The organism is Cupriavidus sp. AU9028 (genome assembly GCF_019795295.1).
GTDB lineage: Bacteria > Pseudomonadota > Gammaproteobacteria > Burkholderiales > Burkholderiaceae > Cupriavidus.
In genome coordinates, this window is the sequence record NZ_JAIMCG010000006.1 from 113,243 (window position 1) to 170,913 (window position 57,671).

Below are 57,671 nucleotides of genomic sequence, written 5' to 3' on the forward strand. Positions count from 1 at the left end.
GGCCCTTTCGGCACCAGGCCCCATGCCGCGGTCTGCGCGGCCTTGCTGGAGGCGGGGTCGCCGACCTGCGACAAATAGATCTGACCGAGCGTGCTGAAGTTGCTGCGGCCCGCCTTGAGCGCCTGCACGGCCTGGTCGGGGGTATAGGACACGGCGCCGTCGGGGCCGAACTCGCGCAGCAATCGGGCGAAGTAGTCCGCCGCGGCGATCGCCTCCGGCGAATCCAGCGTGGGATAAAGGTCGTCCGGCGCCTTGCGGAATACGTCGCCACCGAAGGCGTGCAGATACGGTGGGAAGGTCCACCCGTAGTGGTTGTCCGTGACGAAGCCGGCTACGCGATCCTTGCGATTGACGGCCTTCAGCGTCTTGACCAGATCGTCGGTGGTATCCGGATAAGCCAGTCCGGCCGCCTTGACGAGATCGAAGCGCGAGGAAGCACTGATGGTTACCTCGGCGGTCCAGGGCACGCCGTAGAGCTTGCCATCGCGGCCGGTCTCGGGCGCCCGGGCGCCGGGCAGGAAATCGTCGATGTCGAACTCCGCCGGCGTGCGGCCCGGGTCTCGGATGAAATCGTCAAGCGGCGTCAGCCAACCGGACCGGATCCAGCGGCTCGAATAGATGAAGGTGACGTTCACCACGTCGAAGCCGGAACCCTTGGTCGACAGCTCCAGATCGACGCGCTGGTTGTAGACCGGAAAGGATGGGGTGTCGAAGTTGACCTTGATGCCGGTCTGCGCCTCGAACTCCGGCAACCATTGCCGCAGCAGTTTCTGGTATGGCGCGCTGAACGCGGAGACGTTGAGCACGACGCCGGCGTACTTCTTCGCCCCTTGTGCGAAGGCTGGCGCTCCAAGCACGGCACCCGCTCCCAGCGCCGCCCCCGCCCGCAGTACGAGGCGGCGGGCGGGATCGGGGACGAGCGCGACGTGATCATGGCGAGGGGACGTGGCGGCCGGGATTCCGTCTGTCTTGAACGCAGTGGTCATATCCTGTCCTGACGATGTGGCATGAATCACTGCGGGGCGACGGCGGTCCGGTCGACGCTGTGACGTCCGTCGATACCGACCGGCACATCGCCGCTGACCGTTACCCGACGCACCACCCGGTGCGCATCGCCGTAGTCGTTCAGGGCATAGTGCTGGGTGGCGCGGTTGTCCCAGATCGCTACGTCGCCGGCCGTCCAGCGCCAGCGCACGGTGTTTTCCAGCCGGATGACGCGGTTCTGCAGCACGTCCAGCAGATGGCGCGATTCGCTGGTGGAAAGCCGCGACAGCCGCTTGATGAAGTGCCCCAGCAGCAGCGCGCGTTCGCCGGTTTCGGGGTGGACCCGCACCACGGGATGTTCGGCCTCGATGACGTTGCGCGTGAAGACGGCGCGGTACTTGCGGCGCCCTTCTGCCTCCTGCTCGCTCGCGCCGTCGCTGGCACGGCTTTCGGCATAATCGTAATCGTTGCCGTGGACGGCCCACAGCCGGTCCGCGATGGCCTTCAGCTCTTGCGGCAGCGCGTCGTAGGCGGCAACGGTATTGGCCCACACGGTATCGCCACCGACCGGTGGTAGCACCACCGCCCGCAGGATGCAGACCTTGGGCGGCGCGACCTTGAACGTGACGTCGGTATGCCAGGAATCGGCGCGGCCGCCGTGGCGGGAATCGAGTTCGAGGAAGGTGGTGCCGTCAGGTGCGGGAACCGTCGGGTGCGATTCGAGCTCGCCCCACAGCCGCCCGAACGCCTGGTGCTCGGCATCGTCCAGATGCTGCTGCCCGCGCAGGAACAGCACGCGGTATCGCAGCAAGGCGGCCTTCAGCGCAGCAACGGTGCTGGGGTCCAGCGAGCCGGACAGGCGCAGTCCGCGCACTTCGGCGCCGATGCGGGGGGAAACCGGAACGATGTCCAGTTCGGTGGACGTGGTTGCAGGGCGATCCTGGATGACGGCGCTCATCGCTTCTCCGTGGCAGTGAATGGGACCAGGCAATGGTATGGGTCCCAATCCGCCAGCAGAACGAAGCAATTCGTATGTCGATATTCGCCGTCGATGTCGCCCGCCGCGCTACAGCATATGCGCGAGGAACTCCCGTGTGCGGGGATGCCGCGGTGCGCGGAAAAACTCGTCCGAGGGGGCGCTCTCGACGATGCGGCCCTGGTCCATGAACACCACGCGGTGCGCGACCTCGCGTGCGAAGCCCATTTCGTGCGTCACCACGAGCATGGTCATCTGGTCGTCGGCGAGCTGGCGCATGGTGCGCAACACTTCGCCCGTCAGTTCGGGATCGAGCGCCGAGGTCGGCTCGTCGAACAGCATGATGTCCGGCTCCATCGCCAGCGCCCGCGCAATCGCCACGCGCTGCTTCTGGCCGCCCGAGAGTCGCGACGGGTAGTTGTCGCGCTTCTCCAGCAGGCCGACCTTGCGCAGCAGCGCCTCGGCGGTCGGCACGATGGCCGCCCGCGCCATGCCCTTCACCGTCATCGGCGCCTCGATGATGTTCTGCAGCACCGTCATATGCGGGAACAGATTGAAGGACTGGAACACCATGCCCATCTTGCGGCAGATGCGCCGCACTTCGGCATCGGGCACATACCGGCTGCGCTGGTCGGGACCCGGCTCGGCCAGCGTCTCGCCCTCGATCTCGATGCTGCCGGCATCGATCGTCTCCAGATGGTTCAGGCAACGCAGCAGCGTGCTTTTGCCCGAGCCGGAGGGGCCGATGACGGCGACCACCTCGCCCTTGCGCAGCGTCAGGGATACGCCGTGCAACACACGATTGGCGCCGAACGACTTGACGATGTCGCTGGCGCGGATCATGACCGGGCGGTCCTGCCCTTGCTCATTCATCGTGTGCGGCATAGCGTTTTTCCAGGCTTTGGAACATCCACGTCAACAGCAGCGTCATCAGCAGGTAGAAGGCCGCCGCGACCAGGAACGGCGTGGTGGTGAAGTCGCGCTGCACGATGCCGCGGGCGGTGCGCAGGATGTCGTTGAGCGCAAGCACGTAGATCAGCGAGGTGTCCTTGACCAGCGTGATGGTCTCGTTGCTGACCGGCGGCAGCACGCGGCGCACCATCTGCGGCAGCACTACCCGGCGCATGGTCTGCAGGTAAGTCATGCCCAGCGCCTTGCTCGCTTCATATTGGCCTCGATCCACGGACTGGATGCCGGCGCGGAAGATCTCGGCAAAGTACGCCGCGTAATTCAAGGCGAAGGCGACCACGGCTGCCGGGAAGTCCGGCAGGCGCACGCCGACCACCGGCAGGAGGGGCAGCGCGAAATAGACGAAGAGGAGCTGCAGCATCAGCGGCGTGCCGCGCATCAGCCAGATATAGCCGTTGACGGCCACGCTCAGCGGCCGCCATGCCGACAGGCGCGCCAGCGCCAGCGCCAGGCCAAGTGGCACCGACAGCGCGAGCGTGATGAAAAACAGCGAGAGCGTGATCCGCGCGCCCTGCGCCATCGGTCCCAGCAGGGAGAGAAGGTAGTCCATGGATCGAAACCCTACGCGCGGGATCCGGAAACAAGCTGCGCCCCTTGCGGGGCGCAGCGCGGCTTACTTGATCAGATTCGCGCCGAACCACTGCTGCGCGATGCGGGCGGCGGTGCCGTCCTGCTTCATCTCGGCCAGCGTCTTGTCCAGTTGCGCCAGCAGTTCGGTGTCGTCCTTGCGCAGGCCGACGCCGTAGTCTTCCGTGCCGAAGTTCTCGTCGAGCACGCGGTACTCGCCGGCGCGCTTGCTGACGAGATAACGGCCCACGACCTCGTCGACCACGATGGCGTCCAGACGGCCGGCGGACAGATCCATCAGCGCGGTGACGTTATCGCCGAAGGTCTTCAGTTCCTTGATGCTGGCGGCGACCTGCGATTCCTTGCGGATGGCGTCGACCGCGCTGCTGCCGTCCTGCGCACCGACGATGCGGCCGGCCAGGTCGGCCTTCGCCTTGATCGGCGAGGCGCTACCCACCACGATGATCTGGTGGTTGCTCATGTAGGGCGCGGTGAAGCTGATGTTCTTCTTGCGCTCCTCGGTGATGGTCAGGCCGTTCCACAGCACATCGACGCGCTTGCCGTTCAGTTCGGCTTCCTTGGCGCTCCAGTCGATTGCCTTGAACTCGACCGTCATGCCGAGCCGGCGAGCGGCTTCCTTGGCCATGTCGATATCGAAGCCGACGATGTCATTGTTCGCGTCGCGAAAGCCCATCGGCGGGAAATTGTCGTCCAGGCCCACTACTACGGTCTTGGCGGCGGCGGCCGGCGCGCTGGCCGCATCGGCCGCTGCAGGAGCTTGTTCGGATTTGCCGCAGGCGGCGCACAGGGCCACGGCGGAGACGATCAGGAGGGCTTTCAGAGATTTCATGATGCAAGAGCTTGGAGGTCCATGGCGCGATCGGAACGGACCGCGCGTCGGCGCCGTCTGGTGGCGGCCAACCTGCCATTATACGAAAGCCTGACCTCCCGCGAGATTGTGGCGTACAGGCGGCGCTGTGCCGGCATCGGCGGCGATGCCATCAGCCCCCTTCCCTTCTTGCCATTGCCACCGCTCAGAGCTGCGACAGATATTGCGGCGTGACGTCAAGATAGGACGCGATGCTCTTGCGGGTGATGCGCCCCTCGAGTTCAGGATAGTCGCGCCGGAACGCCGCCAGCTTCTCGCGTGCGTCGGGCAGTCCGCCCAGTTGGGCGCGCATGGCCTGCTTGTGCAGGTTGTATTCGGCGATGCGCAGCAGGAAGTCGGCCGGCAGCCTGCCTTCCTGTTCGAGCTGGCGCACCTGCTGCCAATGGAAACGGAAGGCCATCAGCGGCCGTTCCGCCACCACGAAGGACAGCGCGGGCAAGCCCTGTTCCCCGCGCAGCAGGTCTTCATGCGCGCCGGCGATCTCGCTTTCTGCCGCAAAGCGCAACGTGACCTCCCGCCCGGCCGAATTGGTAAAGGCGGTGCGGGCTACCCCTTGCGTGAGCCAGAAGAAATGGCGCGCCAACTCTCCCTGGCGCTGCAGCAGGCCGCCCTTGGAAAAGGCCACGGGTTCTCCCAATGCAGCGAGTGCCGCCATTGCCCGCGAAAAGCTCTCCGGATGGATGCGATACCGCTGAACCATCTGCTGCTGGAGGGCCTTGATATCGATCCGGATCGTGGCGGTCTTGGTCATCTCTTCAGGTAGTTGAATGCCTGCAGCGAATTTCCATTGTACTGTTTTGACCACTTGTCCCGTCGCCGCGGCAAATGGCAGGCAGATGGGCTTCATCCATCCTCGTCCCGGTAGGCACCATGAAACGACCAGCAATTGCAGCAGGCTTGAACATGACCATCATTGCGGCACTGTTGGCGGCCTCATCCTCCGCTCTTGCCGTTGCTGAGGGCGCTCCCGGCGCCAGCGGGCTGGACGGGCGCGTCGCCGCCGTCAAACAGCGGGTGGTCGACTGGCGGCGGGACATCCATCAGCATCCCGAGTTGTCGGGCCAGGAAGCCCGCACCGCAGCCATGGTCGCAGCGCATCTGAAGTCGCTCGGCATGGAGGTCACGACCGGCGTGGGCGGTCACGGCGTGGTCGCGCTGCTCAAAGGCGGTCAGCCGGGCAAGGTGGTGGCGTTGCGAGCCGATATGGACGCCCTGCCGATTGCCGAAGCGACCGGCCTGCCGTTCGCCTCCAGGGCCGTGGCCAGGCATATGGGAAAGGACACACCCGTGATGCACGGCTGCGGACACGATGCCCATACGGCGATCCTGATGGGGGTGGCCGAGGTGCTGGCCGGGATGAAGGACCAGATACAAGGGACCGTGAAGTTCATTTTCCAGCCTGCGGAGGAAGGGTTCTCCGAGGCGCCGGTAAAGCCGGGCCAGCTGTGGGGCGCCCGCGCCATGATCGCCGAAGGGGTGATGGACAAGCCAAAGGTGGACGCGATCTTCGGCCTGCACATCTCGTCGATGATTCCGACCGGGGTGATCGGCTGGCGCAGCGGCCCCACGATGGCCGGCTCGGACAGCCTGCGCATCCAGGTCAACGGCCGCCAGACCCATGGTGCGATGCCCTGGGCAGGCGTCGATCCCATCGTGACATCGGCGCAGATGATCACTGCGCTGCAAACCGTGGTCAGCCGGCAACTGAACATCTCGACCCAGCCAGCGGTGCTTTCGATCGGCGCGATCAACGGCGGCAACCGGGAGAACATCGTGCCCGAGTCGGTCGAAATGCTGGGCACCCTGCGCACCTACGACGAAACCATGCGCGCCGACGCCAAGAAGCGCATCCAGTTGATCGCGCAGTCGACCGCTGCCGCCAACGGCGCCAAGGCGGAAGTCAGCTTCGGACCGTCGGAATACAGCGTCACGGTCAATGACGCCAAGCTGACCGCGCGCACGGTGCCGCTGCTGCGTAGTGCTGCCCAGACCGTGGAAATACCGCTGGTCACCGGCTCCGAGGATTTCTCGGAATTCCAGAAGATCGCCCCCGGCTTCTTCTTCATGCTGGGCGGCAAGCCGAAGGATCGCGAAGTCGGTCCGAACCACTCGCCGCGCTTCGATTTCGACGAGGCGGCACTGGGAATCGGCGTAAAGAGTCTCACGCTGGCAGCATTGGGCTATCTGAACGGACAATGACCGCTGCCCGATTCGCGCACGGCTAGCCTCGAAACTCCGGATGGCGCGGCGTGGCCAGATGTGCCTGAATGAGTGGGCCCGTATCGCACTGCCTTCTGGCTGCGATGCGCGCATCCACCTCAGAGGAGACTTCGAATGAAGCCAAGCCGCGCCCTGCTCAGCATGCTGATGTTCGCATCGGCTACCGCCTTCGCACAGAACAAGCCGGTGGTGCAGTTCATCGCCACCGGCGGCACCATCGCGATGAAGATCGATCCGGTCAAGAAAGCGCCGGTGCCTGCCATTTCCGGCGACGATCTGCTTGCCACGGTTCCCGACATCGGCAAGTACGCCAGCATCCAGGTCAACAACCTGTCCAATGTCCCGTCGGACTACATGGATCCGCCCCGCTGGATCGCGCTGACGAAGGCCGTGCAGGCGTCGCTCGACCGCCCCGACGTCGCCGGGGTTATCGTCTCGCATGGCACCGATACGCTTGAAGAGACTGCGTACTGGCTGGACCTGACCGTCCGCTCGGACAAGCCGGTCGTGCTGATCGGCGCGCAGCGCAATGCGTCGTCGCCGGACTTCGACGGACCGCGCAACCTGCTCAATGCCGCCCGCATTGCCGTCGACGAGCAGTCCAGGGGCAAGGGCGTGATGCTGGCGATGAACAACCAGATCAACGCCGCGCGCTACGTCACCAAGACCCACACGGCGAACGTCGAGACGTTCAATTCGGGCGACTTCGGCTTTATAGGCGAGGTCTATCCGGATCGCGTGATCTACGCGACCACGCCCGCACGCCGCCTGCATGTTCCGATCCAGACCGACAAGATGCCCGAGGTGGAAATCGTGGCGATGTACGGCGGCGCGGACGGCAGGGCGCTGCGCGACGCGGTGGACCGCGGCGTCAAGGGTATCGTGGTGCAGGCGCTGGGCATGGGCAACATGAACGAGCCGATGTTCGAGGCGGTCAAGTACGCGCTGTCGAAGAAGGTCCCGGTCGTGATTTCGACGCGGGTGCATAACGGACGCGTGCTGCCGAACTACGGCTTCGCCGGTGGGGGCAAGACCACCTCCGACGCCGGGGCGGTGATGGCGGACGACCTGAAGCCGGCCAAGGCCCGGATTCTGCTGATGCTGCTGCTGCAGAGCGGAATATCCAGCCAGGCCGATCTGCAGGCGGCGTTCAGCCGCTGACGGCGCAGCCCCGCTTTCGAGCGGGGCTCCATCTTGCAGAAGACCAGCCTCTCCTACAATGTTTGCCTGCAGAACGAGGCCCGCCATGACTGTGAAACGCATTGTCGCGAACATTCTTGCCACCACACCGGCCGATGCAGCCGCTTTCTATGGCGACATCCTTGGCATGCGGGTGGTGATGGATCATGGCTGGCTCGTGACCTACGCGAGCGACGCCCAGGCGCTGACCCAGGTCGGTATTGGCATCGAAGGCGGCTCGGGAACCGCACTGCCCGACTTGTCCATCGAAGTCGATAATCTGCAGGAGGTCCTGGCAAAGGTGGAGGCGGCCGGTATCGCCATCGAGTATGGTCCAGTCACCGAGCCGTGGGGCGTGCGCCGATTCTATGTCCGCGACCCGTTTGGCCGGCTGGTCAACATCCTCATGCATTTGTGAAGACGGGCCGCCACAGCGCGGCCGGTCGCCAATCCTGGGGTTCACCGACCCATGGGCGAAGAATCGTTTGCTGAGCAAACTGCTGGCGCCGGGCGACTCCAGGCGGCAATCTCGCTCCTGTCATCCACTCGATTCCCGACAGGAGCCAACCCATGTATGAGCGTCCAACCAGCCGTGAAGTGATCGCGGCGCTGCGACAGATCGCGGATATTCCGCGCCCCGCCGGCGACAATGAAGGCGACCCGATCAATTCGGAGCCGGTATTTGCTGCCCTGTCTCGCGAGCATCAGGCCAGGGTCGAGCGTGCCGAGCAGCTATGCCGCGCGTATGCCCGGGACGCGAGTGGCGAGCCGGATCGCCGGGCCCTGAATACCCTGAGCCGCCATGGCTTTCAAGCCCATCTCGGTCCGGCGCAATACGATCCGGATCGTCTCGTCGGGTCGGTCACCTCGGGGGAATGGGACCTTGTGATCTCCGATCCCCGGACCGATGATGACGGCGACTAATCCCCTGCCTTCTCGGGGGCGCGGTCCGGGTCCAGGTCAGTACTGAAGGCTTCGACGTGTATATCGAGGCTCGATCCCTTCTTGTCACGCCGATGCAGTTGCTGGCAGACCTTGAGGACCGTGCTGTCCTTGATGTCGGGTTCGTTCCGACCCCGCTCCCCCGCTTCTTGTACAAGGCGGGTCCATACCTTTTCGGCGGCCGCTTCGGCGCTTTTCCAGCGCCGCGGCTTGCCGTGCTCGTCGCGGGGCCGCAATTCATAGAACAGTTCGAGCGCGCGCAGTTTATCGGCCTCCGCGAACTGGCGGCTCCTGGCGGCGTTGACCTTGGCCCGGCGTTTGACCGCGATCTCCGTGACGTTGTCCAGCACGTATCGCGTTCCCTCCTGCATGCCAAGCAGATGGTTGGCATCGAGCAGGAACGAGTAGGCCAGCTCCATGTTTCCTTGCCGGGCCGCGTCGCGAGCCTGGAGGATCAGGCCGAATACCGCAAAGTGCCCGTGCCAGCCGTCCACCGGTGCCCGGCCGGTGTCCGCCATTCGCTCTATGGCCTGCGCGGACGTCGCGGAGAGCATGGCGTCATAGACGATCAGATAGAGGTCGTCGCCCGGCGCCTCGTGCTGCATCAGGCGAGGGGCGCCAACCTCATGCAACTGCCTCGAAAGCGCTGCATGGAGATCGTGGCGAACGTTGGCGTTGGCAGGGTCGGCAAGAAAGTCGGCGAACGGTGACATGGGCCGCCCCAGGCTTTCCAGGTAGAACCGTTCGCCCCGCTGCCACAAGCGATTGCACTCAAAGTCGAAACCGCGGCGCGCCCTCCCGCCGTCATGCGACAGGATGGTATTGGCGGCTGCATATTTGGGAATGACCTTCTCGCGAGCAAAAGCAATGGCTCCGTCGATGGCGTCTCTTTGCTTTTGCTCCACGTCCTGTCCTGCCACCAGGGGATCGATGCTCTCGTCAGCCAGCCCCATTTTCAGTATCAGCTGACGCAGCTTTTCTGCCGCCGTGCGGGCATCGTCCTCGGTCTGCATCGCTTCGAAAACTCCGTTGGTAGAGGGGCGCGCCAACACTGCCAGCCTTGGTCGAAACCGCGGCTGCTCCCCCAGATCACAAGAGGAACATCGCCATTGGCATTCCTGCAACAGCCACTGGGGAAAGCTGTGTGTGCACGATACATTACATGTAGAATTGTGATTGATTGTACCTTTTCCCCACTCAACGTTGTCGCGCCGGCGCGTCAGCTCCCCCTGCCCATCCTCCTATGCGTCTTTCCGGCTCACTGCTGCTCACGACATGGCTCGGCCTCGCTGGCTGCGCCGCACAGGCCCCGGAGGCACAGCTGGCCCGGCCTTCCACGGTGCGGGTCTGCAACGGCAACGCCTGTGCCGACCAGGACCGGCGCGTCGCGTCCATGCCTATCGAGGCAAGCCAGGACGATGAACGGCTGCAGGCGCTGACAAGGATTGCCGAACGGGACGCCAATGGCGCCTATGACGTCGGCTTGCGGCTGTTGCGCGGCGACGGCGTGGAGCGCAACAGCCATGCGGCGCTGGAATGGCTGCGCAAGGCCGGCGACAACGGCCATTCACAGGCGCAGCTGGCCCTCGGGCGGATCTACCTGATGGGCCTGGAGGAAATGGGCCCGGATCCCGCTGAAGCGGAGAGCTGGTTGATGCGTGCCGCAGCCAAGGGAAGCGCGGAGGCCACGAAGCTGCTGCCGAAGGCACGGGAAGCGAAGAAGGACGAGCAGCTAGCGTATGAGGTACGCGAAGCGTATCGGACGTCCTGGATCACCTGGTACGGCAGCGCGCCGTATTACTGGGTATGGGGTCCGTCCGGCTGGTATCTCCCCTAAGGCATCGCCTGCACTTCCAATCATTACATCAACAGGAACGGGATTTTTTTCATGTCGAAGACGACTTCTCTGGGCATGGCCGTGGTGGCCGCGTCCCTGGCTCTGGCCGGCTGTGTCACGCCCGGCGGCGGCGTCATCAACACTGGCACGGCGCCCACGGCAGCGACCGGCGCCGCGGGCGGCGCCACCAGCGTGAATGCCAATGCCTCGCTGGAGCGCTGCGATGCCCCTCTTGGCACGCTGGCGGTGGATGACGGCCGGGGCAAGGAGTGGTACGCGAGCTTTGGCGCAGCGACCAAGATCACGACCATCGAGCCGCTGATCCGCCTGGCCGTGCAGCAGTCGAACTGCTTCGTCATTACTTCGATCGGCAACAACCGTACGGAAAGCAAGCTGTCCGCGATTACCGACAAGCAGCGCAATTCCGGTGAATTCCGTGCCGGCTCGCGCCAGCAGAAAGGCCAGCGCGTCGCCGCCGACTACTACATGGAGCCGGCGATCATCATCGACAACGACTCGACCGGCCAGCTGGCAGCAGGCGTTGGCAGCCTGTTCGGCAATGTCGGCGCGCTCGTTGGCGGCGCCATGCAGAGCAAGGCATCGGTCGTGACCTTGACCATGTTCGACATTCGCTCGGGCGTGCAGGTATCCATCTCGGAAGGCAACTCGACGGCAACCAACTTCGGCGCCGCGCTCGGCGCGTTCGGCGGTAGCACGGCCGGCGGCCTGGGCGGCTTCTCCCGTACGCCGGAAGGCAAGGCCACCGTAGCGGCATTCATGGACGCCTACAACAACATGGTCGTCTCGCTGCGCAACTACAAGGCGCAGGAAGTGAAAGGCGGTCTTGGCCGCGGCGGCCGGCTGAAGGTCGGCTCGTAATCGCCACGAAGGTGACCGTGGTCGAGCCGCAGTCACCGCACGCAAGCCATTGCTGAAGGACGACGCCCGATGCCGTTGCATCGGGCGTTTTCTTTCCGCAGGCCGCGCAGTGCCGGGACAGCGCGCACATTGCGCCCTGCCCCGGCCTGCACTGTTCAGCGCGGCACCAGCTCGATGCGCCGTTCCGCCGCCCGCTCGACGGCCTTGCGCGAGTACAGCAGCGGAAAGGTCTCTCCCCGCGCCCAGAGCGGCGCGAGATCGCGGTAGTGGGGATTGGCCGGATCGCCCGACTGTCCCGGCGTGTTGACGACGCGCGCGCGGTCCCATTCGCCGACATCGAGCACCATGCGGAAGGACGCGCCGGAAGTCAGCTGATAGTCGCTGTTGCGGTAGCCGGTATTCATCGGCGTAAAGGACGATCCGCCGATACCTCCGGCATCCACGTTGTAGCGCGCCAGTGTTTCCGCGTCGAGAATCGGCGTCAGCGGATGACGGAACACCGCCCGGTGCAGGGTGCCCCAGGTGGCAAGCTGCTCCGGCGAGGCCGAGCGGCGCTCCAGTTCCGCCATCGCCGCCTTCAGCGACGTCAGCAGGACCTCGTCGCGGCGGGCGGTTGGCATCCACGGATCCGGCTGCTCAAGTACGGCGAGCACCCTTGAGGCATCGCCGGCGCCCACCAGCTTTGCTGCGTCCTCGGGCAACGCGGCGCGCACCACTGCCGAGCGCAGATGATTGCTGAACCAGATCTCGAACAAGGCCGTCGGCACGCTGTCCGCGCGTAGATTGCCGTCCCAGCCGCGCAGCAGCCCTAGCGCCTTTCGTACCTGTGCGTCGGCGCCCAGGGGTGCCGTTGCCGCCCTGTCGTCGATGCCCCGCAGCACGGCCAGCGTGCGCTGAGCCGGCAGCGACACCGTGTCGTTCTGCCAGGCCACTGAATCGCGCAGCGAGCTGGTCGATGCGGCCCCTACCAGGCTCTTGAGCCGGCGCGCACGCGAGCTGTCGCTCCACTCATAGCCGACGCCGAGCTGCGCGGCCGGGTGATCGGGCGGAATATTGTTCTCGTTGGCGGTGACGATATAGCCGGCAGCCGGATTGAGCGACCAGGGCAGTTCGTCCATATTGCGATAGCCGCCCCACTCATAGCGCCCGTCGCCCGGTACCGGGAACAGGCCGTCCCAGTTCGGACGGATCACGGTCAGGCCGCCCGGAATCCAGCCGATATTGCCTTGCCGGTCCGCATAGACCTGGTTCTCGCCCGGGGCGCCCCAGCGATTCATCGCCGCGCGGAACTGGTCCCAGTTGGTGGCGCGCATATAGTCCATCGAGCCGAAGTACGGCGCCATGCCGATATCGAGCCAGGCCGCGCGCAGCGCCCAGGCGCGCTGGGTCGCGTCGTCCTGATGCAGCACCGGGCCATGGCGCGTGAAGTCGATGGACACCGTGCGCGGCTGCGCCTCGCCCTTGACCTCGATCTGCTCGGTCACCGTCTCCATCGGCTCCCAGCGCCCGCGGTAGCGATACGACTTGGGCTGGGCGGGATCGGTCTCGTAGACGTAGAGGTCTTCCTGATCCATGTAGAACCGGGTGAGGCCGAAGGCGATGGTGCCGTTGTGCCCGATCGAGATACCGGGCAGGAACGGCTCCCCTGCTCCGATGACCGACAACCCCGGCGCGTTCAGATGCGTGATATAGCGCAGGCTTGGCGCGCCATGCGAGCGGTGCGGATCGTTCGCCAGGATGGGCCGGCGCGTATCGGTGCGACTGCCGGCGATGACCCAGTTGTTCGAGCCGTAGCTGCGCGCGGTATCGCTGTTCGCATCCACCACCGCATACAGCTGTTCCACCGGTATGTCGTTTGCACCGGCCTTGCTCCACGCCTCCTTGGGGAAGTTCGCGGCGGCAGTCGCCAGCGAGTAGGCGCGCTTGAGCGCGGCGGCGGGAATCTGGCATGGGTCCAGCCCGTCGGGCAGCCTGGGGGTGATCGGTGGATCCAGCTCGCGTCGCAGCCAGTCCGCGCGCGGCCCGAACTCACGGGCCTGGCAATACAGCTGCGCGCGATCGACCTCGCCCGTGAAGTTCAGTGTCAGTCCGTGATGCCGGATGCGGACGATGTCCTCGGCCCGCCACCGGGACGGCTTGTAGCCGAGCTGCCTGAATTCGGGCGGCAGCAGATCGGGCTGCGTCTCGGTCAGTGCGACGTAGGCGTTGACGCCCGCGACGAAGGCCTCCGCTACGCGCTTGGCATCCGAACCATACGCGAGCCATTCCCGGTACATGTCGCCGCGATACAGCACCGCGCGCGCCATGCGATCGCCGTCGACATAGGCGGGACCGAAATCCTTGGCCATCTCCCCGAGCCCGCGCTTGCGCCACAGGTCGATCTGCCACAGCCGATCCCGCGCCGCCATGAAGCCCTGCGCGTAGAAGGCGTCGTACAGCGTGCCGGCGTAGATATGCGGCACGCCCCAGCGGTCGATCAGAACGCTCGCGGGCTTCTCCAGGCCCGGTGCGGCGAAGCGGTCGGAGGTGGGCGGCGCGGCCAACCCGGCGGAACTGCCGGTGGCGAGCATGACGGCGAGGGCGAGCCCGGGCGATAGGGCGCGGGGGATGTCGAGGGAAAGACGGCGGGAGAGACTGCTGGAGATACTGCCTGAGCTGCGAGTGCGGACGAGGGCGGCCGCAGGCCGCCTGCAAGCGATGCGCATCGGGTCTCCTGACTATCGTTGTTGTAGGGGAACCGCGCCCGCCAGTGGCAGGCGCGAGCCTATTGGCCAGTGAAGGATAGTCGATTCGGCTACGACATGTGGATTGGGAAGGCCAATGCAGATCGCACGTTGACTGCCGGCCGTTGGTCACGTATAACATCCATACGGATGGTGACAGGATGGTAGCCGGATGGTCGGGTCTGACGGTCACTACCCTGCGCAGGGTTGGGTCGGGGAACTGCTAGATTGAAATACAAATGCCTAATAAACCACATATCGAATTGGTCAGGCCGAAAGGCGGCGACACGGAGAAGATCACCATCAACCTTGGGCCGGTGGACCTCGGGCAGATCGATCTGCTGGTCGCGGAAGGCTTCTACTCGAATAGAACCGACCTTATCCGCACCGCGATCCGCAATCAGCTGGCCATCCATGGTCAGGCGATACAGGAGACCGTGACGCGGCGCAAGCTGGTGCTCGGCCTGCATCATTTCTCGAAACAGGATCTGGAGGCGACCCTGAAAGCGAACGAGAAGCTCGCCATCCAGGTGCTCGGTCTGGCCAGCATTGCACCGGACGTGAGTCCTGAGTTGGCGTCGGCGACGGTCGCTTCTGTCGAAGTGTTGGGCGTCTTTCAGGCTTCTGCCGCCGTAAAGGCGGCGCTGGCGGGACGCATACGGTAGTACGCGGCAATTTCGCCGCACTCTGGTTCGCCAGATTGGAGAGAAGCTCAATGAAAATGAACGACGCCTTCCTGGCCTCGATGCGTGAGGCCATGCACCTGCTGCAAACGGCAGGCCCGATGGAGGCGACCGCAGCCATCCAGCGCACGCTCGGCCATCACTCGCCCGCTGGCGGCATGGGCGAGTTCCGTGCGCCGATGCCAGCCCAAGTCGTCGAATCGCTGTTGACCAACCAGATGCCGCATTCGGACGACGCGGAACGTCCCATCACGGTTGACGAATCAAGCGCCCCACGACCGGCCAGGGCGATGGGGCATTTCTCCCAGCATACCTTCGCCAACCACGCTGGGCAGCGCTCGTACAAGGTCTACATGCCCGCCGGCAATGTCTCCGCCGAGCCATTGCCGCTGGTCGTCATGCTCCATGGATGTACCCAGGATGCCGACGACTTCGCCAGGGGCACTCGCATGAACGCCCTTGCGGACGAGCTTGGCTTCATCGTGACGTACCCGATTCAATCTTCGGCCGCCAACCCGTCGAAATGCTGGAACTGGTTTCGTCCAGGCGATCAAAAAACCGGCCACGGCGAGCCGTCGATCATTGCTGGCATCACGCGCGAGGTCATGGGCAGCCATCGCGTGGATCGAGAGCGTGTCTATGTCGCCGGATTGTCTGCCGGTGGAGCAATGGCAGCCGTGATGATCCAGAGTTATCCGGATCTCTTCGCAGCGGCGGGTGTCCACTCCGGTCTTCCCGCAGGTTGCGCGCACGACCTGCCCTCCGCGCTCGCCGCAATGAAGGGGGGCAATGGAGTTGGACCTTCGAGGCGGGGCGTGGCCCGGCCGGCGAAGCCGGCACGCCCCATGATCGTTTTCCATGGGGATGCGGACCAGACGGTGTGTCAATCCAACGGTGCGCGGCTGATCGAGCCATATCGACAAGAACAGCAGCGCAGACAGACGGAGCGGAATCACGCTGGCGCCGGCCGCGCCTACACCCGCGAGACAAGCGCATCGGTCGGCGGCGTCGAGGCAGAATACTGGCTGATCCACGGCGCCGGCCACGCCTGGGCGGGGGGACATACTGACGGTACTTACACCGATCCCAAAGGTCCGAACGCCAGCGCAGAAATGCTGCGGTTCTTTCTCGCCCATCCCCTGACCCGCTGACATTCCGGCGCCGCCCGACCGCGCGCTCGGCGACAGCGCGGCCGGCGCACTGGACCAGGCCTCAGCGCTCGAACAGCGCCTCGACCTGAAGTCCCGAATTCACACAGAATGCGCCGGCAGCGTTCAAGGGAGTAGCGCGCCCCCGGCGGTCAGTGTTGTCGAGCGCCATCGAAGTCCCAGCGTCGGGTCGCTATCAGCCCCTCGCCGGCGCCGCCGGTGCCATCAACGTGAAGCCCTTCAGCGGCAATTGCAGGGAAACGCCGGCAGCAATCAGAAGAAGAACACCCGAACTTCCGAACGCGACCCAGTGGGTACCGAACTGCTCGAAGCCCCAGCCTCCGAGCCACGAACTGAGCATGGCGCCGATCTGGTGACCGAGGTAGGCGGTGCCGTACATGACGCCGACCAGCCGCACGCCATAGATGTCGGCCAGCATCGCAGAAGACGTGGCGATGCTTCCCGCCCAGACCATGCCGCCGATTGCGGCGGCAATGTACAGCTCCCAGTGCGTACCGACCACCAGCAGTGCAAAGAAGCCGAGGCCACGAACGAAGTAGATGACGGCGAGGATATTCCTTCGCGGCACGCCGTCGGACAGTCGGCCAAGGACCAGCGTGCCGAGAATGGCGACAAGGCCGATGAGGCCGACGCCGTACGAGCTTGTCATGGCATCGAAACCATGGTCCATCAGCATGGGCACGCCGTGCGTGCCGAGCAGATTCATGCTGAAACCGCAAGCGAAGAGGCCGATCACGATTTTCCAGAATGGCGAGGTCTGGACGGCAGCGCTGAATGAGAGGCTCGATGGTGCTGCCCTTGGCGCCGCAGCTTCCGCGGCGATCTGTTCAGGCAGCAGGTCGGTATTGGGCGGCGCCTGCTCGCGCATGACGAAAAGCGCTGCGGGCACCGTGATCGCGGTGAACAGCACGGCGAAGGCCACCAGGGTCGATTGCCAACCGATTCCGCTGATGGACGAGGTCAGGACCGGCGTCAGGATCGCCATCCCCGCCATCGAGCCGGTGGACAGGAAGAACAGCGCCATGCCCCGCTGGCGGGTAAACCACCGGCTGATGATCGGTGTCAGCGCCACCGGGCTGGTGAAGCCCAGGCCTATCGACAGCAGCACGCCGAACGCAAGCAGGAAGGAGAACGGCGTGCGGGCCATTACCGTCCAGATCACCGAGGCGACCACGATTGCCGTGCCAAGCAACAGCACGAAACGTGTGCCGAACCGCCCGACCAGATAGCCGGCCAGCGGCATCGCCAGTCCATAGCACAACATTCCGATGGCGATGATCGCCGCCAGCAGGCTGCGGCTAAAGCCGAGATCTTCCACCATCGGCAGGAAGAACGGACCTATACCCAGACGCATGCCGACGGTCAGTGTCGTGAGCAAGGTGGCGGCCGCAACGATGTTCCAGCCGAAGTACCGAGGGTGGCGTCTCATGGATGAATTGTGAGACTCGGTCCGAGGAGGGCCCGAGTCGTTGATTTTTATAGTGAATCATCCAACTCTAGCAAATACCTGGCCGATTGGTCCAATGTTGCCCGCAACTTGAACCGATACCTCGACCTTTCGGCCTGCCGACCGCCCGAATCCCTTGCCCGGCATTCTGGCTACCGCCTATCCGGTGCTGTCGTGGCTGCCGTGTCCTCCGGCACATAAATGATCTCCCCGCTGTCGAGCCGGTAGGCCGTGCCGACCCGCTGGCCCTGTCGACTCCCCGCCTTGTCGTCGCCGGCGACATAGCGCGACACCTTGCCGCCCTCGCGCGTGATGATCTCCATGTTGGCGCTTCCCGGGTTCTTGACCACGGTGAAGTCCTGCGACGTGATCAGATCGGCGATGCGCAGGTTCGATACCAGCGCGATCATCAGCGCCAGCGCGAAGACGAGCGCCACGTCGAACAGGTTGATCAGAAAGCCCAGCGGGTCCATGTCGTCGCTGTCCCGGCCAAGTCCCCCGCCGCGCAGTAGAGAACGGCGCCGGCTCATGGCGCCCCCCGCAGGCGCGAGCTGACATACTCGAGCAGCGACAGATCGTCCATCGCCCAGCGTTGCGCCGCCTGATGCAGCAGAAAGCCGATCGCGCCGATGACCAGGCCCACCACCGTGGTGGCGAAGGCGACCTCCATCTTGCGTGCGAGCACGGCGATATCGCCGCTTGCCAGCGCGACCAGCGCCGGGCCAAGCGGAATCAGCGTGCCCATCAGTCCGAGCAGCGGGCCGATGCGGGTCATGGTGCGCAGCAGGCCCAGCTTGCGGTCCGCTTCCAGTTCGAACTCGGTCAGCACCCTGTCGTGCCAGGCGGCATCCGCGGGCGCCTGCCGCAGCGATTCAATGGCGGACTGCAGTGCATCCGGGCGCCGCGCACCGTGCGCGCCAAGCGCTGCGGCTAGTTCGCCGATGGCAAGCGTGGCAAGCGGGCGCTGCTGCTCGCGGGAGCGCCGCAGCCGACCCGTCCAGCGGCCAAAGAACTCGCCGAGCGCGAGCAGGCCGCGCACGAGCAGATAGAGGATCGCGACGACGACGGGTACCTGCAGTGCGGTCGAGATCCAGGAGAGGGTTTGTATCAGGGCTTCCATGGGGGATTCCGGATTCCGCGGTGGGATGCGTGGATGAGTGGATGTGTGGAGCGGCAGAGGACGAGCGGTCCCCGCGCGGTTAGCGGCCGAGGGTCCCCTGCCGTCGCTGCCGGACCCAGCCGACCACGGCAAGCAAGGCGATGGCGGCGCCCGTGACGGCGAGCCGGTCGCCGAACCATGGCACCGGGTCGACTGCGGGCGGGAACGGGGGACGAGCAAGCCACAGCCCGGCGGCAGCCTGCACGCCATGCAAGCCGACGCGCAAGGCGCCTCGCAGCGCCGCGTCGGGCAAGGCCCAGCGCAGCCACCAGGCGCCTACGGCAAAGCCCGCGGCGCTGGCGAGGGCGAACAGCCACGACAGGACTGCGAAGTCGATACCGTCGACCGTCAGCATCAGCCCGACCAGGGCGAGGAACAAGGACAGCAGCAGCGAAGGTGGCGGCAGCAGGCCCAGCAATCGCCACGCAAGCCCGGCTTCCCCTTGCGCGGTCCTGACGGCGTGCGCGCCGAACAGCAGCGCCTCGGCCAGCAGCAACGCCGCCAGATCCAGGCGGCGCGCCGGTTCGGACGCCCAGTGCAGCAGACTCGCCATGCTGGTCTGGCTTGCCAGCTCGCCGCTGGCCGCGAGCGCGCCTCCGATCGCAACGCTCAGCGCGAGCAGCAATGGCCGCCGCCACTCGGCGGCCTGCACCAGCGCGAGCGCCAGGCAACAGGCGGCCAGCAGCATCAGCACCGTTGCACTTGCGCTCATCGATCCGTGCCGCCGCGCAGATGGCGGCGGCGCAGCCACAGCACCAGCGCCGCCAGGGCGAGCGCGAAACCGACGAACGTGGCGGCAGCGGCAGCGCCGGGGCGCGGGGATGAAGCGCCGTCGCCCTTCTGCGGAGACGACCGCGGGCTGCTGGCCGGTGTTTCCCGCGATGGGGGCGCGGCGGGCGCACTGTCGGCATTGCGCAGCACCAGGCCCTTCTCCGACGCGATCGGCGCGCCGTCGTTCGCACGCTGCAGGGCGTCGCCATAGCCGTCGCGCAGGGGGCCTTCCAGCCGTTCCGCGATATAGCGGCGCAGCGCCCGGTTGTCGTTGACGAACTCGGTGCCGCTTGCACCGTGCCGCGCAACCAGCTCGGCATGGAGCCGCGCAATGTCGCGCAACCGGTCGGCGCCTGGCTGCCAGTACCCCTTGCGGGCGGTCTCCAGCATGACCGCCGTCATCTCCTGCAGTGCGAAGGGATTGGTCCGCTCGAAGAATGCACGCACGCCAAGATTGTGCGTGTCGCGGACATAGGTGTCGTCCAGCGCGTCCCACAGCTGCGGCGCAATCGCGTCAGGCTTCATCACGTTCCAGCCGAACAGGTTGCGGAAGGTCTCCGCGAAGCGCTCGGCCGACGAGGCGCCACCCGGGGTCATCGCGCGGATGTACTCGTCATTGAGCAGGGTGGCGCGTGTCTCCACGGCGATGGCCTGCCCGGCTTCGCGCACCGTCGGCCGCGAGGCGTTGCGGTAGTCGCTGAAATACGCGGCAGGGTCCTGCCCCGTGACTTCCCGCACGGCTAGGTTCAGTCCGCCCATGAACTCGTAGACATGATCGAGCGAGGCAGGACCCCAGGTGTTCGATTCGAGTGGCTGCACCACCATGTCGGTGCCGGCCAGCGCGGCCTCGAAAGCGCCGGGCTCGAAGGCACCCCACAGGTCGCCCTCGCCGAAGGCCGCGCCCATGTTGTGCAGGTAGGTGCGGGCGACCTCGGCGCGGTCTTGCCAGCGGTCGCCCGCTTCGACCATTCCCATGATGCCACTGCCGTAGTTGCCGTTGACGCCGCCGAACACCCGCACGGCGGCGTAACGCCGCGCCTGCGCGGGCGCCGCGCCACGCTCCTTGAGCTGGCGCTCCACCGCCTGCACGCTGGCGGCCACGGCGTTGTCGCTCTCGCGGGCCTGGGCCGCCATCGACACGGCCTGGTTGATCAGGGAGAGGCGGGAGGCAGCCAGATCGCGCAGCTGTCCGGAGGTCTGCACCACCACGTCGATGCGCGGTCGCCCCAGCTGCTCGCGGGGAATCAGGCGCAGGCCCGTGACGCGTCCGAACGGATCGCGCGTCGGCGAGACGCCGAGCAGATACAGGACCTGCGCGATGCCGGCCCCCTCGGTGTGGATGAAATCGCCGGCCCACAGCGTCACCGCCACCTTGTCGGGCCACTGTCCGCCATGCGCGGCGCGATGCTGGGCGAGCAACTGGTCAACCAGGCGCACGCCCACCGTCCAGGCCTGCTCGGAAGGTGTCTTCTCCGCATCGATGGAGAACAGATTGTTGCCGGTCGGCACAGCCGCAGCGTTGATCACGGGGTCGCCGCCGGTCGACGGCAGGGTGAAGCCACCGGCCAGCGCATTTTCAAGCGCGGCCAGTTCGCGTGCGGGACTCTCGGCCAGCCGGGTGCGGTGGCCCGGAATGGCGTGCAGCGTCTCGTGCAGTGTGAGCACGACGCGGTGCGTGTCAGCCTCCTTGCCTTCCCGTGCGGGGGTGTCTCCCGCACCGTCTTCGGCAGACACTGGCCTCGGACGCCCGCCGCTGCGCCCGGATGCCTCACGCTGTTGTGCCGCTCGCCATTCCCGCGCGCGCAGCAGCTGGTCGGACGAGACGACGCCCGCCAGTACCTGCGCGGCGGGCATGCCGCGCTCCAGCTGCGCAATCAGCGCCTGCGCGCGCGGCCGGTAGGTGGCGTTGACCCATTCCGCCTGTTCCAGCCGCTCGCGCGGCACGGTGCCACGCACGGCATCCAGCTGCGCGAGCGCCTGCACCAGCGCGTCCAGTCCCATCAGCCCGGCCGTGCTGCCAAGGCCTCGTGGCGTGTAGGACTTGCCCAGGGTGTACAGGCCTTCGGTAACGCGTGCGTCGCGAACCGCCTCCATATGGTCGGCCAGCTGCTCCAGCTGCGCGTCGCTCCACCGCGCATCGGCGGGCAGGCGCAGATCGCGATGCAAGTTCAGCGCGATGGCCTGCCGCTGGATGTCACGGGCATACTCGGCCTTTAGCGGAGGGCTCTGCGCCGCGCTCCAGACCTGTACCCGATCGTTGAGCACCGCATAGGCCGGTTGTACCCCGCCCTCGCGCAGCGGCGGCGTCAGGTGCGAAACGATGGTGGCGTAGCCGCGCCGCTTGGCGATCATCGCCTCGCCGACGTTGCCCACCGTGTAGAGGTATACGTGCGGCAGGCCGCCGATCAGCGCATCGGACCAGTCGAGCTCGGTCAGCGCGACCTGCTTGTGCGGCGTGAACTCCAGGCTGCCGTGCGTGCCGAAGTGCATCACGGCGTCGGCGCCGAACTCTTCCCGCGTCCACAGGTAGGAGGCAAGGTAAGGCCAGGGGGGCGCCTCGTCGGTGCCGTGCACCAGTTTGAAGGTGTCTTCGCCCACGGCAGGCAACGGTTGCGGCAGCAGCACGATGTTGCCCAGCGGCACGCGCGCGACCGCGACCTCGCCGTTGGCGCTCAGATAGCTGCCCGGCGCGGCGCCATACCGCTGCGACACCTGATCGCACAGCGCCTGGGCGATGACCTTGCCGCACCAGCCTTGCAACGTCGCAGCGGGGACCCGGGCCGGATCGGCATCGCGCAGGAATGCGGCGAAGTCCCCCTTGGCGTAAGGACCGATGTTTGGGCCGCGCCGCTGCAGCAGCGCGGCAAACTCGTCAAGCGTCGGCGGCAGGCTCTGCACGCGATAGCCGGCGGCCTGCAGGCGTTGCAGCAGCGCATACAGCGAGGGCACGACCTCCAGGTCGCCGGCCGTCAGGGCGCTTTGACCCGGGCCCTTGTAGTAGTAGATCGCCAGTTTCTTGTCGGCATTGGCTTTGGCCTTCAGCGCGACGGTGCGTTGGACCAGATCGGCGAACCGGTCCAGCTGTCGTGGCAAGGCGCGAAACACACGCAGACCGTCTTCGTTGCGGAACTGCGCGGCAATCGCCATCGGGGCGACAGCGCCATCGACTTCCGGCAAGGACACCGACATGGTCAGCAGGCCGCCGTCGAAACTGCGCTGGTCGGCCCGCCAGGCGTCGGCCTCTTCGAACACGGTGAGCGGCGCGAACAGCGGGATGTTACGCGACGCGAGCCATTGCCGGGCATCGTCGCCCTGCCCCGCCGCGAGGCGCCCATGGGGCATGTAGACGACCGCAGCCGGATCGGCTGCCTGCAGCAAGGCCAGCCGCTTGCGCATGGCGGCGATGGGCACGACGTCGAAGCCGCGCGCCTCGAAGGCTCGGATGACCGCATCGACGTGATCGCGGTTGGCATTGAAGGGCCCCGGCACGCTGGTCAACAAGGCCAGGCGCGGGCGGCCCGGCTTCCAGCCAGGCCGCTGACGGAGCCACGCTTCGAAGGCCGCAAAGTCGGTGAACAGGGCTTCGTCATCCAGGTGGAAGAAGACATCCTGCGGAACCGGCTGTGGCGGGCCGCTGGCGCCAGCGAACAGAACCTTGCCGTCGAGCGCGCGCCGCGCATGCCCAATGAGCCGTGCATAGTTGACCGAACCGCCGCCGCGCAGGTACGCGGCCACCGCTTCCCGGTCGGCGCCCTGGAGCGTGGTCAGTCCGTCGTGACCGGGGTTGGTCGCGCCATCGACGTAGACCGGCGTGCCGGCGCGGCCGGCGTCGCGCAATTGCGCTTGCGCCTCCTCATCCAGTTTCAGCCCGCGGCCGAAGACGAGCACCAGATCGTATCGGGGCGCCCGGCCAAGGCGCTCCTGCGCCAGCGGCTCGACCCGCACGAAGGCACCGCCGGCCGCCTTGACGATCCTGGCAACCTGGAATTCGGGATAGTTGACCAGCGCGATGCGGGTCGGCGCCAGCCACGCAGTCCACACCAGCCACGACAGCGCCGCCACACCAGCGGCCACCAGGACGATAACCGTCCGCTTGCCCGGTATCCCCGGCATTCCCACCTTCCCCATCGCCAATCGACTGCTCCCCGTCCTTTTTCGAATGTAATGTTATATCATCCCGACTCTTTTCGGAATGTAACAACATAACATCGGGAGAAATCATGGCGCGATCGATACGGCTGCGTGCCACAGCCATCGGGGCATTTGCCGCCACGGTGGGCGGCCCGTGCCTGGCGCAGTCTGCGCACGGGGCGGACCCGGCGGGCGCCAGCACGAGTAGCGAGCTGCCTGCAGTCGTGGTCAGCGCGGCACGCCGCCCGGCGTCGGCCCTGACAACGCCCGCTACGGTGTCCGTCATCGAGCGCAGCCAGATGCAGGAGACCGTGGCGTCGGACTTTCGGGAGCTGTTCCGCTACGAGCCGGGTATCGCGGTCAAGCGCGAGCCGCGGGGTCGCGGCGGAGAAGCCGGCATCGAGGTGCGCGGCATCGGCGGGCAGCGGCTGGCAATGTTTGTCGATGGCGTGCGCCTGCCAGGCGGTCACGCCGCTGCCGGCGCCAATCTCGGGCAGCTGAAGCTGGACCCGCTTGCCTTGAGCCGCGTCGAGGTGTTGCGCGGGCCCGCATCCAGCCTCTACGGTAGCGACGCCCTGGCCGGCGTCGTGCTGTTTCGCACGCTGTCACCGGACGACTTTCTCGACGCGGATACGTCCCTGGGCGGCTCGGCTTCGCTCGGCTATGACGGGGCCGACAACGGTCGCTGGGCCAACGCGAATGTCGCATTCCGCGCGGGCGCAACCCGCAACCTGATCGGGGTGACGGCGCGCAATGGCCATGAGCTGGAGAACCATGACGACAGCGCGCTGCATCCGAACCCGCAGGACACGCAACAGCGCAATCTGCTGGTCAAGTCGGTGCTGGATATCGGCGCGGCGCACACGGTGACGCTGACGGGCGAGCACTACGAGCAGTCGATCAGCACGGACCAGCGCTCGCTGCTTGGCCCCATCGCCGGCGGGTCCCGCATCAACGGCAGCCGCGCCGATGACGACAGCGTACGGGACCGGCTCGGACTGGCTTACCGCTACGCGCCCTCGGGTGCATGGTTCGACCGGTTCTCGGTCCAGGCCGATTATCAGCGCAGCACGAGCAAGGAGCGAACCTGGGAGAATCGCAAGCCGCCAGGCGCGTCCCCCGTCCTGCTGCGCGACAGTCTGCTGTCGTACCGCGAGCCGCAATGGTCCGGCAGCGCACAGCTGGACGGCAGCCTCCGGACTGGCAGCCTGACGCACCGCTGGATCACCGGCCTCGATGTCGTGTCGAAGTCCGTCAGCGTCTACAACGACGGGCTGCAGCGCACGGCCAGCGGCGGCGCCAGCAATGTCATTGACGGCGAGGTCTATCCGCGCAGGATCGCGCCGGATACCGATGTGCGCAATATCGGCGTGTTCGTGCAGGACGAGATCGCCTTCGGTGATGGCCGCCTGCGCATTACGCCGGGACTGCGCTACGACTACTTCAAGCTGTCTCCCAATCCCGACCCGCTGTTCGCCAACGCCAATGTGGCCGGCAGCACGCCAGTGGCGCTGTCCGAGGGCGCCTGGACCCCGCGGCTTGGCGTCACCTGGGAATGGCGTCCGCGTCAGGTGCTGTTCGCCAACTACGTCACCGGCTTCCGGATGCCCACCTACGATCAGCTGAACCGGATCGGTCAAGTGCCAGTGGCGACCTTCATCCACGACTTCATCCCCGCGCCGAACCTGAAGCCGGAGAAGAGCCGCGGCATCGAGGTCGGCATGCGCGGTGCGACCAGCGCCGGCTCCTATGCACTATCGGCGTTCTACAACCGCTACACCGACTTCATCAGCACGGAGATGATCGCCTTCATTCCGCCGGGCGCGAGCGGCGGGCCGCGCGGGATCCGGCGGTTCCAGTCCCGCAATATCGGCGAGGTGGAGATCTACGGCATCGAAGCGCAAGGCCAGCTGCTGCTGAACAACTGGATCGACGCGACCGATCGCTGGCGCCTGTTCGGCGCGCTGCAATGGTCCATGGGCAACGACAAGAGCAATGACCAGCCGCTGAATACCATCCAGCCGGCGCGACTGGCGACGGGGCTGCGGTGGGACAAGCAGGGCGGACAGTTTGGCGGCCAGTTGATCGGCAACTTCGTCGCCGCGAAGACCCGCGTCAATCAGCTGCTGGCGCAGACCGGGCCCACCGCGCCGGTACCGCTGACGACCTCGAGTTACGCCACCATGGACTTGACGGCGTACTGGCGCATCGGCAAGCAGGCCACGCTCAATCTTGCCGTCTACAACGTGCTGGATCGCGAGTATTACGACTGGGCGAGCGTGAGCCAGTTGTCGGGCAACGACGCGCGGCTGTCCGCCTACACCGCGCCGGGGCGGACCGTGGCGGTCAGCATGCGAATGGACTTCTGAGGAGAACTGCCGCGCGCCAGACCCTATGCGGCACTGCAATTGCCGCAGGTACCGTGCATCTCGATGGCGGCCGAGTGCATCCTGAAGGCGTGGTCCTTGCCCCATCCTTTCAGGCGCCGCTCGATGGCCGCATCGGAAAACTCGTCGACGCGCCCGCAGTTGTCGCAGATGGCGAAGACCACGGTCTCGAGCTTGTGCTCGTGGGGATGGGCGCAGGCGACGAAGGAATTCAGGCTCTCCACGCGGTGGACAAGCCCGTACTCCATCAGCTTTTCCAGCGCCCGATAGACCTGCAGCGGCGCACGCAGCCCCTGCTCGCGCAGTTGGTCCAGCAGGCTGTAGGCGCTGGCAGGCGCCTCCGCTCGCGACAGGGCATCCAGCACCAGCGTCTGGTGCCTGGTCAGTTCCGGCGTATCAGTCATGTTGTTGCTCCGCCGTAAGTGCGACAGATGGCGGCCTCGGGTCGAAGAATGTAGCACGGTTGACCGGTATTGGTTCCGGACGATGTCTCGCTGGAAGACTGCTTCCTCGGGGGCAAGCCTGCCGCGGAAGGTCCGAGCCCGCAGGAGAAGGCCTTCGCGGAAGCGGCCGCCCTGTCTAAGACCCTGCGACAGTCGCCGGACGACGACACGCTGCTGGCGGCCGCCACCCCGTAGCCACTGCGGAGCTTCGTGTTGGGGAGAATTCGGGCTCACGTTGCCGCCTTCCACCCGTCCATCACCACCACCCGGAGCAAGCCCGCATTGACCATCTCCAGCACATCCTCGTCTTCCAGGGCGTCGGGCAACAGCGCCAGCGGCGAATCGATCCGCACCTGCGGCCGGCCGCCATGGCGATCCGGCCGCAGAGCCACCGAGTCCTCCCGTTCGAACTCAGCTCATGTCCGCGCGGTTACGGCAGCGTGGACAGCGTCCCATCCGCGTTGCGGCGGTATTTCGCGAACATCTCGGTCCACATCAGCTCGGCCTGGCCGCCGGGATGCCAGAAGTGCGGCACAAAGTCGGTGACCTGCCAGGCGTAGTCGGCCTTTGCGCCCGTGAAGTACTTCACATGCCGGCGGTCCTCCGGTCCGTAGGTGGCGGTCCGGGTGGGCACCGCTTCTTCTTCCGAGGCCGCATCGGCATGTCCGTTGACCACGACTCGCCAGAAGCGGCGGGCTGCTTCCTGGCCCGCGGCTCCATTGGGGAAGGTGTTGTCCGCCTCGGTGCCGCCGCGGCACTGCCATACGGGGATCGGGACGTCCGTCCTGATCTGGGGGTAGTTCCGGTAGTTGTTGTACACCGCCGCCGAGAAGGAGCCGGAATAGCAAGGCGCCGCGCCAGCGAAGATCTGCGGATACTCGACGATCAACCGGTTGGTGAACATGGCTCCCGCGGAGACGCCGGAAGCGAAGATCCTCGTGGTGTCGACCTTGTATTCGCGCTTCAGCTGGTCGATCAATTCCAGGATGTACTGCACGTCATAGTTCACCTTGGCCGTGTTCTCTGTCAGTTCGGACGAGAAGACCGCATTGAGCCCTTGCGGAAAGACCGCGATGAAGCCGTTCTTCTCGGCCGCCGCAATGAAGTCGGTGTTGATGGCCTGCCACCATGCCGACCCGCGGATACCGTGGAAGTTGAACACCAGCGGAAGTCCGTTGCCGGCCGCCGCCAGGGCCTCGTAGTTGCTGGGCAGGTAGGTCAGATAGCGGCGCTCGCCGCCCGCTGCGTCGGAGAAGGCGCGGGTGACTTCCTTCAGGCCCAGCTCCTCCTCGGTCTTGAAGGCGACCAGGGTCCCATTCACGCGGTCGTCATTCTTGAAGCGGATGACCTTGCTGAACATGTTGGACCACAGATATTCGCTCAACGCCTTGCCGGACAAGGCGGGTTCCTTCGCCGTCGATACCCGGACTTCCTGGAAGGGGTTGTCGGCGTTGCGGTGGACCGTGGTATAGAAGAACCCGTCGCCGGCCGGCACCGCCGCGGCGTCGACCTTGTTCATCTGCTTCCAGTAGTCGACCTGCTGATTCAGCGTGGTGCCGGGCCTGGTTGTGATTTGCCAGACGGACATCGCGGTCGGCGGCAGCGAGCGGCCGTATGGCGTGGCCTCGGACCGTTGCACTGCGCCGGGCGTGGCCGGGAACCGATACTCGGTCTTGGGCAGCGCAAAGATCGCCGGCTCGGCGACACCGTCGATCGCCGCCACGGCACTGATCGGCGCCAGGTAGCCGATCACCGGCCCCATCATGGCGAGCTGGTTCGCCATCGACGCGCCTTTGCCGAAGCCGGTCGGATAGATGGCGTTGGTATCGGAGATATTGAACCGCGCGCGGATGTCGCTCCACGCGGCGTGGACATAGGCCAGCTCATCCGGACCTGAGGCCGCGGCGGCGGTATTCCAGTTGCCGTTGACGGCCGACGGTGTTCGGCGCGGTGTCGGTCGACAAGCCGACCATCGACTGGTCGGGCAATTGCGGCAACCTCACCGCAGCGGTAGGTCCGTTTGCCATCAGCGAAGGCCTGGTGGCGAACGTGCCGGCCACGGGCAAGGCAAGCGTGCGGATCTGGCAGGAGAATCTCGGGCAGCGCATCGTGGCGCATGTGCAGATGCGCGATGGCGCCGTGGTCGAGACCGGTGACTTCCAGCTCGACGGGGTGGCCTTCACCGGTGCGGAGATCGTGCTGGATTTCCTGGAGCCCGGAGGCAGCGCCGCCGGCGCGCTCTTTCCGACCGGGCGGCTGGTCGACCATGTCGACGTGCCGGGCGCCGGCATCGTCGAAGCGACGCTGATCAATGCCGGCAACCCGACCATCTTCGTCGCCGCCGAAGCGCTGGGCCTGACCGGCATCGAGATGCAGCGCGACGTCAATGGCGACGCCGCGCTGCTGGCAAAGGCCGAAGCCATCCGCGCCCACGCCGCCGTGCAGATGGGACTGGCGGCTTCCGCCGCAGAGGCAACCGCTTCCCGCCCGCATACGCCCAAGCTGGCCTTTGTCTCGCCACCGCAAGACTATTGCGCATCCGATGGCAGGACAGTCGCGGCTGCGGACATCGATCTGGTGGCCAGGATCTTCTCCATGGGGCAGCTGCACCATGCGATGACCGGTACCGGCGCGGTGGCAATCGCCGCCGCTGCGGCGATCCCCGGAACGCTGGTCGCCCGTCTTCAAGGCGGGGCGTCGCGCTCGGCCGTTCGCTTCGGCCACCCTTCCGGCACGCTGTCGGTCGGCGCCGAGGCGAGCCAGACCGGAGAAACATGGACCGTCAGCAAGGTCAGCATGAGCCGTAGCGCGCGCCGCCTGATGGAGGGCAGCGTGCTGGTGCCGCGGTAGCGCCAACCCGCCTCGCCAACACCCCGGTCGGCGGCTCGCGGTCCCTCACTCCACCTTGATCCCCGACTCCTCGACGATCGCCGCCCAGCGGCGAACTTCCGCCACATGGAACCGGGCGAACTGTTCCGGGGTGTCGCCGACCGGCCTTACCCAGGACTGCGCGAGCCGGGCCCGCACGTCGGGGTCGGCCAGCACACGTCGCACCGCCGCGTTGATCGTCCCGACCAGCTCGGGCGGCGTGGCGGCCGGGGCGAATAGTCCGTTCCATCCACTCTCGCGCAATGCGGGAAGCCCGAGTTCGGCGAAGGTGGGCACCGACGGCAGGCTGGACAGCCGGCTGCTGGCATTGGTCGCGATGGGCCGCACTCGACCGCTCTTGACCAGCGACATCGCCGCGGCCGCATTGACGACCATCGACGTGATCTGGCCGCTCATCAGATCGGTCAGCCCCGGAGGACTGCCCTTGTACGGGATATGGCGCATCTCCACGCCGGCGAGCTCGGCCATGCGAAAGCCGATCAGATGCTGGGGCAATCCCACACCGGCGGAACCGTAGGTGACCGAGCCGGGCCTGGCTCGGGCGGCTTCGATCAGTTGCCGCCAGGACTGGATGGGCGAGTCCGCCGCGACCACGAGCAGATCGGGAACGCTCGATACCTGCACCACCGGCACGAAGTCGTGCACAGGATCGTAGGGGGCGGGTTGCTGCATCGCTGGCACGATCGCATGCGTGGCGGATTGGCCGAGGATCAGCGTATAGCCGTCCGGCGCGGCCTGTTGTACGACGCGTGTGCCGATCACCCCGGATGCGCCGGGCCGGTTTTCCACGACCACAGGCTGCTTCCACTGCAGCGACAGCTTTTCCGCCACCAGACGGGCCACGAAATCGGTACCGCCGCCCGCGGGCCCGGCGACGACGATACGCACCGGCCGGCTCGGATACTGGCTTGCCTGTACGCTGCCTTGCCGCAGCAGCAACGGCGCCAGGGCAATCCCGCCGCCGGCGCCCAGCCACGCCAGCATGCGGCGCCGGCCATGCCGGCTGTCGTCGCGCCCCGCTTCTCGCGCGACGGGGCTGGCCTTCATCGCACGCTCGCTCATTGCACCGCTTCCCCGGAAATCTGTGTGCGATACATCAGACGGCGCGTGGCGGGATCGAAGGCGTCGCGGCGGTGCATCGTGCAACGGTTGTCCCACAGCACCACATCGCCAACCTGCCAGACCTGCGTCCACACGGGCGCGTGCTGTGTGGCATGGGCCCACAGGCGGTCCAGGATCTCCTCGCTTTCGTCAACCGGCAGACCCGGCAGATAGGCATTGCGACGCCGCCCGAGGAACAGCGAGCGGCGACCGGTCTCGGGGTGTTTGCGCACCACCGGATGGCGCGCTCCCACGGTACGGCGCGGGTCGATGTTGTCCTCGAAGCCGACGCGCAATTCTCCGGCGCTGTTGCGGCTGGCATCGTGGATGCATTCGAGCGTGAGGGCCAGCGACTTCAGCTCCGCGGGCAGGCTCTCGTACGCCGCGTACATATTGGCGAAGTGCGTATTGCCGCCCGACGGCGGCACTTCGACCGCATACAGCGCACTGCCCTTCGGCGGGCGGACGTTGTACGTCATGTCCGCGTGCCATGCCGCCTCATACGAACCCAACCCGCCGAGCGAACGGCCGTTCTCGACGATATTCGATATGACGGTGATGTCGGGCCGCGGCCGCTGGTGATTCCGCCCCATGGATACGCTGGCAATCGGGGCGGAGTCCAGCTCGCCGAACAGGCGGGAGAACTCGGCAAGCCTGTCCAGGCTCAAGCCGCCGTTGCCGCGAAACCGCAGCACCAGATGCTCCAGCCAGGCCGCATGAATCCGGGCCGCTTGCGCACCGTCGACGCCAGCGTTCAGATCAAGGCCGATGATATCGGCACCAATGCCGTCGGAGGACGGTACGACCTGGAGGGAAGGCGCGATGAAAGAGGAAGGAATGGACATGGGGACTCTCGTTGGCGTTGCCGGTCACGAAAGTCACCCATGCTAGGCACCGGAAGGACCGTTGTCCAAGTCCCATTCCGCCTATCGTTATACGCTTTTCATCGCGCCCCCTACCCCGCGCAATACTTGCTGTGCCGATTCCCCCGCCTCGAATCGCGCCAGTAGTCACTCTTGTAGTCGAAGGTCATCAGATACGGGCGGACATAATCGTACGGATCATGCAGGCCGCGGATCTGTGGGCGGTCTGCCTCCGGGATGGCGAAGATGTCGAACTGCCGCTGGATCGCCTGCACATAGAACATCGACGCTCCGATATTGAAGTTGTCGGTATGCGTCATGAAGAAGACCTTGGGCTGCAGCGCCTGGATGTACATGGTGATATCCCGCACGCCGTTGTTCGCTTCGCCAATGCTGACGCCGGCGCCGAGCTGGACATCGGTCTTTGGCAGCGTGGTGAAGAACTGCAGCAACGCAGGCGCCTGCTCCTTCAGCGGGCCGGCTGTGTCGTGCCAGGTAAAGGTGAAATCGGACCCACCCACGGTGAACTGGTACATGATGGAGATCGGTCCGCCGGCACCGGCCATCGTACGGGTGTCCAGGCTTGGCGGTGGGTTCGGGGGGAACAGGGTATCGACGCGCGGATCGCGCACCGCGTTGATCGGATTTCGCGGCAGCGTCGGGTCCACCGGCACCGTGGCGGAATGCACATGCTTCCACGACGTCACGCACAGGTCCGGCGCCAGCGCATTGACGGTGCGCACCTCTGCCCCGGGCGCGGAGCCCGGGCTGGTCAGCGCACGGCAACGTACCGTGGTGCCCGTCCCGAAGATCCGTGCCGCATCGCCTTGCATCGCCGTGCAATGCTCGGCCGCACCGTAGATCGTGGCACCGGTCATGCGGGCGATATAGGCGGCGTTGTCGGCGTGGTCGCCGTGCCCATGTCCGATAAAGATTGCCTCGGGCCTGACGTCGACCAGATCCTGCACGGTGGCCGGCACGTACGCGCGCCGGTCAGCCAATCGATAGATATACGAATCGAGCAGGAAGACGCGCCCTTTGGCGGCCACGGCGAACGACGCCACGCCGATCCAAGAGAAGATGACCTTGTCCTCGCGGATTCGGCCAGTTCGCTCATCGACGTTCTCGGGCCCAAAGAAATGCTGCCGTGCTTTCACCATCGTTGCAACGGCAGCCGGGTCGCCACGTAGACCCGCCGCTTCGTTGCCACTTTGCGCCGCAGCGCGCGCCGGTATGGCGGCCGCGATGACGGCTGCGCTGATCAATGCCAAGCGTGCTTTCATGACATCTCCTCTCGATTGCGCCTTGCAGACCCCATCCCGAGGCGGCTGTGGGTCGTCGCCTTTGTCATAGGCGGCTTCGAGGCCGCCCGCGGTGGATCAAGGATAGAAACTGCGAATGGGGAAATCGAGCCGGCAAACAAGTCCGGCCATGCGCTGGGGTGCAAGCGCCGCTTGTCGCGAAGCCGCGGTGCAGTGAGCGACATGCGGATTCGCCGCGGCCTACTATGGTTGCGCAGGCCAGACGAAGCGGCGTGCGTATCGCCCCGCACGGCCTGCCAGGAGAGACACCATGAGCACAACGAACACCGACAAGCTGTTCACGGGCCCGATTCCCGAGCTCTACGAGCGACACCTGGTACCGATGATCTTCCAGCCATACGCAGACGATATGGCCGCAAGAGTGGCGGAAAGGAAACCTTCCCGGATATTGGAGATAGCGGCTGGCACGGGCGCCGTCACGCGCGCGATGGCAAAGCGGCTGCCGGACGACGTGGAATTGACCGCCACCGACCTGAATGCGCCGATGCTCGCACGCGCGGAAGCAACCGGCGTGGGCGGCCGCAAGGTGCAATGGCGACAGGCGGATGCGATGCAATTGCCCTTCGACGATGGCAGCTTCGACCTGGTGGTGTGCCAGTTCGGCGTGATGTTTTTCCCCGACAAGGCCAAGGCCTTCGCCGAGGCACGCCGTGTGCTGCGCCCGGGTGGCACGCTGCTGTTCAATGTCTGGGATCGCATCGACGAAAACGAATTCGCCAATGCGGTGTCGCGCGCGCTGGCCGAGTGTTTCCCTGAATCGCCCCCCGACTTCATGGCGCGTACCCCGCACGGCTATCACCAGCGGGAGGTCATCGAGCGCGATCTTGCCGCCGGCGGGTTCGCTGAACGGCCCCGTTTCGACACGGTGGCCAAGCGCAGCCGGGCCGAATCCGCGCAAGTGCCGGCGATCGGCTTCTGCCAGGCGACGCCAATGCGGGCCGAACTCGAAGGCCGCGGTGGCGATGCACTGCAGCGCGCGACCCACCATTGCGAAGCCGCGCTGCGCCGCCAGTTCGGCGAGGGGCAGATCGAAGGCAGGATCTCGGCCCATGTCATCGAGGCTACTGCCTAGCAATCGCGGAGCGGCGCCGCGCCGCGCTCCCCTCGCTTTCTCCATTCCCTGCAATGGCATCGCGCCGTGGCCTCGGTCTGCCCGGCGCGCCATTACTTCGTTGCATGGAGGCTATATCGTTTCTCAATACCGGCGCCGGATGGGGGAATCCTCGTTGAGAATCGTCCGGCGGTATTCCTAGACTGCACAAGCGGCAAACGAAGTTCCGGTCGATGTTTCGCGCAACGGACGACAAAAGGCCGCCAATGCCGGCGGCCTCCCCCAGGAAGAGAGAGGAGACAACCATGCCTTGGCAAAGCGCCCCGCAGGACGAGGGCAGTGCATCCACAGGACGGGCCCGCCGACGCGGACCCCTTGCCGCCGTGCCGTTCGCCGTCGTGCCCTTGACGGCGCTGGTGCTTTCCGTCGCCGGATGCGGAAGCGACGATGACAAGCCCGAGCCCGAAGTCCCGGCGAAACCGGCGGTCGCGGTGAAGAGCCTGTCATCCCCGGAAGGCCTGGTTAGCGGCGACGATACGCTGATCGAACTGGTCCAGGCTGACGGCAACCCTGTCTCGGACGCGCGGGTCAAGCTGAACGGCGTCGACGTGACCGGCAGCTTCAAGCAGGACGCCGCGAGAAAATCGATGCTCGGCCTGGTGTCCGGCCTCAAGCAGGGCGAGAACACCATCGAGGTCGTCGATGCTGCGGCCGACTCCCGGGTGCGCGGCAGCCTCACCCTGACCGCTTATCCTATCCAGGGCCCGATCCTCTACGCGCCGCAGGAAGGCAGCTTCCACTGCCAGACCGACACCTTCACGGTGTATCCAGGTGGGCCGACGCTGACCGACGGGCCCAATACCGATCCCGATTGTGCCGCGCCGACCCGGGTGGACTGGGTCTATCACGACGCGACGAAATCGGGCACGGCGGTGTGGCAGCCGTACGACCCGGCCAATCCACCGGCCAATGTCGAAACCACGACCCTGCTCGACGGCAGGACGGTGCCCTATATCGTTCGCCTGGAAACGGGCGTCATCAACCGCGGCATCTATCAGATCGCGGTACTCGGCGATCCGGTGAAGAATCCGAACCCGAGCGCGGTGAACCCGCCGGGCGACTTCAACGGGCGGCTGGTCTACCCGTTCGGCCAGAGCTGCGGCGGCGGCTGGTATGTGCAGGGCCGCTCGATGGGACCGGTGGGCGGCTCCGCCAATTCAGCCAATGGCACCGCGGGCGACTTCAATGCGCTGAACGACCTGCCGCTGAGCAAGGGCTTCGCGGTGGCGAACTCCACGCTGAACTACTTCGGCCAGAACTGCAATCACATCATCTCGGCGGAGACGATGATGATGGTCAAGGAGCGGTTCATCGAGGCGAACGGGCCGGTGCTCTACACGATGGGCTGGGGCTCCTCGGGATCGGCGATGCAACAGAGCATGATCGCCGACACCTATCCCGGTTTGCTCGACGGCATCGTGATGCTGGCCGGCTTCCCGGACAATGGCGGGCCGCAAAGCATGGAGGGCCGGCTGTTCTACAACTTCCAGCTCAATCACACGAAGGGCGGCACCACGCAGAACGGCACCTACGCCCCGGTGCCCAACGCGCCGTACGATCCCACCTACGACAATGCCACCGCCGCGGCCAGGGCGGCCAATCCGACGCTGCTGAACTGGACCAACTCCGAGATCGCCGCCGCCTCCGGCTATGGCACCTATCACAGCGTCCGCCAGCAAGCCAGCTTCTGGGCCGCGCGAACCGATTCGGTGCTGCGACCGGCGAACCAGGGCGATCGTGACAACGTGATGGGCGGCACCGGCAACAGCTCGGTGTTCAACGCCGTCATCGGCAACCAGGAGAAGTACAGCCCCGCCAACGCCGTTGCCAGCGCGCCGATGGGGGTGCTGCCCGCCCCGCCGGTCAGCCTGCTGCCGCCCAATCCGACCGGACTGCGGCCGAACGTGAACGATCACAACAAGAATATCCTTGGCGTCGATCCGGCGACCGGATTCGCGCGATCGTTCACCGGCAATGTCGGCGTTCAATACGGCCTGAACGCGCTGAACACCGGCTTGATCACCATGGCGCAGTTCATCGACATCAACCGCAAGATCGGCGGCCAGGACATCGATGGCAATCTGCGCACGGAACGGATGCGCGCGGACCCCGATGCGCTCAAGCGCGCCTATCAGACCGGCATGATCATGTACGGCGGCGCTGGCCTGCGCAATACCGCGATCCTGAACCTCGATGGACTGAACAACGAGCTGACGGGCGCCGGCGACATGCATCTGAAGTTCTTCCACTTCATCGTTCGCGCCCGCCTCGCGGCCGCCACCGGACAGTTCGACAATCACGTGATGTGGACCGGTACGGCGAACGTCCTCGGCTTCGTGCAGGATCCGAACGCGCACCACACGCTCCCCGTGCAGGCGCCGCGTCCGGCGCATACCGGCCGCTCCTTGCCGGCGATGCAGAAGGCGTTCTTCGGCATGGACCGGTGGTTGACGGCTGTCGTCAGCGACGGCAATACCGGATCGCGCGCGGACAAGGTGGTGCGGAACAAGCCGGCGGACATCGTCGATGGGTGTTTCGGTGCCACCACGGCGGGAGCGCCTGACGACTTCATCGCGGAGCCGCAACGCTTTGGCGGATTCAGCACCGTCTTCCGCCAGGGCAACGGCAGCAATTCGCCGGCGGGGATCGTCGAGGTGGCCGACACCCCGTCGCGCTGCAATTCGATGTTCCCGGCCTCGTCGTATCCCCGCTTCGAGGCAGGCGAGCCGATCCACGCGCGGACCATGCAGTGCCAGCTCAAGCCGGTGACGGCCAGCGACTACGCCGGTTACGCGCAACGCAATCCGTCGTGGACCGGGGCCCAGCAGGAGGCGGATCTGGCGGCCTTGCGCACGGCCTTCCCTGGCGGCGTCTGTGACTACAGCAAGCCCGGCGAGCAGGAGCAGCCGCTGGCGGGTACCTGGATCCGGATCACCCCGGACAACGGGATGGTGATCGGGCATCCGCTCGCGCCGTAACCCAGGCACGCGCGGCAGTGCCACCCGCACTGCCGCGCGATCGCCTCACTCGCTCGCTCGATGCGTTGTGGCACCCAGCCCGAACACCAGCTCGCTGGCTCACCGCGGCCGCGCGACCGGCTCCTCCCGCCGCTCGCGGAACGTGATCGAGTAGCGCAACTCCCGCGTCGGCTCGACACTGTGCTGCCACTCCCAGCGCGCCTCGCGTTCGATGCGGTAGATGGACCGGGGCTGCACGTCCAGCGCCACCATGTGCCGCCGCATCGAAGGATCGTAGGGATAAGGGCGGAAGCGCAATCGGGCAGCGCCGCCAAGCGACACGCCGACGATCCGTTCGAAGTCGGGTACATCGCGGTGCCAGCCCAGCGGGGTACCGGGTGCATATTCCGCGACCAGCGCGTGGGACAACCGCTCGGGCGAGATGCCCGCCCATTGCCCGACGCGATCGCGTAGCGGCAACAGCCGCGCATCCAGCGCCGGCGCCGGCAACAACGCGTTGCTGTCGAAGTCGTAGTTGCCGCCGAAGCTCATCACTCGGCGCCGTGCCAGATACGCCTTGTACCGCGCGGCATGCAACGGCAGCGACCGGATGATGCCGACCAGGGCGGCTTCTTCATCGGGAGTCAGGAATTCGGGCTGGTAGATCAACCCTGCGATCGAAGCTTCGATCATGCCCGTGCCGAACAGGCTGGACTGGTCCATCGTGCGCCTTTCGAAACCCACCGGGCAGGCCGTGCCCGGCAGGTTTCCATCAAACATGTGCCGGCAATCAGGGTACCACGCCAGCCCTGCCGTGTTCGAAAGGCGGCGCCCGGTACGGCGCCTTGCAGCAGACGGAGTCCGGCCCGCGGTCAGGGTCCGGCGTGGACCGGACCCGACCGCGGACCTGACGCCTCGTCAGAACAGGACCTTCAGCATGCCCTTCACTGTCTGCGAACGCGAGTCGCCGGCGAACTGCCCGCTGTAGCTGACGCCCAGCGTGGTGGCCTTGCCAACCTTCACGTCCAGCCCGGCCTCGATCACCGCCGCATCCTGCGCGATCGGCACGCCGGCTACACCGAAGCTGTCGCCGCCGCGCAAGCCGACAGTGGAGACCGGGGTGCGGTCGCCGAAGGCATGGCGCCAGCCCAGCGATCCGCGCAGCGTTCCCGCCAGGCTGCCCAGCTGGATGTCGGCGGTCGACCGCAGGCCCAGCGTGCTGAAGGTGACGTTGCTGGTATCGCCCTGCCCGTTCAGCGCACTCGCGCCGCCCCGCTCGTTGAACCCCTTGGTATCGAGATTCACGTGAGCGACGCTGACGAAGGGCTCGTAGGAAACCCGGCCGGCGTCAATGCGGTAGCCCAGGTCGCCGAACACCTGCGCCATGCCGGCGTGGTAATCGCCGCTGGCATGATCGCGGAAGTTGGCGAAAGCCACCGAGCGCGAGGTGCTGATGTCCTGCCAGGTATAGGCGGCACCGGCGCGCAGGCCCAGCGCTCCCCACTGACCGCCGCCGTAGATGCCGGCGTGGTAGTTGTCGGTGGAGCCCGACGAGCGGCGCGAGTCGACGTCGACGCTAGTGCGGCTGTAGCCCGCCAGCGCGCCAACACGCCAGTTCTCGGCCACCGGCGCGTCGGCACCCAGCAGGATGCCGCCCGTGGACGTGTCCATGGCGCCGGCATTGCCATTGCCGTTGGTGCTGCCCCAGGCGCCGAACACCCGTGCCCAGCCCGCGGGGCGCGTCGAGTCCGGACCGCAGTCAGAAGCCGTGCGTGGCGATGCGCCACCCTCGCGCTTGTCCTGGGCGGAACCTGCCGCGCAGAAGGTCTCGCGCAGCCGGTCGGTCGCCGCTTCCCGCACATAGCGGCTGTCCTCGATCGAGGCGGTGCGCAGGGAGGCATGGATTTCGCCGGAGAGCTGGTCGAGCGCGCTGCGTGCGGTTGCGTCGTCCGCCAGGTTCAACACCGCGTCCTTCAGGCCGCTGCCGGCCGGCAGGCTCTCCACACCGCGTCCGGTCGCCTGCTGGTTCGGCGTCTGCCCGGCGTCTTCGATCGCACGGGACTGCTGCACGACCAGATAGGCATTGTTGGCATCGTAGTCGCCGCGCAGTCCAAGGAAGGCGGTGACAGCGGTATCGCCGGCCAGCGTGAAGGTGCCATCCAGCCCGCCTGCCGCGGTCAGTACGGTGTAGCGGGTGTCGGCAACGTAAGGCGCATTGCTGGTCTTGGTCACGTTCAGCCGCGCGCCCTCGTCCAGCGTCGCGCGGCCCGTCACGGCGATGCGATCGGATGCCGCCGAGGTCGGGTCGACGTGGACCTGGTAGGTGCTGCCTGCCTGCTGCGCATAGTCGCCGCTGACGTTCAGCGTGCCGCTTGCGTTGCCAGCCGGGGCGATGTTGCCGCCGGCGGCGACGGTCGTCGACCCCACCGTGCCGTTGCCGGCCAGGGTAGCGCCGCTTCGCACCGAGACCGGGGATCCGGCGATGGAGCCGTTGACCGCCAGCGTGCCAGCTTCCACGGTAGTGGCGCCGGTGTAGTCGCTGACGCCGCCGAGCACCAGCGTGCCGGCATCGCTCTTCGTCATGCCGCCGCTGCCGCCGAGGGCGGCATTGATGGTGGCCACGTAGTTCGCGCCCTCGGCGGTGCCATCGCCGACGCGGATCGTCGGCGCATCGCCGGTCAGGACGATGCGGTCGCCTTGCAGCGTGTAGCCGCTGCTGGCGAACTGCATGCCGGCCGCGCGCACGTCGCCCTGGCTGGAGTCCACCGTGACCGTGCCGGGTGCCGCGCCGAATACCGCGAAGCTCTCCGGCAGGAAGGCCGCGTTGGTGGCCCCGTCCGCCTCCGTCCAGTTGGTGTCCCCGCCGGCGCGCCACGTGCCGTCACCGCCGCTGATGGTGCCGTCGTCGCGGCCGCCGTTGTCGCCATCCCAGAAGCTGAGGGCGTTGTCCGATGCATTGACGAGGTTGATCTGCTGCGCGATGGCGGTCTGCAATGCCGCCCTCGCGCCCGAAGGCATGCTGCCCAGGGCCAGCGTGCCGCCGACCAGGTCGCCGCCGTAGCTGATGACTCGGTAGACGCCGGGGCCGAAGCTGCCACCCGGCGTCTGCGCGACGTTGAGGGTGCCGCCCAGGCTCAGGTCGCCGGCGACCTCGATCAGGTCGTTGCGCAGGCCGCCTACGGTATTGGACTGCCCGAAGTCGACGTTCAGGTTCGCACCGGGGTCGAGGGCGAGATCGCCGTTGATGGTCAGCGTGCCAGCGTCGCCCGGCGCGGCGCCCGGGGTAAGGTTTGCTCCCGCCGTCACCGTGACGTCGCCGCCGATGACGCCGGTGCCGCCCAGCGTACCGCCCGTCACGGTGGTCGCGCCGGTTGCCAGCGACTGGTCGCCCTGGATCAGCAGCGTGCCGCCGGTCACCGTGGTGGCGCCGGTGTAGCGGTTCGCCGCGGTCAGCTCGGTGGTACCGGGGCCGTCCTGGCGGACGCCGCCGCTACCGCCGATCACGCCGGCGAAACTGACCGCATCGGCCCGGCGGAACGCCAGCGTGCCGTTGTTGGTCACGTCGCCGGAGATCATCCCCGTGGTGCCGCCGTCGCCCAGCTGCAGGGTGCCGGCGTCGATCGTGGTGCCGCCGCTGTAGCTGCTGTCCCGGGTCAGGATGATGGTGCCGCTGCCGGACTGGCGCACGGCGCCGGTGCCGGAGATGGTGCCATCGAAGGTCGCGGCGTCGCTGCGGTTGAACGCCAGCGTGCCGCTGTTGACCACGTCGCCGGCCAGGCTGCCGGTGGTGCCGCCGTCGCCAATCTGCAGGGTGCCCGCCGCGATCGTGGTGCCGCCGCTATGCGCAGCATCGCCAGTGAGCGCAAGCGTGCCGGCACCATCCTTGGTCAGCGATCCCGTGCCGGACACCGCGCCGCCGAGCGTAGCCGTGGTGCCCGCGTCGGTGATCACCGTGCCATCGGAAACCAGCGTGATCGCACGGCCGGTCGACAGGTCCGCGGTGGTCTGCAGCGTGCCGCCGTTCATGGTCAACCCGCCTGCCAGGTCGCCCAGGTTCGCGTCGGACGAGATGCGAACCGTGCCGCCGTCGATGCGCGTGCCGCCCGTGTAGGTGTTGTTGCCTTCGAGCACCAGCGTGCCCAGATCGGTCTTGACCAGCTGGCTGCTGCCGGACAGCTCCGAGGCGATCGTCGCGGTATAGCCGGCGCCGTCCAGGGTGCCGTCGCCGACGCGGATGGTGGCTTCGGTGCCCGACAGGGTGACCGGATCGCCTTCGATGCGATAGCCGTCCGTGGCGAACTGCATGCCGGCGGCGCGGACCACGCCGTTGTCGTTGTCCACCGTGACAGTACCCGGCGCGCCGGCGAAGACGGCGAAGCTGTCCTGCTGGAAGGGGGCGTTGGCGCTGCCGGTCTCCTCGGTCCAGTTGTCGTTGCCGGTGCTGCCTTGCCAGACGCCGTCGCCGCCGTCGATCTGGCCATCGTTCCTTGCCCCGGCAGCGCCGTCCCAATACCGCAGGGTCAGGCCGTTGGTGTTGACGAGGTTCACCTGCTGGGCGATCGACGTCTGCACATAGTAGTCGGGCGAATTGACCGTCACGGCTCCGGTGCTCAACGCGCCGTCATAGCTGATGACGCGATACACCCCCGGACCGAAGTTGCCACCCGGCGTTTGCGTGACGTCGATCGTGCCGGCAAGGGCAAGGTCCCCGCCGACTTCGATCAGGTCGTTATAGGCGCCGCCGACGACGCCGGCCTGGCCGAAGTTGTATGCCAGCGCGGCGCCCGGATCGAGAGCGAGGTCGCCGTTGATCGTCAGCGTTCCCGGGACGTTGGTCTGGCCGCCGGGCGCTACGGTGGCGCCGGCCGCCACGGCCACGTCCCCGCCGATGACGCCGGTGCCGCCGAGCGTGCCGGCGTTGACACTGGTGGCGCCGGTGGCCAGCGACTGGTCGCCCTGGATCAGCAGCGTGCCGTTGTTGACCGTGGTGGCGCCGCCGTAGCTGTTGCCTGCCGTCAGGATCGTGGTGCCGGTGCCATCCTGGCGAACCGCGCCCGTGCCGGAGATGCTGCCGTCGAAACTGACGGTATCGTTGCGGTTGAATGCCAGCGTGCCGTCGTTGGTCACGTCGCCGCCGATCATCCCCGACGCAGCGCCGTTGCCAAGCTGCAGCGTGCCGGCATCGATGGCGGTGCCGCCGGTATAGGTGTGGTTCGCGGTGAGGATCGTGGTGCCGGGGCCGGTCTGGCTGACTGCACCCGTGCCCGAGACGATGCCATCGAAGACATATGCATCGCTGCGCGCGAATGCCAGCGTGCCTCTGTTGGCCACGTCGCCCGCGAGGCTGCCGGTGGTGCCCCCTGTGCCGACTTGCAGCGTACCGGCCGCGATGGTGGTGCCGCCGGTATGGGCGGCATCGCCGCCGAGCGCCAGCGTGCCGGCGCCGTCCTTGGTCAGCGCCCCGGCGCCGGCGACAGCGCCCGCCAGTTCGGCCGTGGTGCCGCCGGCGGTCGCGATGGTGCCGTTACCGGCCAGCGTCACCGCACGGCCGCTGGACAGGTCCGCCGTGGTTTGCAGCGTGCCGCCGTTCAGCGTCAGGCCCCCCGCCGCGTCGCCCAGATTGGCGTCGGCGGCGATGCTGACCGTACCGCCGTCGATGCGCGTGCCGCCGGTGTACGTGTTGGTGCCTTCGAGCACCAGGGTGCCCAGATCGGTCTTGGCCAGCTCGCTGGTGCCCGAGAGGTCCGATGCAATGGTCGCGGTGTAGCCCGCACCGTCCGTGGTGCCGTCGCCGACGCGAACGATGGCTTGCGCGCCCGACAGGCCGACCGGGTCGCCCTGGATGCGGTAGCCGTCGGTGGCGAACTGCATGCCGGCGGCCTCGACTGCGCCGTTGCCGTCGTCCACGGTGACCGTGCCCGGCGCGCCGGCGAAGACGGCAAAGCTGGCGTTGCTGTAGGCGCCGTTGATGACGCCGTCCTCGCCGGTCCAGCGGTCGTCGCCGGCCGCCTGCCAGGTACCGTTGCCGCCGTTCACCGTGGCGTTGTTCTTCGGGCCGCCGTCGCCATCCCAGAAGTTCAGCGTCTGGCCAGCGCTATTGACCAGGTTGACCTGCTTGTCCACCGAAGTCTGCAGCGACACGCTGGTCAGCGGCGAGTTGACGGTCGCGCCCTGGTCGTTGAGCGTGCCGTCATAGCTGATGACGCGATACACACCGGGACCGAAGGTGCCGCCGGCGGTCTCGGTGACGTTGATGGTGCCGTCCAGCGTCAGGTCGCCGCCCACCTGGACCAGGTCGTTGAGCGGGCCGCCGACGACATTCGCCTGGCCGAAACTCACGTCCAGGTTCGAGTTGGCCGCCAGTTGCAGGTCGCCGTTGATGGTCAACGTGCCTGGGGCCGCGGCACTGGCGCCGGGACTCAGGGTCGCGCCACCGGCCACGGTCACGTTGCCGCCGATGGTGCCGGCGCCGCCGAGCATCGCGCCGCTTGCCACCGAGGTCGCACCCGTGGCGGCGCTCTGGTCGCCATTGACGAGCAGCCCGCCCGCCAGGACGTTGGTCGCGCCGCCATAGCTGTTGGTCCCGGTCAGCACCGTGGTGCCGGCGCCGACCTGGTTCACCGCGCCGGTGCCCGAAATCGTGTCGCCGAACGTGTAAGCGTCGGCCCGGTTGAACGCCAGCGTGCCGTTGTTGGTCACGTCCCCCGCCAGGGTGCCGCTGGTGCCGCCCGCACCAACCTGCACCGTGCCGGCGGAGATGGTGGTTCCGGCGGCATAGACATGATCGCCCGTCAGCGTGAGCTGGCCGGCGCTGGTCTTGCCCAGCCGTTCGAACTCGCTGACGCTGCCGCCATCAAGCGTCAGCGCAGCGGCATTGTCCACCGCCAGCAGATCGTTGCCGCTACCGCCGCGCACACCGGTGCCGGCAAGCACGGCGCCGTCGCGCAGGCGCAGCGTATCGTCGCCAGCGCCGAGGGTCAGCGCAGCCGCAGCGGTATCCAGCGTACCGGCGACATCCACGATATCGTTGCCCGCGCCGAGGTCGCCGTTGGCGCGCAAGAGGCCGGTCGCCGCGACGGCAATGGTGCTGTTGCCAGCATCGCCAGTGAGCGCCGCGGGCACGCCGCCGTATGCGCCGACAGTGCCGTTCACCGTCAGCGCGGAGTTTCCGGTCATGTCGATGGTCGCGCTCGCCAGTTCGCCATCGACCTGCAGCTCGCCCGCCGCGATCCGCGTGGCGCCAATGCTGCTGCCGGTGGAAGTGAGCACGGTCGTGCCGGTGCCGATCTGGGCGAGGGCGCCCGCGCCGGTCAGCATGCCGTCGATCGAGACCGTGTCGCTGCGATTCACGGCCAGCGTCGAGGCGGCCTTGTCGACCACGATGTTGCCAGTGCCGACGTTGCCGCTCGTGCCACCGTTGCCGACCACCAGCATGCCGTCGTTGATGACGGTGGGGCCGGTGTAGGTATTGTCGCCGGTGAGCATCCAGGTGCCCGCGCCGTTCTTTGCCAGCGTCGTCGCGCCGCCAGGGCCGTCGGCGATGGCACCACCCAGGGTATTGAGATCGGTGTTCGTGCCGCCCAGGCCGACGGTACGCGCACCCGTACCCGCCAGCGTCACCGGCGCGGTATTCTCGAACACCAGCGCACCGGTTCCGGACGACTCGATGAACGTCACGCCGGTTTGCAGCGTGAAGAGACGGTCGGTGGTATCGCCGGCGCCGGTGTAGCGCAGCGTGCCGTTCTGCCCGATCACCAGGTTGGCCGCGTCGCCCGAGGAGGCGCCGATGCTGCTCGCCTGCCCGCCGTCGGCCAGCTTGTCGACGCTCAGCACACCGCCCAGAATCGTGGTTGCGCCGGTATAGCTGTTGGCCTGGTTGGTAAGCACCCATGTGCCTGCGGCGGTCTTGTCCAGGGATGTCGAACCGCCGGTGCCGTCGGTGATCTGTGCCGCCAGCGTGTTGTTGGCCGTGTTCGACCCCGTCAGCGTCAGCTTATGGGCACCGCTGCCGGCGAAGGTGATGGGCGCGGCATTGGTGAAGTTCAGCGCACCGGTGCCGGAGGCGTCGAGCGTACCGCCAGCCAAACCTACGGTGAACTGCCGGTCGGTCGTGTCACCCGTGCCGACATAGCGCAGGGAGCCGCCATTCAGCACCAGGTTGCTCGCATCCGCGGTGGAGGCGCCGATCGAGCTGTTCTCGCCGCCATCGCCCAGGCACATCGCTTCGATCGACCCACCGTTGATGGCGGTACTGCCGGAATAGCTGCTGTTGCAACCGTGCAGGCGCTGGGCGAGGCCGCCATTCTTGATCAGGTCGCCGGTGCCGCTGATGGCACCGTAGTAGTAAGAGTTGCCGCCGGTGCGCAAGGTCAGGGTCGCATCGCCCATCGTGATGTCGCCACCCGCCGCTCCACCACCTCCCAGGTAGGCGAGCGCCGTGTCGAAGCCGTTCAGATCCAGCGTGGCGCCTGCCACGTTCGCCATCGACAGGGCGCCCGCCGTACCGGCCGGACCAAAGGCATTGGCGGTGCCAGCGCGCAGGGTACCGCCCTCGACCACGGTGCCCCCGGTGTAGGTGTTCTGGGCGTTCAGTACCATCGTGCCGGGGCCGGACTTGTACAGTGTCCCGGTACCGACGACGTTCCCGGAGAATCCCAGCGTCGTGCCGACGTTGTCGACCTGGATACGACCGAAGCCGGTTTCCAGAGCGAAGCCGCGATCGATGGTGATACTCCCGCCGCTGTAGCTCAGTGTGCCACGACGGAGCGCCAGGTTGGCCGGGTCGCTGGTCGATGCGCCGATGCCGCTAGCCTGGCCGCCATTGGCCAGACTGTCCACCGCCATCGTGCCATTGTCGATGATCGTGCGGCCGGTATACGTGTTGCCCGCACCGAGGATGGTCTGGGTCCATTGGCCCGTGCGTGTCACGCCGCCGGTCCCGGTGATCGCGCCGGTGAAGATGCCTGAGACGCCATTGGACGTGAGGGTCGCCGAACCGAGATCGACCGTGCCACCGCCGTTCAACGAGCCAACGGTATTGTTGAAGTCCGCCAGGTCCAGCGTCGCGCCCGTCTCGACGATCATGGTTCCGGTCGTGCTGCCGAATGCCGTTGTCGAGCCGGCCTGGAGCGTGCCTTGCTGTACCTGGGTGCCACCGGTGTAGGTATTGGCTCCCGAGAGCACCAGGGTGCCGGGGCCGGACTTGGCCAGGCGGCCGTCCCCGACCACCGTTCCGCTCATGGTCAGTGTGGCCGCGCCGTCGCTGACGCCGATGCCGCCACCCCCAGTTCCAAGCGTGAAGCCCCGGTCGGTGCTGTCGGTGGTGCCGGTGTAGGCCAGTGTCCCGCCATTGTTCAGCACCAGATTGGCCGAGTCGCTGCTGGAGGCACCGATCGAGCTGTTGGCGCCGCCATCGGCCAGCGTCTGTGCGGCAAGCGTGCCGCCATTGACGGTCGTGACGCCGGTATAGCTGCTGTTCGCGTTGGTCAGTGCCAGCGTGCCGGCGCCAGTTTTCGTCAGGCCTGCCCCGTCGGGACTGACCACTTCGCCCTCGAGGGTCAACGTACTGGCAGCCTGCGTGACATCGATCGTGCCGTGCTGGACCGCGCCCGAGCGTCCCAGCGTAAAGCCGCGATCGGAGGTGGCGGTGGCGCCGGTGTACTGGAGCGTGGCGCCCTGGATGACAAGGTTCGACGCATCGGACGTCGATGCGCCGATGCTGCTGGCGACGCCGCCGTCGCCAATATTGGCGACGGACAGCGTTCCCTCGCCGACAGTGGTGCTACCTGTGTAGTCGTTGCCAGCGTTGGCGAGCGTGACGAGGCCGCTACCGGCCTTGGTAAAGCCGATGCTGCCGCCGTTGTCAACGATCTGGGAACCAATGGTGAAGTTGCCGGTACTGTTCTGCTGGACGCCAAGCTCGCCGCCGCCGGTGGTGCCGGTGATGGAGCCGCCGGTGATGACCTGGTCGTTCGCGTCGACGGTCGGTGCAACGATGATGGTGCCGTCCACCCCTAGCGTCTGGCCGGCGGCAACCGTCACGGTCGTGGCAGTCGGTTCGGTGTAGCGCAGGCCAGCAAGTTGCACCGTACCACCGACCTCGCCGTGGAAGCCGTCAACGTCGGTGATGTACTGGCCGTTCTGCCAGGTCGCGGCATTGTCCTGGTCGGTATAGTCGTCCTCGGTGAACGCGACGATCGCGCCGCCTTCCACCTTCGCGTAGTCGGTACCGTTGACCGTGGCCCATCCGCCGAGCGCCGTATTGCTGGTGGTGATGTTGGTGGTGCCGGACTGCACGAAGTCGACCAGGCCGCCGTTGTGAGTGATCGCGCCAAGGTTGAGGTCGACGGTACCGCCTGCGCCTGCGGTCGCCCCCACCGTGTTGTTGCCGCCTGCAATGTTCAGACCGTCGAAGGTCTGGCTATTGGTCGCACCGGCGGCGCCATTGACGGTCAGAGCCCCTCCGCTCATGTTGAGCGTGGAAGCGCTGGAGATGATATCGCTGGCCGGTGCCCCGGCCGCGGAGAAGTCGAGGTTTAGCGTGCCGCCATTGACGTTGGTGTCCCCGCTGTAGGCGTTCGCACCCGTCAGCGTGAGCGTGCCAGCGCCCAGCTTGGTCAGGCCGCCCGTGCCGGTGATGCTGCCCGCGTAAGTCGTATCGATGCCGGAGCCCTGATTGACCGACAGGTTGCCACTGCCCAGCGCGACCGTGCCACCCGTGCCGGACAGCGCTCCGGCCGCCAGGTCAAAACCGTTCATGTCCAGCGTGCCGCCGTCGACGGTGACATCGGTGGTCGTGCCAAACGCCGACGCGCTGCCTGCACGCAGCGTGCCCCCGTTGACATCGATGGCACCGGTGCGGGTATTGGCACCGGTCAGCGTCCATTCACTGCCGGCCGCACCGTCCATGCCCAGCGTACCGGTGCCCGACACCACCCCCGACAGGGTATTGGCTCCGGCATAGCCGCCGCCCAGCGTCAGGCCATTGTTGGCGATCCCGTCCATCAGCGTGACGTCGCCACTCAGGGAGAGCGCCCCGGTTCCGTTGTTCAGAATGCTGGCGCCACCAGATTGACCGGCTGCCCCGATCGTCCAGGTGCGGTTGCTGCTCGCCGCCGCGCCCAGATAGTCGATCACGCTGTTGTTCACCACGGTGACGCCGCCGCCGGTGCCCAGCCCGAACGAACTGGCGACACCGGTGTCGGCCAGGCTCTGAATGCGCATCGTCACCGTTCCGACCGGCGTACTTGTCCCGGCATTGGCGTGGCCGACGAGCGTCGCGCCCGAATAGGTATTCGCTCCGCCCAGTGCGATATAGCGTTGCGCGCCTCGTCCGCTGAAGGTCATGGTACTGGCGCCGCTTCCCCCGATTTGACCCAGAAGCTCCAGGTCACCCGTCTGCGCGGAGATCACCATGCTCCGGCTCAGGTCAACGCCATTGTCGATATTGCCCGTCAGCGTCAAAGTGCCGGTGCCACTGTGAATGAACATCGCTCCGGAGGTGCCGCCGCTGTAGCGGAAAGCCCAGTCGCGGTTCGACGTATCGCCATCGCCCAGATAGTGCAGCCGGTCGGAATACTGATTGACTGCCCGGAAGGTAATCAGTCCGGCCGAGCCGAGCGAGCTCGCCTCTCCGGTATTGCCGACCGAGGTGAAATAGGCGTCGCCGTTGACATCGAACAACACGCCGCCGGTGAAGTCGCTTGCATCGTTGTTCAGATTGACCCCGGTCTGCGCTCTCAACTCACCCGCGCCGGTGAAGCGAGCGGATCCGGAGGCACCCTGGACCCGGACAGAGCCTCCCTCGAGAACGATGGTGCGATTCGCCGCCAAGGCCTGCGAGCTGTACAGCGTTGTATTGCCAGCCATCGATACCACGTTGCCCGACGCGCCCAACCCCGCGTCCGTCGTGACCGACAGCGTCCCCTCTGCGACACGAATGTCGCCCGAGAACGTGTTGGTACCGCCCAGCGACAGCGCGCCAGCTCCGCTCTTGGTGAAGCCACCGGTGCCGGCGAGAGTCGAATAGATGATGGTGGTCCCGGCGTTTCCCGTCGAAATCGTCGGCGTCGCGCCGCCGAGCGTGATGGTGCCGCCGGTGAGCGTGTAGCCACTGGCCAGGAAGTTGAGCCCCCCCGCGGCCAATGTGCCGTTTGCAGTGACGGTGCCCGCCGTGCCGCCAAAGACCGCCGTATCGTAGGCAGCGTTATCCCAGGCTCGGAACGGGCCTGCCACGCCATCGGCGCTCGCATTCCAGCGGACGGCGCTTGTGTCCCATATCCCTGTCCCACCTTGATTTGGGCTGCCCCCATTGACATCCCAGTACATGTCCGCAGCAACCGCAGGGGTCGCCGCCATGCCTAGCGGAAGCAGCAGCGATGCGACATGCGGCGCGCAGCTGACAACCTTGCCTTTCCACTTCGTCAGGCGCCCTCCCCGCAGCAGACGGGAGCCGCATAATGCGTCCCGCCACGGCGCGGTTGAGCGTGACATTTCAGATTTGATTTCGGCGTCGGTGTCGGCATTATTCCGCATGTGATTTCTCTCTCGATGATCCAGCCTGGCTCATGGCTTCGACGGCCGGACGGCAATGCCGCGCTCCAGCTCGTCGGAATATGAGTGCACCCCGTACTCCCACCGGGAGAGCGGGGGCCCCGTCGTCTGACCCGACCGCCAGCACTTGCCAATCCCCGGCAGCGTTCTGCCTTTGGATGGAAGCACCGTTGCTCCGGCACGAAACGCGTGCCGGGTTTTCCCCAGGGAAATGAAATCCCGATTCTGGTTTCCCTGGGCCGACCCATGCCGTAGGTCGGGTATGTCGGGTACCGCACAGAAATGCGGACTTAATGGTATTTATGGACGGCCTGGCTGGCTTCACCCCCAAGGGTGAAATGGCAGGGCTGGGCTGCCCGGCGTCGAAGCATCACAAGCCGCCGCGGCGGTCTTGATCTCTTCGCAGGGGGGCTCTCTCTGGTCGGCCGGGAGCGGGACCGCGCAACGGCGATGGGGCGACGGGCGCCCCGCTCTCCGCTACGTTGCAATTGTTTGCTTTTCTACGGAGACGAAGCCGCTGACCTCCATGGCGGGCTCGACAGAAAATGCTTGTCCAAGCCCCCCCCCCTGAGTGCTGGCAGCGAATAAAGAGATGCTTAAACCGGCAGAAAGAAAAATTCAGTTGCGCCCGGCTAGATTACAGCGTCCCGATTTATCCGGACCAACGCCTGTGCTCGTATCAGGGCGGGTCGATAGCGAAGGACGTTGTGCCGACGCAAGCGCTGGTTAATGGTATTTTCGACTTATCGATTGCGCCCTCTTATGGGCGGTGAAATTTCAGGCCGGGCATGGTCGTGCGGTGAGAGGTGAAATGGTCAGTCAAATGACAATAGCGGACCAACTGATCGGGTCCATTTATGACAGCGTTTTTGCCGGGGGAGCCTGGGGCGATTTTCTGGATGCGCTTGCAGACGCCGTACCGCATGCCAAGGCCTCGCTGCTCGTCTGCGACCGGCGAGCTGGTGACAGCGTGGTCGTCGCTGCCTCCAGCAGCTGGAAGACGGGCGCCGTCAGCAGCTATAACGACTACTATGGCGCCGTGAACCCGCTCCCGCGGTTGCTGCTCGCCAGGGACGATCGCGCTTATGTCGACCGCCAGCTGATCGAGCCTGGCGAATTCCACCGCTCGGAAGTATTCAACGATTTCCTGCATCCCAATGGAATGGGCGCGTCCGCCGGTATCAAGGTGGAACTGGAGGACGAGCGCGCAGTATTGCTCGGTCTGGCGGCACCGGTTGGCAGCGCCGACGACGAAGACATCGTCGCTTTGCTGGACCGTCTCGGACCGCACCTGCGACGCGGCTTTTCGTATTGGCGCAAGTCGGCCGCCAGCCTGCAAGCTGGCATGTCCGTCGACGTCTTCGACTCGCTGGACGTGGGGATGATGGTGGTGGGCGCGGGCGGGCGGGTGCGCGAGATGTCGCCGACGATGAGCGAGATGCTGGCCAGGGAGTCGCCGGTCGAGGCATCGCCCCTTGGCTCCATCCGCCTGTCCATCGACGAGGCGCAGTCGATGCTGGAAGCCATGCTCGAAGACTGGTCAGACAGCACGGCAGTGCCGCACATGGAGAGCTTCTGCTGGCGCGACAGGCAGCTTACGCTGGTGCGGCTGAGCAAGGACCGCGTTCTCGCGGGGCTCGAAGGCCCGTCTGTTGCCGTACTGCTTCGCGCAGCCGCCGGCGGGCAAGCGTCGCGTTTCGACGGGCAGGAACTGGCCACCCGGTACGGGCTGACCAGGGCCGAGAGCCGCGCGCTGCACGGCATCGTGGCCGGGCTGTCGATCGACCAGATGGCCGAGGAAGCGTATGTCAGCCGCGAAACGATCCGTTCCCAGATGAAGAGCCTGTACGCCAAGACCGGGACGAACAGCATGACGGATATCCTGCGGCTGGCGCTGCTGCGGGACGTATCCGAAGCGGAGGTCGCTGTGCCAGGCTCTGCCTGACCAGCGCCGGGCATCCGTCCCGAGCGGCCACCGGGCGGACAGCGAACAGGCTCGCCGCCGCACGGCGGTTTTGCCCCGGCACCACCGCCAGCGTACCGGGGCCCACGCTTATTCCAGCGTGATCTTCTGCTCCTGCGCGATTTTCTTGCGCAGTTCCAGCTCCTTCCTGATCTGCGCCGCGAACTGCTGCGGCGTGTTGCCGTCGGGGTAGGCGCCGCTCTCGACCAGGCGGCGACGCGCGGCCGGATCCTGCAGCGCCTTCACCGCGGCTTCGTGCACGCGCGCGATGATGGCGGGCGGCGTATTGGCCGGGGCGACCAGGCCGTACCACGCCATATTGTTGTTGTCCTTCATCCCTTCTTCGGCAAAAGTCGGCACGTCGGGCAAGCCCTCCACGCGCTTGGGCGCGGCCACGGCCAGCGCCCGCAACTTGCCGGCCTGGATATGCGGCATCGACGACGGCAGATTGTCGAACTGGCCGCTGACCTGCCCGGCCAGCGTGTCGTTCAGCGCCGGGCCCGAGCCGCGGTACGGCACGTGGACCATATCGGTCTTGGTCGTCATCTTGAACAGCTCGCCGTCCAGATGCGAGATGCTGCCCTTGCCCGCCGATGCATAGCTGTACTTGCCCGGCTCGGCACGCAGCAGCGCAATGAACTCCTTCAGGTTCTTCGCCGGCACCTTCGGATTGACGGTCAGCACGTTCGGCACGTTGACCAGGTTGGTGATGGGCGCGAAGTCCTTCAGCGGATCGTAGGGGTTCTTCGGGTTGGTCGCCGGATTGGTAGCCATCGTGCTGACGGTGGCGATGCCGATGGTGTACCCGTCCGGTGCGGACTTGGCCAGCGCATCGGCGCCGATCGCGCCGCCGCCGCCGCCGCGGTTTTCCACCACCACGGGTTGGCCCAGTTGCTTGCCCAGCGCATCGGACACGGCGCGGGCAACGATGTCGGTGGTGCCGCCGGCCGCGAACGGCACGATCAGGCGAATCGGTTTGGTGGGATAGCTCTGCGCCTGGGCGGCGCCAGCCTGGACAAGACCCAGGACAGCCAGGCACGACAGGGTGCCGGCGGAGAATGCGGATTTCAAGAATGCCTCCATCTTGTTGCTATGGCCCTGCCACGCACCAGCGGTGCGCGGGGGCTGCTGTATCCGGCCGCAGTCGGCACAATGTTCCGTATCGCGGAACAAAGTTTCGACTTTTGCCGGTATGGCATTGCACTCTGAAAGCCCGGCCCGGCATATTGGGAAGAACCCCTGTTGCCACGACCGCCGGAACACAGATGGATCGAACGGACCGCCCGCCCCGGCTGTCATGCCGATGTCATTTCTGCCTTGCACAATCGCCTCCGCTCCAACGAGCGAGCCGCACTCGCCACGACGCGGCGCCGAATTGCGGCGCACCGCACCACGGGCTGTCCTTGACACCCGTTTTTTTGCGGCTTGAATGAAAACGTTTTCATTTTCACCAGACCGACCCCGCACCGACCGATGCCCCGTAGAGCCCGCCCTCTGACTTCCGCTTCCGCGCCGGCCAACGGCACGACGCTGATGCACGTCGCCGAGGCAGCAAAGGTGTCGCTGGCGACGGCCTCGCGCGTGTTCGGCAACCCGGAACTGGTCCGCCAGGACACCGCCGAGCGCGTGCTGCGCGCGGCGGAGGAACTGGGCTTTCGGCCCAACCTGCTCGGCGCCAAGCTGCGCGCGCAACGCACGCGCATTGTCGGCGTCATGTTGCCGACGCTGGAGAACGCCGTGTTCGCCGAATGCTGGCGTGGCATCGAAGAAGCGGCGCTGACACAGGGCTACTCGCTGATGCTGGTGACGAGCGACTATGACCCGCAGCGAGAACGGGAGCGCATCGAATATCTGCTGCGGCACCGGGTCGACGGCATGGTGCTGACGGTGGCGGACGCAGCCCGCAGCGCGGTACTCGACCAGCTGGACGCCGAAGGGGTGCCCTACGTGCTGGCGTACAACCAGGCGCCCAGCCGCGGCAAGCGCCATTCCGTTTCCGTGGATAACCGTGACAGCGCGAGGGCTGGCGTCGAGGCGCTGATTGCAGCCGGGCATCGGCGCATCGCCGTGGTATCGGGCTCGTTCGTCGCCTCGGATCGCGCACGACAGCGGCACGCCGGCTATGAGGACGCCATGCGGGCGCACGGGCTGCAAGCCTTGCCGCCGCTGTCGCTGCCCGGGCATACGCCAACGCAAGGGCCGGCCGAGCTCGAGTGCATCCGCCGGCTGGTGTCGGCCGCACGGGCGCCCACCGCGCTGTTCTGCACCAACGACATGCTGGCCATCGGCGTGATTGCCATCCTCAAGCGGCTTGGCATGGCGGTGCCGGGCGATATCTCCGTGATGGGCTATGACGGCATCGCGCTGGGCAACCTGATGGAGCCGCCCTTGAGCACGGTCGTGCAGCCCAATACCGAGATCGGGGCCCGCGCACTGGCCACGCTGGTGGCTCGGCTGAATCCGGCCGCCGACAACTCGGACCGCGGCTTGCCGCGCACGACGCTGCTGCCACACACGATGCGCGCCGGCGCCACCGTGGCGCCGCCCCCCTGACGCCGCGCGAGCGGACCCGCCCTGCCCTTCGCCTCGCACCCTGCTTCCCCCAACGACGTTACTTGATCAAGGAGTTCACCATGCAATCGACTTCGTCCTGGCTGCGCCGCCTGCGCTGGCTGCTGCCCACGGTTGGCGCGGTCGTATTCAGCCAGGCTGCGGCCGCGCAGACCGCGATCTGCTACAACTGCCCGCCGGAATGGGCCGACTGGGCCGCGCAGATTCGCGCGATCAAGGAGAAGACTGGCGTCACGGTGCCGCACGACAACAAGAACTCGGGCCAGTCGCTGGCGCAGATCGTCGCGGAGAAGGCCAACCCGGTGGCGGACGTGGTGTACTACGGCGTGACCTTCGGCATCCAGGCGCAGAAGGAAGGCGTGACGGCCCCGTACAAGCCGGCCAACTGGAACGACATTCCCGAGGGATTGAAGGACCCGCAGGGCAACTGGTTCGCCATCCATTCGGGCACGCTGGGCCTGATGGTCAATGTCGATGCGCTGCGCGGCAAGCCGGTGCCGCAATCGTGGGCCGACCTGCAGAAGCCGGAGTACAAGGGCATGATCGGCTATCTGGACCCGGCCAGCGCCTTCGTCGGCTATGTGGGCGCGGTGGCGATCAACCAGGCGATGGGCGGCTCGCTGGACAACTTCGGCCCGGCCATCAAGTTCTTCAAGGACCTGCAGAAGAACCAGCCGATCGTGCCGAAGCAGACCGCGTACGCGCGCGTGCTGTCCGGCGAGATCCCCATCCTGCTCGACTACGACTTCAACGCCTACCGCGCCCGCTACAAGGACCGCGCCAACGTCGCCTTCGTGATTCCGAAGGAAGGATCGGTGGTGGTGCCTTACGTGATGAGCATGGTCAACAAGGCCCCGCACCAGGCGGAAGCGCGCAAGGTGCTGGACTTCGTCCTGTCCGATGCCGGCCAGGCGCTGTGGGCCAACGCCTATCTGCGCCCGGTGCGCGCCAAGGCGGTGTCCGCCGAGGTGCAGGCCCGCTTCCTGCCGGCTTCCGACTACGCCCGTGCGAAGACGGTCGACTACGGGAAGATGGCCGAGGTGCAAAAGGCGTTCAGCGACCAGTACCTGAAGGAAGTGCGTTGACGGGGATCGCCTCGACGCTGCGCCGGCACCCGCGCGGTCCCGTCCCGGCCAACGGCCCCTGCCCGATGGAGAGTCTCGCATCATGACCCGCCCCTCCCGCGCTCCTGGCGCCCGCACGCTGATCGTCTTCGCGCTGCCCGCGCTGATCGTCTTCCTCGCCTTCTTCTGCCTGCCGATGGCCAAGCTGCTTGTGGTTAGCGTGGCGGGCGACGACGGTGCGGGGGTCTACTGGACGGTGCTGTCCAGCCCCCGCTACCTGCATAGCCTGCTGTCGACGGTGCTGCTGTCCGGCCTGGTGACGCTGGCCACGCTGCTGATCGCCGGGGTGGCCGGCACCTTCCTGCAGCGGCATCCGGTGCCGGGCAAATCCGTGCTGGTCGCCATGCTGACCTTTCCGCTGGCGTTCCCCGGCGTGGTGATCGGCTTCATGGTGATCATGCTGGGCGGACGCAACGGCCTGCTGGCCTCGATCGGCGACCTGCTCGGCGGGGAGCGCTGGACCTTCGCCTACGGCATGACCGGGCTATTCGTCGGCTACCTGTACTTCTCCATTCCGCGCGTGATCCTGACCGTGATGGCGGCGGTCGAGAAGCTGGACGTGTCGCTGGAGGAAGCGGCCCGTTCGCTCGGGGCCGGCCGCTGGCGCGTGGTGCGCGACGTGATGCTGCCTGCGCTGATGCCGGCGATGATCTCCAGCGGCGCCATCTGCTTCGCCACCAGCATGGGCGCGTTTGGCACCGCCTTCACGCTCGCCACGCAGCTCGATGTGCTGCCGCTGACGATCTACAACGAGTTCACCAACTACGCCAACTTCGGCATGGCCGCCGCGCTCTCGATCCTGCTCGGTGCCGTGACGTGGGTGCTGCTCGCGGTGGCCCGCCATCTGTCCGGCAACGCGGTTGCCGCCACTGCCTAGGAGCCCCGAGCATGAAAACCAATCGTCGCGGCGGCGCCTGGTGGGCGCAACTGGTACTGACCATCGCGGTCTGCGCCTTCATGACCGTGCCGGTCGTGCTGTCGGTACTGGCGGGCCTGACCAACAACATCTTCGTCGGCCTGCAAAGCGGCCTGACCACGCGCTGGGTCGAGGAAGTGTGGGCGCTGTACCGCAACACCATCTTCCTGTCGCTGTGGATCGCGCTGGCCTGCCTCGCCTGTACCCTGGTCCTTGGCGTACCGACCGCCTACTACATGGCGTTGCGGCGCAGCCGCGTGACGCGGGTCATCGAGGAGCTGCTGATGCTGCCGGTGGCGATCCCGGGGCTGGCGACCGCGCTGGGGCTGATCCTGCTGTATGGCGGGCTGCCGTGGCTGCGCACCAGCTGGGTCTTCATCCTGATCGGCCATGTGCTGTTCACCCTGCCCTTCATGGTCCGCTCGGTGCTGGCGATCATGTCGGCCATCGATATCCGCACGCTGGAGGACGCCGCGGCCAGCCTCGGTGCCTCGCGCATGCAGCGCTTCTTCACGGTGGTGCTGCCAAACTGCCGGCAAGGGATCCTCGCCGGCGCGCTGATGGTCGTGACACTGTCGGTCGGCGAATTCAACCTGACATGGATGCTGCATACGCCGACCACGCAGACGCTGCCGGTGGGACTGGCCGACAGCTACGCGTCGATGCGGCTGGAAATCGGGTCGGCGTACACCATCGTGTTCTTCCTGATGATCATTCCCCTGCTGGTGGTGATGCAGATGATCTCCGCCATGGGCGCTCGCGCGAAGCGGCACCCGGTGCAGGAGACGCCGGAGCCCCTCGCAGGCTCCCTTGCTTCCTCGCTGAGCCTGGCCGCTGGTGCGGGCACTTCTACCGAGCAGGCACAGAACCAGAACCAGACCCGAATCGAGGCCCCTCGCCATGCATGAACCCACTCCAATCGCGCTGCGCCGCTGCGGCAAGACCTTTGCCGACGGCACACGCGCCCTCGAGCCGCTGGATCTGGATATCGGCGCCGGCGAAACCGTCGTGCTGCTGGGGCCGTCGGGCTGCGGCAAGACCACCACGTTGCGCATGATCGCCGGACTGGAATTCCCGGACGATGGCGGCGACGTGCTGTTCGGCGGCGCCACGGTAACGCATCTGCCGATCGAGCAGCGCGGCGTCGGCATGGTGTTCCAGAACTACGCGCTGTTCCCCAATATGACGGTGGCCGAGAACATCGGCTACGGGCTGCGGGTGCGCCGGGTCGATGCACAGACGCGGCAGCGCCGCGTCGACGACATGCTGGCCATGATGCAACTGGGCGCCTTCGCCAACCGGCGGGTCGATCAGCTCTCCGGCGGCCAGCGCCAGCGGGTCGCATTGGCGCGCGCGATCGCGGTACAGCCGCGCGTGCTGCTGCTGGACGAGCCGCTGACCGCGCTGGACGCCAAGCTGCGCGATGCCCTGCGCGCCGACATCAACCGGCTGCTGCGCAGCCTGCGCATCACCACCGTCTATGTCACGCACGACCAGGCTGAAGCGATGGCGCTGGGCGATCGCATCATCGTGATGGACAAGGGACGCATCGCGCAGAGCGGCTCGCCGCAGGAAATCTATCGGCAGCCGGCCAACGCCTTCGTCGCCGACTTCATCGGCACGATGAACCGGCTGCCCGCGACCGCCGAGCACGCGGTCTGGCGGGTACCCGGCGGCGCGCTGCCGCGTGAGCCGCACCCCGCCGAGGCGATACGGGCCGAACTGATGTTCCGACCCGAGGACGTATCGCTGACCGAGGCGCCCAACGCCCACGACGTGCATCTGAACGGCAGCATCGTCACCGCGCTGTTCCTGGGCCACGCCACGCGCCTGCTGGTCGATGTCGGCGCCCCCGCCCCCATCGTGCTCGATACCGCGCGGCGGGACCGCTGGATGGCTGGCGACCGCGTCGGCCTGCGCATCGATACCAGCCACCTGCTGACCGTT

Annotated in this window: 40 protein-coding genes and 1 pseudogene (2 of these 41 running past the window's edge); 19 read left to right on the forward strand and 22 right to left on the reverse strand. The window is 66.7% G+C overall.

Annotated elements, in window-relative coordinates:
• From K6V06_RS08860 to K6V06_RS08885, 6 genes are all read right to left on the reverse strand, one after another.
• Positions 1 to 986, reverse strand: partial view of an ABC transporter substrate-binding protein gene (locus K6V06_RS08860; RefSeq protein WP_255581718.1) — the 5' portion only. Its footprint begins 418 nt before the window's first position; only the first 986 of its 1,404 coding nucleotides appear in the window; it begins with the start codon at positions 984 to 986; its stop codon lies off the left edge, out of view.
• A gap of 26 nt (positions 987 to 1,012) precedes the next feature.
• Positions 1,013 to 1,942, reverse strand: coding sequence for a TauD/TfdA family dioxygenase (locus tag K6V06_RS08865; protein WP_222242274.1), 930 nt, complete (start codon positions 1,940 to 1,942; stop codon positions 1,013 to 1,015).
• 108 nt (positions 1,943 to 2,050) lie between these two features.
• On the reverse strand, positions 2,051 to 2,803 hold the full coding sequence (locus tag K6V06_RS08870) for an amino acid ABC transporter ATP-binding protein (RefSeq protein WP_222242543.1): 753 nt from the start codon (positions 2,801 to 2,803) through the stop codon (positions 2,051 to 2,053).
• A gap of 22 nt (positions 2,804 to 2,825) precedes the next feature.
• Entirely contained in the window at positions 2,826 to 3,479 is a 654-nt protein-coding gene (locus tag K6V06_RS08875) for an amino acid ABC transporter permease (protein ID WP_222242276.1), read from the reverse strand.
• A 63-nt stretch (positions 3,480 to 3,542) separates the two neighbouring features.
• Positions 3,543 to 4,346 (reverse strand): amino acid ABC transporter substrate-binding protein, encoded by an 804-nt coding sequence (locus K6V06_RS08880; RefSeq protein ID WP_222242278.1) that lies wholly within the window; start codon positions 4,344 to 4,346, stop codon positions 3,543 to 3,545.
• Between the two features lie 184 nt (positions 4,347 to 4,530).
• Positions 4,531 to 5,232: a Crp/Fnr family transcriptional regulator gene (locus K6V06_RS08885; protein WP_222242280.1), complete on the reverse strand. Its 702-nt coding sequence runs from the start codon at positions 5,230 to 5,232 to the stop codon at positions 4,531 to 4,533.
• Between the two features lie 23 nt (positions 5,233 to 5,255).
• Between K6V06_RS08885 and K6V06_RS08890 the strand changes: the two genes are divergently transcribed.
• The 4 genes from K6V06_RS08890 to K6V06_RS08905 all read left to right on the forward strand — a co-directional run bounded on the left by K6V06_RS08890 (position 5,256) and on the right by K6V06_RS08905 (position 8,708).
• Complete coding sequence (locus K6V06_RS08890; RefSeq protein ID WP_222242282.1) at positions 5,256 to 6,584, forward strand: amidohydrolase; 1,329 nt, start codon at positions 5,256 to 5,258, stop codon at positions 6,582 to 6,584.
• A 135-nt stretch (positions 6,585 to 6,719) separates the two neighbouring features.
• Positions 6,720 to 7,766, forward strand: a complete 1,047-nt coding sequence (locus tag K6V06_RS08895; protein ID WP_222242284.1) for an asparaginase — start codon at positions 6,720 to 6,722, stop codon at positions 7,764 to 7,766.
• 85 nt (positions 7,767 to 7,851) lie between these two features.
• Positions 7,852 to 8,202, forward strand: coding sequence for a VOC family protein (locus K6V06_RS08900; protein WP_222242286.1), 351 nt, complete (start codon positions 7,852 to 7,854; stop codon positions 8,200 to 8,202).
• 152 nt (positions 8,203 to 8,354) lie between these two features.
• Positions 8,355 to 8,708, forward strand: coding sequence for a hypothetical protein (locus tag K6V06_RS08905; RefSeq protein WP_222242288.1), 354 nt, complete (start codon positions 8,355 to 8,357; stop codon positions 8,706 to 8,708).
• Here K6V06_RS08905 and K6V06_RS08910 read toward each other — a convergent pair.
• Positions 8,705 to 9,739, reverse strand: coding sequence for a hypothetical protein (locus K6V06_RS08910; RefSeq protein ID WP_222242290.1), 1,035 nt, complete (start codon positions 9,737 to 9,739; stop codon positions 8,705 to 8,707). The genes K6V06_RS08905 and K6V06_RS08910 overlap by 4 nt on opposite strands.
• A gap of 230 nt (positions 9,740 to 9,969) precedes the next feature.
• On the opposite strand from K6V06_RS08910, the gene K6V06_RS08915 reads away from it, so the two are divergent.
• Both K6V06_RS08915 and K6V06_RS08920 read left to right on the forward strand, forming a co-directional pair.
• Complete coding sequence (locus K6V06_RS08915) at positions 9,970 to 10,563, forward strand: tetratricopeptide repeat protein (protein ID WP_222242292.1); 594 nt, start codon at positions 9,970 to 9,972, stop codon at positions 10,561 to 10,563.
• Between the two features lie 51 nt (positions 10,564 to 10,614).
• Complete coding sequence (locus K6V06_RS08920; RefSeq protein ID WP_222242294.1) at positions 10,615 to 11,442, forward strand: penicillin-binding protein activator LpoB; 828 nt, start codon at positions 10,615 to 10,617, stop codon at positions 11,440 to 11,442.
• Positions 11,443 to 11,597: 155 nt separating this feature from the next.
• Here K6V06_RS08920 and K6V06_RS08925 read toward each other — a convergent pair whose 3' ends face one another.
• A complete protein-coding gene (locus K6V06_RS08925) occupies positions 11,598 to 14,012 on the reverse strand; it encodes a penicillin acylase family protein (protein WP_222242296.1) in 2,415 nt (804 codons plus the stop codon).
• A gap of 392 nt (positions 14,013 to 14,404) precedes the next feature.
• Between K6V06_RS08925 and K6V06_RS08930 the strand changes: the two genes are divergently transcribed.
• Positions 14,405 to 14,830, forward strand: coding sequence for a CopG family transcriptional regulator (locus tag K6V06_RS08930; protein WP_222242298.1), 426 nt, complete (start codon positions 14,405 to 14,407; stop codon positions 14,828 to 14,830).
• 50 nt (positions 14,831 to 14,880) lie between these two features.
• Entirely contained in the window at positions 14,881 to 15,999 is a 1,119-nt protein-coding gene (locus K6V06_RS08935) for a PHB depolymerase family esterase (protein ID WP_222242300.1), read from the forward strand.
• Between the two features lie 193 nt (positions 16,000 to 16,192).
• On the opposite strand, the gene K6V06_RS08940 is transcribed toward K6V06_RS08935, so the two are convergent.
• From K6V06_RS08940 to K6V06_RS08960, 5 genes are all read right to left on the reverse strand, one after another.
• The gene (locus K6V06_RS08940; protein WP_222242302.1) at positions 16,193 to 17,446 is read right to left on the reverse strand and encodes an MFS transporter; all 1,254 of its coding nucleotides are present in this window, start codon (positions 17,444 to 17,446) and stop codon (positions 16,193 to 16,195) included.
• Between the two features lie 170 nt (positions 17,447 to 17,616).
• Positions 17,617 to 17,994, reverse strand: a complete 378-nt coding sequence (locus K6V06_RS08945; RefSeq protein WP_222242304.1) for a DUF2149 domain-containing protein — start codon at positions 17,992 to 17,994, stop codon at positions 17,617 to 17,619.
• A complete protein-coding gene (locus tag K6V06_RS08950) occupies positions 17,991 to 18,584 on the reverse strand; it encodes a MotA/TolQ/ExbB proton channel family protein (protein ID WP_222242305.1) in 594 nt (197 codons plus the stop codon). The genes K6V06_RS08945 and K6V06_RS08950 overlap by 4 nt, the downstream gene beginning before the upstream one ends.
• A gap of 79 nt (positions 18,585 to 18,663) precedes the next feature.
• On the reverse strand, positions 18,664 to 19,335 hold the full coding sequence (locus K6V06_RS08955) for a hypothetical protein (RefSeq protein WP_222242307.1): 672 nt from the start codon (positions 19,333 to 19,335) through the stop codon (positions 18,664 to 18,666).
• Complete coding sequence (locus tag K6V06_RS08960; RefSeq protein WP_222242309.1) at positions 19,332 to 23,522, reverse strand: cobaltochelatase subunit CobN; 4,191 nt, start codon at positions 23,520 to 23,522, stop codon at positions 19,332 to 19,334. Before K6V06_RS08960 ends, K6V06_RS08955 begins: the two co-directional genes overlap by 4 nt.
• Positions 23,523 to 23,614: 92 nt before the next feature.
• Between K6V06_RS08960 and K6V06_RS08965 the strand changes: the two genes are divergently transcribed.
• Complete coding sequence (locus K6V06_RS08965; protein WP_222242311.1) at positions 23,615 to 25,894, forward strand: TonB-dependent hemoglobin/transferrin/lactoferrin family receptor; 2,280 nt, start codon at positions 23,615 to 23,617, stop codon at positions 25,892 to 25,894.
• Between the two features lie 23 nt (positions 25,895 to 25,917).
• Here the strand turns inward: K6V06_RS08965 and K6V06_RS08970 are convergent, their stop codons facing one another.
• A complete protein-coding gene (locus K6V06_RS08970) occupies positions 25,918 to 26,316 on the reverse strand; it encodes a Fur family transcriptional regulator (RefSeq protein ID WP_222242313.1) in 399 nt (132 codons plus the stop codon).
• Between the two features lie 69 nt (positions 26,317 to 26,385).
• Here K6V06_RS08970 and K6V06_RS08975 point away from each other — a divergent pair, with 69 nt between their 5' ends.
• Positions 26,386 to 26,550 carry a hypothetical protein gene (locus K6V06_RS08975; RefSeq protein WP_222242315.1) on the forward strand — a complete coding sequence of 55 codons (165 nt, stop codon included), beginning with the start codon at positions 26,386 to 26,388 and terminating at the stop codon, positions 26,548 to 26,550.
• A 35-nt stretch (positions 26,551 to 26,585) separates the two neighbouring features.
• Here K6V06_RS08975 and K6V06_RS08980 read toward each other — a convergent pair whose 3' ends face one another.
• Both K6V06_RS08980 and K6V06_RS08985 read right to left on the reverse strand, forming a co-directional pair.
• Complete coding sequence (locus K6V06_RS08980) at positions 26,586 to 26,747, reverse strand: hypothetical protein (RefSeq protein ID WP_222242561.1); 162 nt, start codon at positions 26,745 to 26,747, stop codon at positions 26,586 to 26,588.
• 38 nt (positions 26,748 to 26,785) lie between these two features.
• Entirely contained in the window at positions 26,786 to 28,138 is a 1,353-nt protein-coding gene (locus tag K6V06_RS08985) for a PHB depolymerase family esterase (RefSeq protein WP_222242317.1), read from the reverse strand.
• Between the two features lie 155 nt (positions 28,139 to 28,293).
• On the opposite strand from K6V06_RS08985, the pseudogene K6V06_RS08990 reads away from it, so the two are divergent.
• Positions 28,294 to 29,205 (forward strand): annotated as a pseudogene (locus K6V06_RS08990) (PrpF domain-containing protein); the annotation flags it as partial.
• A 45-nt stretch (positions 29,206 to 29,250) separates the two neighbouring features.
• Here the strand turns inward: K6V06_RS08990 and K6V06_RS08995 are convergent.
• The 3 genes from K6V06_RS08995 to K6V06_RS09005 all read right to left on the reverse strand — a co-directional run bounded on the left by K6V06_RS08995 (position 29,251) and on the right by K6V06_RS09005 (position 32,491).
• Positions 29,251 to 30,306: a tripartite tricarboxylate transporter substrate binding protein gene (locus K6V06_RS08995; RefSeq protein WP_222242330.1), complete on the reverse strand. Its 1,056-nt coding sequence runs from the start codon at positions 30,304 to 30,306 to the stop codon at positions 29,251 to 29,253.
• Positions 30,303 to 31,190, reverse strand: coding sequence for a TauD/TfdA family dioxygenase (locus K6V06_RS09000; protein WP_222242332.1), 888 nt, complete (start codon positions 31,188 to 31,190; stop codon positions 30,303 to 30,305). Before K6V06_RS09000 ends, K6V06_RS08995 begins: the two co-directional genes overlap by 4 nt.
• 110 nt (positions 31,191 to 31,300) lie before the next feature.
• Entirely contained in the window at positions 31,301 to 32,491 is a 1,191-nt protein-coding gene (locus K6V06_RS09005; protein WP_222242334.1) for an MBL fold metallo-hydrolase, read from the reverse strand.
• Positions 32,492 to 32,780: 289 nt separating this feature from the next.
• Here K6V06_RS09005 and K6V06_RS09010 point away from each other — a divergent pair, with 289 nt between their 5' ends.
• Both K6V06_RS09010 and K6V06_RS09015 read left to right on the forward strand, forming a co-directional pair.
• Entirely contained in the window at positions 32,781 to 33,602 is an 822-nt protein-coding gene (locus K6V06_RS09010; protein ID WP_222242336.1) for a class I SAM-dependent methyltransferase, read from the forward strand.
• 284 nt (positions 33,603 to 33,886) lie between these two features.
• Positions 33,887 to 36,619 (forward strand): DUF6351 family protein, encoded by a 2,733-nt coding sequence (locus K6V06_RS09015; protein ID WP_222242338.1) that lies wholly within the window; start codon positions 33,887 to 33,889, stop codon positions 36,617 to 36,619.
• A 99-nt stretch (positions 36,620 to 36,718) separates the two neighbouring features.
• Here K6V06_RS09015 and K6V06_RS09020 read toward each other — a convergent pair whose 3' ends face one another.
• Together K6V06_RS09020 and K6V06_RS09025 are read right to left on the reverse strand one after the other, a co-directional pair.
• Positions 36,719 to 37,321, reverse strand: coding sequence for an alpha-ketoglutarate-dependent dioxygenase AlkB (locus K6V06_RS09020; RefSeq protein WP_222242340.1), 603 nt, complete (start codon positions 37,319 to 37,321; stop codon positions 36,719 to 36,721).
• A 195-nt stretch (positions 37,322 to 37,516) separates the two neighbouring features.
• Positions 37,517 to 48,832, reverse strand: a complete 11,316-nt coding sequence (locus tag K6V06_RS09025) for an autotransporter-associated beta strand repeat-containing protein (protein WP_222242342.1) — start codon at positions 48,830 to 48,832, stop codon at positions 37,517 to 37,519.
• 1,129 nt (positions 48,833 to 49,961) lie between these two features.
• On the opposite strand from K6V06_RS09025, the gene K6V06_RS09030 reads away from it, so the two are divergent.
• On the forward strand, positions 49,962 to 51,095 hold the full coding sequence (locus K6V06_RS09030) for a LuxR C-terminal-related transcriptional regulator (protein ID WP_222242344.1): 1,134 nt from the start codon (positions 49,962 to 49,964) through the stop codon (positions 51,093 to 51,095).
• A gap of 108 nt (positions 51,096 to 51,203) precedes the next feature.
• Here the strand turns inward: K6V06_RS09030 and K6V06_RS09035 are convergent, their stop codons facing one another.
• Positions 51,204 to 52,196, reverse strand: a complete 993-nt coding sequence (locus K6V06_RS09035) for a Bug family tripartite tricarboxylate transporter substrate binding protein (RefSeq protein ID WP_370637421.1) — start codon at positions 52,194 to 52,196, stop codon at positions 51,204 to 51,206.
• 390 nt (positions 52,197 to 52,586) lie between these two features.
• Between K6V06_RS09035 and K6V06_RS09040 the strand changes: the two genes are divergently transcribed.
• From K6V06_RS09040 to K6V06_RS09060, 5 genes are all read left to right on the forward strand, one after another.
• Positions 52,587 to 53,666, forward strand: coding sequence for a LacI family DNA-binding transcriptional regulator (locus K6V06_RS09040; protein WP_222242348.1), 1,080 nt, complete (start codon positions 52,587 to 52,589; stop codon positions 53,664 to 53,666).
• Positions 53,667 to 53,746: 80 nt separating this feature from the next.
• Positions 53,747 to 54,769 carry an ABC transporter substrate-binding protein gene (locus tag K6V06_RS09045; protein ID WP_222242350.1) on the forward strand — a complete coding sequence of 341 codons (1,023 nt, stop codon included), beginning with the start codon at positions 53,747 to 53,749 and terminating at the stop codon, positions 54,767 to 54,769.
• Positions 54,770 to 54,851: 82 nt separating this feature from the next.
• Positions 54,852 to 55,685: an ABC transporter permease gene (locus K6V06_RS09050; protein WP_222242352.1), complete on the forward strand. Its 834-nt coding sequence runs from the start codon at positions 54,852 to 54,854 to the stop codon at positions 55,683 to 55,685.
• 11 nt (positions 55,686 to 55,696) lie between these two features.
• Positions 55,697 to 56,632 carry an ABC transporter permease gene (locus K6V06_RS09055; protein WP_222242362.1) on the forward strand — a complete coding sequence of 312 codons (936 nt, stop codon included), beginning with the start codon at positions 55,697 to 55,699 and terminating at the stop codon, positions 56,630 to 56,632.
• Positions 56,625 to 57,671: the 5' portion of an ABC transporter ATP-binding protein gene (locus tag K6V06_RS09060; RefSeq protein WP_222242364.1), read on the forward strand. It continues 21 nt past the right edge of the window; the window shows 1,047 of its 1,068 coding nt (coding positions 1–1,047); it begins with the start codon at positions 56,625 to 56,627; the stop codon falls past the right edge of the window. Before K6V06_RS09055 ends, K6V06_RS09060 begins: the two co-directional genes overlap by 8 nt.

Coding starts and splice junctions, on each gene's coding strand:
- K6V06_RS08880 (WP_222242278.1), bottom strand. CDS start 4,346: ATGAAATCTCTGAAAGCCCTCCTGATCGTCTCCGCCGTGGCCCTGTGC.
- K6V06_RS09015 (WP_222242338.1), top strand. CDS start 33,887: ATGCCTTGGCAAAGCGCCCCGCAGGACGAGGGCAGTGCATCCACAGGA.
- K6V06_RS09010 (WP_222242336.1), top strand. CDS start 32,781: ATGAGCACAACGAACACCGACAAGCTGTTCACGGGCCCGATTCCCGAG.
- K6V06_RS08995 (WP_222242330.1), bottom strand. CDS start 30,306: ATGAGCGAGCGTGCGATGAAGGCCAGCCCCGTCGCGCGAGAAGCGGGG.
- K6V06_RS08950 (WP_222242305.1), bottom strand. CDS start 18,584: ATGGAAGCCCTGATACAAACCCTCTCCTGGATCTCGACCGCACTGCAG.
- K6V06_RS08890 (WP_222242282.1), top strand. CDS start 5,256: ATGAAACGACCAGCAATTGCAGCAGGCTTGAACATGACCATCATTGCG.
- K6V06_RS09030 (WP_222242344.1), top strand. CDS start 49,962: ATGGTCAGTCAAATGACAATAGCGGACCAACTGATCGGGTCCATTTAT.
- K6V06_RS08935 (WP_222242300.1), top strand. CDS start 14,881: ATGAAAATGAACGACGCCTTCCTGGCCTCGATGCGTGAGGCCATGCAC.
- K6V06_RS08985 (WP_222242317.1), bottom strand. CDS start 28,138: ATGGCGAACCAGCTCGCCATGATGGGGCCGGTGATCGGCTACCTGGCG.
- K6V06_RS08905 (WP_222242288.1), top strand. CDS start 8,355: ATGTATGAGCGTCCAACCAGCCGTGAAGTGATCGCGGCGCTGCGACAG.
- K6V06_RS09000 (WP_222242332.1), bottom strand. CDS start 31,190: ATGTCCATTCCTTCCTCTTTCATCGCGCCTTCCCTCCAGGTCGTACCG.
- K6V06_RS08925 (WP_222242296.1), bottom strand. CDS start 14,012: ATGCTCGCCACCGGCAGTTCCGCCGGGTTGGCCGCGCCGCCCACCTCC.
- K6V06_RS08875 (WP_222242276.1), bottom strand. CDS start 3,479: ATGGACTACCTTCTCTCCCTGCTGGGACCGATGGCGCAGGGCGCGCGG.
- K6V06_RS08945 (WP_222242304.1), bottom strand. CDS start 17,994: ATGAGCCGGCGCCGTTCTCTACTGCGCGGCGGGGGACTTGGCCGGGAC.
- K6V06_RS09020 (WP_222242340.1), bottom strand. CDS start 37,321: ATGGACCAGTCCAGCCTGTTCGGCACGGGCATGATCGAAGCTTCGATC.
- K6V06_RS08940 (WP_222242302.1), bottom strand. CDS start 17,446: ATGAGACGCCACCCTCGGTACTTCGGCTGGAACATCGTTGCGGCCGCC.
- K6V06_RS08960 (WP_222242309.1), bottom strand. CDS start 23,522: ATGGGGAAGGTGGGAATGCCGGGGATACCGGGCAAGCGGACGGTTATC.
- K6V06_RS08910 (WP_222242290.1), bottom strand. CDS start 9,739: ATGCAGACCGAGGACGATGCCCGCACGGCGGCAGAAAAGCTGCGTCAG.
- K6V06_RS09050 (WP_222242352.1), top strand. CDS start 54,852: ATGACCCGCCCCTCCCGCGCTCCTGGCGCCCGCACGCTGATCGTCTTC.
- K6V06_RS09040 (WP_222242348.1), top strand. CDS start 52,587: ATGCCCCGTAGAGCCCGCCCTCTGACTTCCGCTTCCGCGCCGGCCAAC.
- K6V06_RS08970 (WP_222242313.1), bottom strand. CDS start 26,316: ATGACTGATACGCCGGAACTGACCAGGCACCAGACGCTGGTGCTGGAT.
- K6V06_RS08900 (WP_222242286.1), top strand. CDS start 7,852: ATGACTGTGAAACGCATTGTCGCGAACATTCTTGCCACCACACCGGCC.
- K6V06_RS08965 (WP_222242311.1), top strand. CDS start 23,615: ATGGCGCGATCGATACGGCTGCGTGCCACAGCCATCGGGGCATTTGCC.
- K6V06_RS08885 (WP_222242280.1), bottom strand. CDS start 5,232: ATGAAGCCCATCTGCCTGCCATTTGCCGCGGCGACGGGACAAGTGGTC.
- K6V06_RS08895 (WP_222242284.1), top strand. CDS start 6,720: ATGAAGCCAAGCCGCGCCCTGCTCAGCATGCTGATGTTCGCATCGGCT.
- K6V06_RS08915 (WP_222242292.1), top strand. CDS start 9,970: ATGCGTCTTTCCGGCTCACTGCTGCTCACGACATGGCTCGGCCTCGCT.
- K6V06_RS08955 (WP_222242307.1), bottom strand. CDS start 19,335: ATGAGCGCAAGTGCAACGGTGCTGATGCTGCTGGCCGCCTGTTGCCTG.
- K6V06_RS08920 (WP_222242294.1), top strand. CDS start 10,615: ATGTCGAAGACGACTTCTCTGGGCATGGCCGTGGTGGCCGCGTCCCTG.
- K6V06_RS08930 (WP_222242298.1), top strand. CDS start 14,405: ATGCCTAATAAACCACATATCGAATTGGTCAGGCCGAAAGGCGGCGAC.
- K6V06_RS08865 (WP_222242274.1), bottom strand. CDS start 1,942: ATGAGCGCCGTCATCCAGGATCGCCCTGCAACCACGTCCACCGAACTG.
- K6V06_RS09045 (WP_222242350.1), top strand. CDS start 53,747: ATGCAATCGACTTCGTCCTGGCTGCGCCGCCTGCGCTGGCTGCTGCCC.
- K6V06_RS08870 (WP_222242543.1), bottom strand. CDS start 2,803: ATGATCCGCGCCAGCGACATCGTCAAGTCGTTCGGCGCCAATCGTGTG.
- K6V06_RS09055 (WP_222242362.1), top strand. CDS start 55,697: ATGAAAACCAATCGTCGCGGCGGCGCCTGGTGGGCGCAACTGGTACTG.
- K6V06_RS09005 (WP_222242334.1), bottom strand. CDS start 32,491: ATGAAAGCACGCTTGGCATTGATCAGCGCAGCCGTCATCGCGGCCGCC.
- K6V06_RS09035 (WP_370637421.1), bottom strand. CDS start 52,196: ATGGAGGCATTCTTGAAATCCGCATTCTCCGCCGGCACCCTGTCGTGC.